At 59.2% G+C, this 56,585-nt stretch carries 51 protein-coding genes, 7 tRNA genes and 3 rRNA genes (2 of these 61 cut by a window edge); 45 read left to right on the top strand and 16 right to left on the bottom strand.

Features of this window, described 5'->3' with window-relative positions:
* A protein-coding gene (locus tag ACP8IT_RS09835) for an LmeA family phospholipid-binding protein (protein WP_023017912.1) crosses the window boundary here: on the bottom strand, positions 1-504 show its 5' portion. The gene continues 321 nt to the left of window position 1, outside the view; 504 of the gene's 825 nt are visible here — the first part of the coding sequence; it begins with the start codon at positions 502-504; the stop codon falls past the left edge of the window.
* Positions 505-537: 33 nt separating this feature from the next.
* On the opposite strand from ACP8IT_RS09835, the gene mshD reads away from it, so the two are divergent.
* The 5 genes from mshD (at position 538) to pstB (ending at position 5,714) form a co-directional block, all read left to right on the top strand.
* Positions 538-1,440, top strand: a complete 903-nt coding sequence (gene mshD / locus ACP8IT_RS09830; protein WP_034657942.1) for a mycothiol synthase — start codon at positions 538-540, stop codon at positions 1,438-1,440.
* A 223-nt stretch (positions 1,441-1,663) separates the two neighbouring features.
* Positions 1,664-2,776: a phosphate ABC transporter substrate-binding protein PstS gene (gene pstS, locus ACP8IT_RS09825; protein WP_490289990.1), complete on the top strand. Its 1,113-nt coding sequence runs from the start codon at positions 1,664-1,666 to the stop codon at positions 2,774-2,776.
* Between the two features lie 133 nt (positions 2,777-2,909).
* A complete protein-coding gene (gene pstC, locus ACP8IT_RS09820) occupies positions 2,910-3,962 on the top strand; it encodes a phosphate ABC transporter permease subunit PstC (protein ID WP_023017909.1) in 1,053 nt (350 codons plus the stop codon).
* Between the two features lie 12 nt (positions 3,963-3,974).
* The gene (gene pstA / locus ACP8IT_RS09815) at positions 3,975-4,889 is read left to right on the top strand and encodes a phosphate ABC transporter permease PstA (protein ID WP_005279624.1); all 915 of its coding nucleotides are present in this window, start codon (positions 3,975-3,977) and stop codon (positions 4,887-4,889) included.
* A 51-nt stretch (positions 4,890-4,940) separates the two neighbouring features.
* Positions 4,941-5,714 carry a phosphate ABC transporter ATP-binding protein PstB gene (pstB, locus tag ACP8IT_RS09810; protein ID WP_005279626.1) on the top strand — a complete coding sequence of 258 codons (774 nt, stop codon included), beginning with the start codon at positions 4,941-4,943 and terminating at the stop codon, positions 5,712-5,714.
* Positions 5,715-5,797: 83 nt separating this feature from the next.
* Here the strand turns inward: pstB and phoU are convergent, their stop codons facing one another.
* Entirely contained in the window at positions 5,798-6,526 is a 729-nt protein-coding gene (gene phoU, locus ACP8IT_RS09805) for a phosphate signaling complex protein PhoU (protein WP_023029196.1), read from the bottom strand.
* A 58-nt stretch (positions 6,527-6,584) separates the two neighbouring features.
* A complete protein-coding gene (gene dusB, locus ACP8IT_RS09800) occupies positions 6,585-7,730 on the bottom strand; it encodes a tRNA dihydrouridine synthase DusB (RefSeq protein WP_023029195.1) in 1,146 nt (381 codons plus the stop codon).
* Between the two features lie 192 nt (positions 7,731-7,922).
* Here dusB and scpC point away from each other — a divergent pair, with 192 nt between their 5' ends.
* Positions 7,923-9,425, top strand: a complete 1,503-nt coding sequence (gene scpC / locus ACP8IT_RS09795; RefSeq protein WP_005284616.1) for a succinyl-CoA:acetate CoA-transferase ScpC — start codon at positions 7,923-7,925, stop codon at positions 9,423-9,425.
* Positions 9,426-9,551: 126 nt separating this feature from the next.
* Positions 9,552-9,624: transfer RNA gene (locus tag ACP8IT_RS09790), tRNA-Lys, on the top strand.
* Positions 9,625-9,655: 31 nt separating this feature from the next.
* Here the strand turns inward: ACP8IT_RS09790 and ACP8IT_RS09785 are convergent.
* Positions 9,656-9,988 (bottom strand): metal-sensitive transcriptional regulator, encoded by a 333-nt coding sequence (locus ACP8IT_RS09785; RefSeq protein ID WP_005279633.1) that lies wholly within the window; start codon positions 9,986-9,988, stop codon positions 9,656-9,658.
* 82 nt (positions 9,989-10,070) lie between these two features.
* Between ACP8IT_RS09785 and ACP8IT_RS09780 the strand changes: the two genes are divergently transcribed.
* From ACP8IT_RS09780 to ACP8IT_RS09760, 5 genes are all read left to right on the top strand, one after another.
* Positions 10,071-10,146 (top strand) — tRNA-Glu (locus ACP8IT_RS09780).
* Positions 10,147-10,181: 35 nt separating this feature from the next.
* Positions 10,182-10,255, top strand: a tRNA-Asp gene (locus ACP8IT_RS09775).
* Between the two features lie 190 nt (positions 10,256-10,445).
* Positions 10,446-10,519, top strand: a tRNA-Asp gene (locus ACP8IT_RS09770).
* A gap of 19 nt (positions 10,520-10,538) precedes the next feature.
* Positions 10,539-10,611 (top strand) — tRNA-Phe (locus ACP8IT_RS09765).
* 56 nt (positions 10,612-10,667) lie between these two features.
* Positions 10,668-10,949, top strand: coding sequence for a GNAT family N-acetyltransferase (locus tag ACP8IT_RS09760; RefSeq protein WP_167530828.1), 282 nt, complete (start codon positions 10,668-10,670; stop codon positions 10,947-10,949).
* A gap of 49 nt (positions 10,950-10,998) precedes the next feature.
* Here the strand turns inward: ACP8IT_RS09760 and epsC are convergent, their stop codons facing one another.
* Both epsC and cysK read right to left on the bottom strand, forming a co-directional pair.
* Positions 10,999-11,562 (bottom strand): serine O-acetyltransferase EpsC, encoded by a 564-nt coding sequence (epsC, locus tag ACP8IT_RS09755; protein ID WP_005279637.1) that lies wholly within the window; start codon positions 11,560-11,562, stop codon positions 10,999-11,001.
* A gap of 82 nt (positions 11,563-11,644) precedes the next feature.
* Entirely contained in the window at positions 11,645-12,580 is a 936-nt protein-coding gene (cysK, locus tag ACP8IT_RS09750; protein ID WP_237801733.1) for a cysteine synthase A, read from the bottom strand.
* Between the two features lie 265 nt (positions 12,581-12,845).
* On the opposite strand from cysK, the gene ramA reads away from it, so the two are divergent.
* The 8 genes from ramA to ACP8IT_RS09710 all read left to right on the top strand — a co-directional run bounded on the left by ramA (position 12,846) and on the right by ACP8IT_RS09710 (position 25,962).
* Positions 12,846-13,685, top strand: a complete 840-nt coding sequence (gene ramA, locus ACP8IT_RS09745; protein WP_284632066.1) for an acetate metabolism transcriptional regulator RamA — start codon at positions 12,846-12,848, stop codon at positions 13,683-13,685.
* 21 nt (positions 13,686-13,706) lie between these two features.
* Positions 13,707-14,975, top strand: a complete 1,269-nt coding sequence (gene murA / locus ACP8IT_RS09740) for a UDP-N-acetylglucosamine 1-carboxyvinyltransferase (RefSeq protein WP_023017906.1) — start codon at positions 13,707-13,709, stop codon at positions 14,973-14,975.
* Between the two features lie 610 nt (positions 14,976-15,585).
* Positions 15,586-17,104, top strand: a 16S ribosomal RNA gene (locus ACP8IT_RS09735).
* A 511-nt stretch (positions 17,105-17,615) separates the two neighbouring features.
* A 23S ribosomal RNA gene (locus ACP8IT_RS09730) occupies positions 17,616-20,695 on the top strand.
* 154 nt (positions 20,696-20,849) lie between these two features.
* Positions 20,850-20,967 (top strand): 5S ribosomal RNA (rrf, locus tag ACP8IT_RS09725).
* The 16S, 23S and 5S rRNA genes sit together here, the layout of an rRNA operon.
* Before the next feature lie 271 nt (positions 20,968-21,238).
* Positions 21,239-22,564, top strand: a complete 1,326-nt coding sequence (locus tag ACP8IT_RS09720; RefSeq protein WP_490289989.1) for an HNH endonuclease signature motif containing protein — start codon at positions 21,239-21,241, stop codon at positions 22,562-22,564.
* A gap of 125 nt (positions 22,565-22,689) precedes the next feature.
* A complete protein-coding gene (locus ACP8IT_RS09715; RefSeq protein ID WP_484483902.1) occupies positions 22,690-23,418 on the top strand; it encodes an ABC transporter ATP-binding protein in 729 nt (242 codons plus the stop codon).
* Positions 23,419-25,962, top strand: a complete 2,544-nt coding sequence (locus tag ACP8IT_RS09710; RefSeq protein ID WP_490289988.1) for an ABC transporter permease — start codon at positions 23,419-23,421, stop codon at positions 25,960-25,962.
* A 179-nt stretch (positions 25,963-26,141) separates the two neighbouring features.
* On the opposite strand, the gene ACP8IT_RS09705 is transcribed toward ACP8IT_RS09710, so the two are convergent.
* On the bottom strand, positions 26,142-26,501 hold the full coding sequence (locus ACP8IT_RS09705) for a FluC/FEX family fluoride channel (RefSeq protein WP_023029191.1): 360 nt from the start codon (positions 26,499-26,501) through the stop codon (positions 26,142-26,144).
* Complete coding sequence (locus ACP8IT_RS09700) at positions 26,498-26,800, bottom strand: fluoride efflux transporter family protein (protein WP_023029190.1); 303 nt, start codon at positions 26,798-26,800, stop codon at positions 26,498-26,500. Before ACP8IT_RS09700 ends, ACP8IT_RS09705 begins: the two co-directional genes overlap by 4 nt.
* A gap of 85 nt (positions 26,801-26,885) precedes the next feature.
* Here ACP8IT_RS09700 and ACP8IT_RS09695 point away from each other — a divergent pair, with 85 nt between their 5' ends.
* The 3 genes from ACP8IT_RS09695 to ACP8IT_RS09685 all read left to right on the top strand — a co-directional run bounded on the left by ACP8IT_RS09695 (position 26,886) and on the right by ACP8IT_RS09685 (position 28,260).
* Positions 26,886-27,332: a MauE/DoxX family redox-associated membrane protein gene (locus ACP8IT_RS09695; protein ID WP_284636882.1), complete on the top strand. Its 447-nt coding sequence runs from the start codon at positions 26,886-26,888 to the stop codon at positions 27,330-27,332.
* 53 nt (positions 27,333-27,385) lie between these two features.
* On the top strand, positions 27,386-28,111 hold the full coding sequence (locus ACP8IT_RS09690; protein ID WP_126319722.1) for a DsbA family protein: 726 nt from the start codon (positions 27,386-27,388) through the stop codon (positions 28,109-28,111).
* Between the two features lie 76 nt (positions 28,112-28,187).
* Positions 28,188-28,260: transfer RNA gene (locus tag ACP8IT_RS09685), tRNA-Ala, on the top strand.
* Between the two features lie 48 nt (positions 28,261-28,308).
* Here the strand turns inward: ACP8IT_RS09685 and ACP8IT_RS09680 are convergent.
* The gene (locus ACP8IT_RS09680; protein WP_490289987.1) at positions 28,309-29,106 is read right to left on the bottom strand and encodes a GDSL-type esterase/lipase family protein; all 798 of its coding nucleotides are present in this window, start codon (positions 29,104-29,106) and stop codon (positions 28,309-28,311) included.
* A gap of 114 nt (positions 29,107-29,220) precedes the next feature.
* Between ACP8IT_RS09680 and ACP8IT_RS09675 the strand changes: the two genes are divergently transcribed.
* The gene (locus ACP8IT_RS09675; RefSeq protein ID WP_490289986.1) at positions 29,221-29,958 is read left to right on the top strand and encodes a fructosamine kinase family protein; all 738 of its coding nucleotides are present in this window, start codon (positions 29,221-29,223) and stop codon (positions 29,956-29,958) included.
* Here ACP8IT_RS09675 and nadE read toward each other — a convergent pair.
* Complete coding sequence (nadE, locus tag ACP8IT_RS09670) at positions 29,955-30,776, bottom strand: NAD(+) synthase (RefSeq protein WP_490289985.1); 822 nt, start codon at positions 30,774-30,776, stop codon at positions 29,955-29,957. The two genes, ACP8IT_RS09675 and nadE, sit on opposite strands and share 4 nt — an antisense overlap.
* Before the next feature lie 27 nt (positions 30,777-30,803).
* On the opposite strand from nadE, the gene ACP8IT_RS09665 reads away from it, so the two are divergent.
* The 5 genes from ACP8IT_RS09665 to nrdE all read left to right on the top strand — a co-directional run bounded on the left by ACP8IT_RS09665 (position 30,804) and on the right by nrdE (position 35,684).
* A complete protein-coding gene (locus ACP8IT_RS09665; protein WP_284612749.1) occupies positions 30,804-32,153 on the top strand; it encodes a sugar porter family MFS transporter in 1,350 nt (449 codons plus the stop codon).
* Between the two features lie 127 nt (positions 32,154-32,280).
* Positions 32,281-32,403 (top strand): type B 50S ribosomal protein L36, encoded by a 123-nt coding sequence (ykgO, locus tag ACP8IT_RS09660; protein ID WP_003847162.1) that lies wholly within the window; start codon positions 32,281-32,283, stop codon positions 32,401-32,403.
* Positions 32,404-32,771: 368 nt separating this feature from the next.
* Entirely contained in the window at positions 32,772-33,011 is a 240-nt protein-coding gene (gene nrdH, locus ACP8IT_RS09655) for a glutaredoxin-like protein NrdH (protein WP_005284554.1), read from the top strand.
* A 24-nt stretch (positions 33,012-33,035) separates the two neighbouring features.
* A complete protein-coding gene (gene nrdI / locus ACP8IT_RS09650; protein WP_005277734.1) occupies positions 33,036-33,467 on the top strand; it encodes a class Ib ribonucleoside-diphosphate reductase assembly flavoprotein NrdI in 432 nt (143 codons plus the stop codon).
* Between the two features lie 54 nt (positions 33,468-33,521).
* Positions 33,522-35,684, top strand: coding sequence for a class 1b ribonucleoside-diphosphate reductase subunit alpha (gene nrdE, locus ACP8IT_RS09645; protein ID WP_126319713.1), 2,163 nt, complete (start codon positions 33,522-33,524; stop codon positions 35,682-35,684).
* Here nrdE and ACP8IT_RS09640 read toward each other — a convergent pair.
* Positions 35,681-36,367 carry a FadR/GntR family transcriptional regulator gene (locus ACP8IT_RS09640; protein ID WP_490289984.1) on the bottom strand — a complete coding sequence of 229 codons (687 nt, stop codon included), beginning with the start codon at positions 36,365-36,367 and terminating at the stop codon, positions 35,681-35,683. The two genes, nrdE and ACP8IT_RS09640, sit on opposite strands and share 4 nt — an antisense overlap.
* A gap of 141 nt (positions 36,368-36,508) precedes the next feature.
* Between ACP8IT_RS09640 and nrdF the strand changes: the two genes are divergently transcribed.
* The 4 genes from nrdF (at position 36,509) to ACP8IT_RS09620 (ending at position 41,418) form a co-directional block, all read left to right on the top strand.
* Positions 36,509-37,498, top strand: coding sequence for a class 1b ribonucleoside-diphosphate reductase subunit beta (gene nrdF / locus ACP8IT_RS09635; protein ID WP_005277742.1), 990 nt, complete (start codon positions 36,509-36,511; stop codon positions 37,496-37,498).
* Positions 37,499-37,820: 322 nt separating this feature from the next.
* Positions 37,821-39,515 (top strand): aa3-type cytochrome oxidase subunit I, encoded by a 1,695-nt coding sequence (gene ctaD, locus ACP8IT_RS09630; protein WP_005277744.1) that lies wholly within the window; start codon positions 37,821-37,823, stop codon positions 39,513-39,515.
* 81 nt (positions 39,516-39,596) lie between these two features.
* Positions 39,597-40,703: a phosphoserine phosphatase SerB gene (gene serB / locus ACP8IT_RS09625; RefSeq protein WP_490289983.1), complete on the top strand. Its 1,107-nt coding sequence runs from the start codon at positions 39,597-39,599 to the stop codon at positions 40,701-40,703.
* Positions 40,696-41,418, top strand: coding sequence for a peptidyl-tRNA hydrolase (locus ACP8IT_RS09620; protein ID WP_284612754.1), 723 nt, complete (start codon positions 40,696-40,698; stop codon positions 41,416-41,418). The genes serB and ACP8IT_RS09620 overlap by 8 nt, the downstream gene beginning before the upstream one ends.
* Here the strand turns inward: ACP8IT_RS09620 and ACP8IT_RS09615 are convergent.
* Complete coding sequence (locus ACP8IT_RS09615; protein WP_490289982.1) at positions 41,384-43,348, bottom strand: ATP-dependent DNA helicase; 1,965 nt, start codon at positions 43,346-43,348, stop codon at positions 41,384-41,386. The genes ACP8IT_RS09620 and ACP8IT_RS09615 overlap by 35 nt on opposite strands.
* Positions 43,349-43,366: 18 nt before the next feature.
* Positions 43,367-44,695, bottom strand: a complete 1,329-nt coding sequence (locus ACP8IT_RS09610) for a nicotinate phosphoribosyltransferase (RefSeq protein WP_005284538.1) — start codon at positions 44,693-44,695, stop codon at positions 43,367-43,369.
* A 117-nt stretch (positions 44,696-44,812) separates the two neighbouring features.
* Between ACP8IT_RS09610 and clpS the strand changes: the two genes are divergently transcribed.
* The 8 genes from clpS to rdgB are packed head-to-tail and all read left to right on the top strand — an operon-like array spanning position 44,813 to position 50,181.
* Positions 44,813-45,139, top strand: a complete 327-nt coding sequence (gene clpS, locus ACP8IT_RS09605) for an ATP-dependent Clp protease adapter ClpS (protein WP_005277757.1) — start codon at positions 44,813-44,815, stop codon at positions 45,137-45,139.
* Between the two features lie 4 nt (positions 45,140-45,143).
* Positions 45,144-45,680 carry a DUF2017 domain-containing protein gene (locus tag ACP8IT_RS09600; protein WP_490289981.1) on the top strand — a complete coding sequence of 179 codons (537 nt, stop codon included), beginning with the start codon at positions 45,144-45,146 and terminating at the stop codon, positions 45,678-45,680.
* The gene (locus ACP8IT_RS09595) at positions 45,680-46,594 is read left to right on the top strand and encodes a P1 family peptidase (RefSeq protein ID WP_490289980.1); all 915 of its coding nucleotides are present in this window, start codon (positions 45,680-45,682) and stop codon (positions 46,592-46,594) included. Before ACP8IT_RS09600 ends, ACP8IT_RS09595 begins: the two co-directional genes overlap by 1 nt.
* A 13-nt stretch (positions 46,595-46,607) precedes the next feature.
* On the top strand, positions 46,608-47,240 hold the full coding sequence (locus ACP8IT_RS09590; protein WP_490289979.1) for a rhomboid family intramembrane serine protease: 633 nt from the start codon (positions 46,608-46,610) through the stop codon (positions 47,238-47,240).
* Positions 47,240-48,019: a glutamate racemase gene (gene murI / locus ACP8IT_RS09585; protein WP_490289978.1), complete on the top strand. Its 780-nt coding sequence runs from the start codon at positions 47,240-47,242 to the stop codon at positions 48,017-48,019. The genes ACP8IT_RS09590 and murI overlap by 1 nt, the downstream gene beginning before the upstream one ends.
* Before the next feature lie 60 nt (positions 48,020-48,079).
* Positions 48,080-48,841, top strand: coding sequence for an MBL fold metallo-hydrolase (locus ACP8IT_RS09580; protein ID WP_126319697.1), 762 nt, complete (start codon positions 48,080-48,082; stop codon positions 48,839-48,841).
* 15 nt (positions 48,842-48,856) lie between these two features.
* Positions 48,857-49,585, top strand: coding sequence for a ribonuclease PH (gene rph, locus ACP8IT_RS09575; RefSeq protein ID WP_126319695.1), 729 nt, complete (start codon positions 48,857-48,859; stop codon positions 49,583-49,585).
* Positions 49,579-50,181: an RdgB/HAM1 family non-canonical purine NTP pyrophosphatase gene (rdgB, locus tag ACP8IT_RS09570; protein WP_284641533.1), complete on the top strand. Its 603-nt coding sequence runs from the start codon at positions 49,579-49,581 to the stop codon at positions 50,179-50,181. The genes rph and rdgB overlap by 7 nt, the downstream gene beginning before the upstream one ends.
* Here rdgB and ACP8IT_RS09565 read toward each other — a convergent pair whose 3' ends face one another.
* Both ACP8IT_RS09565 and ACP8IT_RS09560 read right to left on the bottom strand, forming a co-directional pair.
* Positions 50,182-50,532 carry a DUF3817 domain-containing protein gene (locus ACP8IT_RS09565; RefSeq protein ID WP_005277777.1) on the bottom strand — a complete coding sequence of 117 codons (351 nt, stop codon included), beginning with the start codon at positions 50,530-50,532 and terminating at the stop codon, positions 50,182-50,184.
* A gap of 3 nt (positions 50,533-50,535) precedes the next feature.
* Positions 50,536-51,054 carry an MreC domain-containing protein gene (locus tag ACP8IT_RS09560; RefSeq protein ID WP_284629182.1) on the bottom strand — a complete coding sequence of 173 codons (519 nt, stop codon included), beginning with the start codon at positions 51,052-51,054 and terminating at the stop codon, positions 50,536-50,538.
* A gap of 96 nt (positions 51,055-51,150) precedes the next feature.
* Here ACP8IT_RS09560 and ACP8IT_RS09555 point away from each other — a divergent pair.
* Positions 51,151-51,232, top strand: a tRNA-Leu gene (locus ACP8IT_RS09555).
* Positions 51,233-51,284: 52 nt separating this feature from the next.
* Here ACP8IT_RS09555 and ACP8IT_RS09550 read toward each other — a convergent pair.
* Complete coding sequence (locus tag ACP8IT_RS09550) at positions 51,285-53,192, bottom strand: solute carrier family 23 protein (RefSeq protein ID WP_126319689.1); 1,908 nt, start codon at positions 53,190-53,192, stop codon at positions 51,285-51,287.
* 311 nt (positions 53,193-53,503) lie between these two features.
* Here ACP8IT_RS09550 and pflB point away from each other — a divergent pair, with 311 nt between their 5' ends.
* The 3 genes in view from pflB to pflA are tightly spaced (at most 23 nt apart) and all read left to right on the top strand, a layout consistent with a single transcriptional unit that may run on beyond the window.
* Complete coding sequence (gene pflB, locus ACP8IT_RS09545) at positions 53,504-55,591, top strand: formate C-acetyltransferase (RefSeq protein WP_005277782.1); 2,088 nt, start codon at positions 53,504-53,506, stop codon at positions 55,589-55,591.
* Between the two features lie 23 nt (positions 55,592-55,614).
* Positions 55,615-55,866, top strand: coding sequence for an autonomous glycyl radical cofactor GrcA2 (gene grcA2 / locus ACP8IT_RS09540; protein ID WP_005284503.1), 252 nt, complete (start codon positions 55,615-55,617; stop codon positions 55,864-55,866).
* A gap of 2 nt (positions 55,867-55,868) precedes the next feature.
* Positions 55,869-56,585, top strand: the 5' portion of a protein-coding gene (pflA, locus tag ACP8IT_RS09535; RefSeq protein WP_005277788.1) for a pyruvate formate-lyase-activating protein. It continues 153 nt past the right edge of the window; the window shows 717 of its 870 coding nt (coding positions 1-717); its start codon is at positions 55,869-55,871; its stop codon lies off the right edge, out of view.

The following is a 56,585-nucleotide window of genomic DNA, read 5'->3' as shown; positions in this document are numbered from 1 at the left end:
GGATTTTTCCTTATCGCCGGGCAGGGTGCCGGTAAGCTCCGCCTCGGCAGAAACGCCGCCGGAGGGAGAAATATCATCCGGGTTGGCAATGGAAAGATCGGTAATGCCCAAAAGGCGGCCTAACGCCACGCCGTCGAGGGAAATTCCGCGCGAATACGTGGATACGGGTGCGCCTTCAATATCGCCGCTTACTACCTGCTCAGGGGTGACGGTAATATCGCGCAGCACGGTCGAGGCATTGACCATGCCCAGCTTGGGAACCTCCACATCGAGCGCCTTGACCTGCAGATAAGGAATTTCCTTGGAGCCTGCCGCCAACAGGTACGGGGTGCCGCCGATATACACCTGGGGCGAGTTTTCCAGCCTGGAGTTCTCCTTAACCTCCTGGGCAATCTTGTGCTCAGAATGCATGGCCACGCAGGCATCGGCCACCCATGCGGCAATGACCACGCCCACCACGATGAGGACGTGCACAATGCGCCGGTCGACTTTGACTACACTCACGCCTTCAAATTTAGCCTACGTATTATGGGCACCATGAATATCACCGAAGAAAACCTCCCCGCCTCCCCAGAGCTTGCGGGTACCCTGGAAGAACTAGCAGCGCACGCTGAAAAGACCGACGGCATCGCCCCGCTGTCGGAGCAATTCCTCAATGGCCTGCGCGATGAGCGCCTGCATCACAAGCACTTGGTGGCTTGGCTGGATGGCGAGCCCATTGGCGTATCCAGCCGCGAGGATTCCACCGCGGAGCTTTTTATCGCCCCCGATTATCGCGGCAAGGGCTATGGCACCGCGCTTTACGATGCCACCGCTAACGCCACCACCAACCTCGAGACCTGGGCGCATGGCAACGGCAAGCCTGCTCAGGCCTTGGCTAATTCCCGCGACCTGAAGGTCACCCGCACCCTCGTGGTCATGGGCATCGAGGGCAGTGATCTGGATAGCGCAGCCCACGTAGGCGAGCTTCCGCTACAAGCCGCCAATTACAGCGAAGCGGTGGACAAGTGGGGCAAGGACACCGTGGAAAACGAGTGGCTGCGCGTTAATAACGAGGCCTTTAATTGGCACCCAGAACAAGGCGGCTGGGATTTAGAGCGCCTGCACCGCGGCATGGAGGCCGAGTGGTTCGATCCTAAGGACGTTTTGTTCTTCTGGGACGAAAAAGAGCAGGGGCACCCGACCCTGGCTGGCTTCCACTGGACCAAGTGGCACAAGGAAGAAGATCCCGGCTTTGGTGAGGTCTACGTGGTGGGCCTTGCAGAGGCGTACCGCGGCCAAAAATTGGGCGGTCCATTGCTACAGATTGGCCTGCGCCGCATGGTAGAAAAGGGAGCTCAGCGGGTTATTTTGTACGTGGAAGCGGATAATGAACCGGCGCTGAAGGCCTACAAGCGGCTGGGCTTTTCCGTTGATGAAGAGCACGTTGTCTGGGGCTAGTGCGATTAAGGTCATGTCAGCTTCTTGGCATGTTCATTAAGTGTTTACCTCACGTCACCCTGCTGGTTAATTCCGCCGGTTAGCTTTACTGATTGTGAGAAAGCCGCGCCTGCGCACCTGTACCCCGCTGCCGAAAGCGGACGTGGGATGTGGGTTCCCCTTTGATGGGGATGCGGTTTCCTCGGACAATCAATCTCTGATCTGCACCGGAAAGGGTTTTCCCGTGATTCGCAACTTCAAGCGCTCTGCCGCTATCTTCGGCCTCGTGGCCGCTACCTCTACCGCTCTCGTAGCGTGCTCTGAGGACACCTCCTCTTCCTCTGACTCCTCGGGATCCTCCGAGGGCAGCGGCGTCGCTGGCGAGCTTGTTGGTGAGGGCGCATCCTCCCAGCAGAACGCAATGTCCTACTTCGGCACCGTCTTCGCAGAGGACAACCCAGACGCAAACCTGTCCTATACCGCTTCCGGCTCCGGTAAGGGTGTTGAGGCATTCCTGAACGGCCAGGCAGACTTCGCTGGTTCTGACTCCCCGCTGAAGGAAGACGACGGCCAGATTGAGGCTGCCAAGGAGCGTTGCGACGGCAACGACGCATGGCACCTGCCTTCCACCATCGGGCCAGTTGCCATCGCTTATAACTTGGGCGACCAGGAGATCAACCTCTCCACCGATACCATTGCCAAGATATTCAAGGGCGAGATCAAGAAGTGGAATGACGAGGCCATTGCCGCTGATAACGAGGGCGCAGACCTGCCGGACACCGACATCCACGTCATCTTCCGTTCTGACGAGTCCGGTACCTCCGATAACTTTCAGAAGTTCCTGAACGCCTCCACCGGCAACTGGGACGGCGAAGGCAAGCAGTTCCCTGACGCTGTAGGTGAGGGCGCAAACGGTTCCTCCGGCGTTGCTGACCAGGTTGCAAACATCGAGGGTGCCATCACCTACGTTGAGGCCGGCTTCGCTGATCAGAAGGAAGCTGACGGCGTCAAGAAGGCCAAGATTGACTTTGGCAACGGCCCGGTTGAGCTGAATGACGATACCGTCAACAAGGCCCTGGAGAACCTAGAGTTCAAGGACACCGCCTCCGAGAACGACATGGTCGTTGACTCCAAGGCCCTCTTCGCTTCCGATGCAGAGGGTGCATACCCGCTCATCCTGACCACCTACAACATCGTCTGCTCCGCTGGCTACGATGACGAGACCGCTGAACTGGTCAAGATCTTCTTCAACGACGTTCTGGACCACCAGGATGACCAGTTGGCAGAGCAGGGCTTCATCCCAGTTAAGGGTGACCACCTTGACCGCCTGAAGAGCGCCGTTGACGCACTGCAGTAAGGCGTAAACTGCGCTTTACCTCGCGAAATAACGCTCCGCCCGCCCCCACTGCCGCCCTCGAGACGCGCTTTGGGGGCGCAGGCATGTAACGCATGACCCTTTGTTCCACTTTAAATAAGGATTAGTACGTCTCATGGCAGACAATAATCTCACCAAGGCATCGACCTCGGAGACCCTTCCCGTCTCTGGCGTTGAACAGCCTCATACCCGTGGCGATAACGAGAATGACTTGGCTACCTCCAGCTCCGGTAGCTCCGTCAAGCGCCCCGGTGACCGCATTTTCGAATTCCTCTCCACGGCCTCTGCCACGCTGATTACCGTGATGATCGCGGCGATTGCTGCCTTCCTCATCTGGCGCGCCGTGCCGGCGCTCAGCGTGAACGAGAATGGCCTGCTGGGCTTTTTCACCCACGGTGAGCGGTGGGAGACCACCGATACCTCCGCGATGAAGTTCGGTATCCCGACCATGTTCGGCACCACCGTCCTCATCTCGGTCTTCGCCCTGATCTTGGCCATGCCAGTGGCGCTTGCGATTGCCATCTTCTTGTCCAACTACGCCCCGGCACGCCTGGTTAAGCCGCTGGGTTTCTTGGTGGACATGCTGGCCGCCGTGCCGTCCATCGTCTACGGCCTGTGGGGTTGGCAGGTCCTCGGTCCGGCCCTGTCCGGCTTCTACACCTGGTTGGAATCCTGGGCCGGCGGGTTCTTCCTGTTTACCCATTACGATAATTCGCCCGCCTTTGCTACCGGCCGCAACCTCTTTACCGGTGGCATCGTGCTCGCCGTGATGATCCTGCCGATTATCGCCGCCACCGCCCGCGAGGTCTTCGTGCAAACCCCTCCCGGCCAGATCGAGTCCGCCCTGGCACTGGGCGCTACGCGCTGGGAAGTCATCCGCATGACCGTCCTGCCCTTCGGTATGTCCGGCTACGTCGCCGGCTCCATGCTCGGCTTGGGCCGCGCTTTGGGTGAGACCATGGCGCTGTACATGGTGGTCTCGCCGCTGGTGGACTTCCGCTTCTCGCTTTTCGATGGCGGCACTACCTTCGCCACGGCCATCGCCCTCGCCGCTGCCGAGTTCGGTAACGAGACGCGCGCCGGTGCATATATCGCTGCCGGTTTGATGCTGTTCTTGCTGACGTTCGTGGTCAACGCCATTGCCCGCGCCATCGTGAAGAGCAAGTAAGGAAGGACAACAATGACTACTACGACAAATAACAAGCCTGCCTCCGCTGGTGGGGCAACCTTCCTGGAAATCTCCGGTTCCCGCAAGGCGGCCAATAGTATTGCCACCGTCGTTGTATGGGCCGCTATGGCCTTGGCGATGGTCCCTTTGATCTGGGTCCTCTGGGAGCTCATCTCGCGCGGTAGCGGCGTGATTTTCTCCGCTGACTGGTGGACGCTGTCCCAGCGCGGCGTGATGAATAGCGCCGAAGGCGGCGGTGCCGCCCACGCCATCGTCGGTACCTTTGTCCAGACCGCCCTAGCATCCATCTTATCCATCCCGATCGGCATCTTTACCGCCATCTACCTGGTGGAATACTCCAAGGGTGGCTGGCTCGGCCGCACCACAACCTTCATGGTGGACATCCTGTCGGGCGTGCCCTCCATCGTGGCGGCGCTGTTCATCTTCGCCATGTGGATTACGCTCTTTGGCTTTGGCCGCTCCGGCTTTGCCGTCGCCCTGTCCTTGGTCCTGTTGATGATTCCCATCGTGGTGCGCAATACCGAAGAGATGCTGCGCGTGGTTCCCATGGACCTGCGCGAGGCTTCCTATGCGCTCGGCGTGCCCAAGTGGAAAACCATCGCACGCATCGTGCTGCCAACCGCCCTGTCCGGCATTGTGACCGGCATCATGCTGGCCATTGCCCGCGTGATGGGTGAATCCTCCCCAGTGCTGGTCTTGGTTGGTTCCTCCTCGGTCATCAACTGGGACGCGTTTAAGGGCTCGCAGTCTTCGCTGCCGCTGATGATGCTTGATATGTACAAGGCCGGCGCGCAACCTGCCGTGCTGGATAAGCTGTGGGGCGCAGCGCTGACGCTGGTTATCCTCATCGCCATCCTCAATATTGCGGCGCGCGTAATTTCCGCGAAGTTCTCGGTCAAGAAATAGCCGCACTCGATTCCGCCACTTATACACCCCTTAAGAGGAGAAACCTCCACAATGTCTAAGCTCGAGCTCAATGACGTCGATATTTTCTACGGCGATTTTCACGCCGTACAGAACGTAAATATGCAGATCCCGGCGCAGGCCGTGACCGCCTTCATCGGCCCCTCCGGCTGCGGTAAGTCCACCGTGTTGCGCACCTTGAACCGCATGCACGAGGTCATCCCTGGCGCATCCGTCAAGGGCGAGATCCTGCTCGATGGCACCAATATCTACGGCCCCAAGGTGGACCCCGTATCCGTGCGCAATACCATCGGCATGGTCTTCCAGAAGGCCAACCCATTTCCCACCATGTCCATCGAGGACAACGTGGTTGCCGGCCTGAAGCTATCCGGTGAAAAGAATAAGAAGAAGCTCAAGGAAGTCGCCGAACAGTCCCTGCGCGGCGCAAACCTCTGGGACGAGGTCAAGGACCGCCTGGATAAGCCGGGCGGCGGCCTTTCTGGTGGTCAGCAGCAGCGCCTGTGTATCGCCCGCGCGATTGCCGTGGAGCCAGAAGTCCTGCTGATGGACGAGCCCTGCTCCGCACTGGACCCAATTTCTACCTTGGCCGTGGAGGATCTTATCCACGAGCTGAAGGAAAACTTCACCATCGTCATCGTGACCCACAACATGCAGCAGGCCGCCCGCGTGTCCGATAAGACCGGCTTCTTCTCCTTGGAAGCTACCGGTAAGCCGGGCCACCTGGTGGAATTCGATGAAACCACCCGCATCTTTGAGAACCCTTCCCAGAAGGAGACCGAAGACTACATTTCCGGCCGCTTCGGCTAATACGTAGCCCCTGATTGTCCGACAAGGGCGGTACCTCCAGCGCAGGGAGGTACCGCCCTTGTGGCAGTTTTAGGTCTATGGTCCTAGCGGCGGAATTGGCGTTCCAATTCGCTCATGCGGGCCTCGAACTCGGCGTCCTTTTGATCCTCTTGGAGTTTTCTTTCAAACTCTTCCGGCAATAGGCCGGTGGCGAAGTAAATGATGCGCCCAGCCACGGAAACGCAGTGATCGGCGTAGCGCTCGTAGTAGCGGGTAATCTGTGCCGTCTCTACGGCCTGGCGCACCGTCCCTTCCCATTCGCGCTGGGTGAGGATGCGCAGCAGGTGGTGGTTAATATCGTCCACGGCATCATCATCGGAACGCAGGTTAACGGAGAGCTCGGCATCCGGGGTGACCAAAATATCGTGCACCACCGAACCCATTTCCTGGGTCAGGCGGAACATTTCTTCCATGAACCCGAGGTATTCAGCGGGCACGACGGCCTCTGGGTGGCGGCGGCGCGCGGCATCGGCAATGTGCTGGGCTAGCTGTCCCATGCGGAAGAGGTCTTCGACGATGTAAATGGAAGATACCACCTGGCGCAGATCCTGGGCCATGGGATTTTCCAACGCCAGGAGCTTTACCGCGCGTTCGGAGCAGCGCGAGCGAATCTCATCGAGTTCTTCGGTGAGGCTAAGCGCTTGCTCCGCGGGTTCCAGGGCGCGATCGAGCAGCGCCTGGGAGGCCTTATCCATGATGGTGCGGACGGTATCGCACATGACGATGAGGTCGTGCGAGAAGTTGTCCAGATGCTCACGGTAGGCAGTACGCATGCAGGAAATGATAGCTCACAAACCGCGCAAATGCTTGCTGAGTCACACCAGTGTGGGTTTAGCCGCCGGAGTTGTAAATATCGGCGCCAACCGGAACGAATTCGTCCTCGGGGTCATCAAGCCAGCCATCGGGAAGCGCGACCTTGGAGGGCGAGCCCTGGCGCCCGCGCGCACCATCGGCATCGGCAGCCAAAGCATCAGAATCCGCCCAGGGCGCCAGCAATTCGCGCAGGCTCTCTAAGGAATCCACCTTGGCCAAGCCGGCGCGGACCTGCCCGCCGACGGGGAAGCCGCGCAGGTACCAGCCAATGTGCTTGCGGATGTCCCTGGATGCGTGATCCTCGCCCTCGTGCTGAGCGAGTAGCTCTGCGTGGCGGAGGATGACCTGGGTGACCTCGCCCAAGGTGGGCTCGGCGGGGATGGACTCGCCGCGCAGGGCAGCGCCCAGCTCCGCGAAGAGCCACGGCCGGCCCAGGCAACCGCGGCCGACCTGCACGCCATCGCAGCCCGTGGCCTCCATCATGCGGCGGGCATCATCGGCGCGGAAAATATCGCCGTTGCCCAATACCGGAACGCCGGTATCCGCCAGGTGCTCTTTGAGCCGGGCGATCTCATCCCACCGGGCATCGCCGGAATAGCGCTGCGCGGCCGTGCGCCCGTGCAAGGTCACGGCGGCGGCGCCGGAATCCACGGCGATGCGTCCGGCATCGAGGTGCGTGTGGTGCTCGTCGTCGATGCCCACGCGCATCTTCACCGTGACGGGGATATTCGTGCCCTCGGTGGCCTTGACGGCAGCAGAGACGATATTGCCAAACAGGCGGCGCTTATAGGGCAGAGCAGAGCCGCCGCCACGCCTGGTCACCTTGGGGACGGGGCAACCGAAATTCATGTCGATATGATCGGCCAAGTTCTCATCCACGATGATCTTGGCGGCCTTATAGGTGTATTCCGGGTCCACCGTATAAATCTGCAGGGAACGCGGATCTTCATCCGGGGCAAAGGTGGTCATGTGCATGGTTTTCTCGTTGCGCTCCACCAGGGCGCGGGCGGTGACCATCTCGCAGACATACAAGCCCGATACCGTCCCGGTGCGGGCCAGCTCCTGCTCCCGGCACAACGTGCGGAAGGCAACGTTGGTTACCCCCGCCATGGGGGCGAGGATGACGGGGGAGGAGAGGTCATACTTTCCAATGCGCAAATTCACGCCCTAATTGTGCTCGTTAACGGCGGAATTTAGCAACTAACAGCAAGGTGGTGGTTACCGAGGATTCCCATGATTGGGGTGAAGATCACACAATGATGGTGGCAAAAACGTTAATTTTCGCTACTGTGGTCTGTGTAACTAAATTGGGTTGGCCGTAACCCCGGTCTACTCGCAGATAAAGGAGGATGACAGTTGTCCGATAGAATCGCATACGCCCCGTTTGAGAAGCTCGTAGTTTCTGCAGAGGAGGCTGCGAAGCACGTCAACAATGGTGACCGCGTAGGCATCTCCGGCTTCACCGGCGCCGGTTACCCTAAGGGTCTGCCTACCGCCATTGCAGATAAGGCGAAGGCGCTGCATGACAAGGGCGAAGAGTTCAAGATTGACCTCTTCTCCGGTGCTTCTACCGCCCCGGACTGCGACGGTGTTTTGGCAGAGGCGGAAGCCATTAACTTCCGCTCCCCGTACAACTCTGACCCACTGCTGCGTAAGCAGTTCAACGATGGCACCGCGCTCTACCAGGACATTCACCTGTCCCATCTGGGCCAGCAGGTAGAAGAGGGCTTCTACGGTGACTTCCAGGTAGCCATCATCGAGGCCGTACGCATTACCGAGGAAGGCCATATCGTGCCCTCCTCCGCAGTGGGCAATAACCTCGAGTTCGTCGAGGCTGCAGACAAGATCATCATCGAGATCAACGAGTGGCAGTCCGAGAACCTCGAGGGCATGCACGACATCTACCGCATCGACAAGCTGCCTAACCGCCAGCCCATCCCGATTAACAAGCCGGGCGACCGCATCGGTACCACCTACATGGAGATCCCAGAGGAGAAGGTCGTTGCAGTTGTTAAGACCAACTCCCCAGACCGCAACGCTCCATTCCGCGAGCCGGACGAGACCTCTGAGAAGATCGCCGCTAACTTCATCGAGTTCCTGGAGGGCGAGGTAGCCGCAGGCCGCCTTGAGTACGACAAGTTCATCATGCAGTCCGGCGTGGGTAACGTGCCGAACGCCGTGATGGCAGGCCTGTTGGACTCCAAGTTCGAAAACATCCAGGCATACACCGAGGTCATCCAGGACGGCATGCTGGACCTTATCGATGCCGGCAAGATGACCGTGGCTTCTGCAACCTCCTTCGCATTGTCGCCAGAGTACGCAGAAAAGATGAACGCGGAGGCAGACCGCTACCGCAACCACATCATCCTGCGCCCGCAGCAGATTTCCAACCACCCTGAAGTCATCCGCCGCGTCGGCCTGATTTCTTCCAACGGCATGATCGAGGGAGATATCTACGGCAACATCAACTCCACCAACGTGTCCGGTTCCCGCATCATGAACGGCACCGGTGGCTCTGGTGACTTCACCCGTAACGCGTACATCTCCACCTTCGTGTCCCCGTCCATCGCGAAGGATGGCGCCATCTCCGCTCTGGTTCCGTTTGTATCCCACACGGACCACACCGAGCACGACACCATGGTCATCATCACCGAATACGGTGTGGCTGACCTGCGTGGCCTGGCTCCAAAGCAGCGCGTAGAGAAGATTATCGCCGTGGCTCACCCGGACTACCGTCCGCTGTTGGAGGAGTACTACGAGCGTGCGAAGGAAAACAAGTTCCAGCACACCCCGCACGACCTGAAGTCCGCCTTCGACTTCCAGGTTAACTTCATGGAAAAGGGTGACATGCGCGGTTAATCTCCACCGCCATGGCAAAGGAGGGCCTCCCGGTTGGGAAGCCCTCCTTTTGCTGTGTGTGGATACTCTCAGGCGAGGGGTGAATTAGGAGATCTAAAAGTCAACACGCTAATATAGAGTGACGTTGGGCCTTTAGCTCAGTTGGTAGAGCTACGGACTTTTAATCCGCAGGTCGTGGGTTCGATCCCCACAGGGCCCACATCAGGAGCCGCCTTCGGGCGGCTCCTTTTCTAGTTTTTCACGAGCTTCTTAATGGCGTGCATAGCCTCCGCTAGCTTCTCCTTAGCCACCTCGCCGTCCTCGGCCGCCGCACCGGCCACGCAGTGCTCTATATGGTCCTCTAAGAGCGCCAGAGAGACGTTCTCTAGTGCGGAGGTCACCGCGGAGATTTGGGTGATGATATCGATGCAGTACTGGTCCTCATCGACCATGCGGTGAATCCCGCGCGCCTGGCCTTCGATGCGTTTCAGGCGCGCCAGATAACGCGCTTTGCTCTTGCTATCGGCGTTGTATCCGTGTACATCCGGCTCGTGGCAGGAACAAGTTTTCTGCTGCTCAGACATGGTAAAAATTCCTTCTGGGGGAGCGATTTTGTTTCTTGGTGATGTCTCCAGTATATTTCTAGAAGTCGCCAAGAAGCGACTGGCCCCCATCGTCTAGCGGCCTAGGACACTGCCCTTTCACGGCAGCGGCACGGGTTCGAATCCCGTTGGGGGTACCAACACTTTCGTGTTGGTTCTAAATAATTTCTCATTTGGCCTTGTGGCGCAGTTGGTTAGCGCGCCGCCCTGTCACGGCGGAGGTCGCGGGTTCAAGTCCCGTCAAGGTCGCATTCTGAACAGTACACGCTTCGGCGGGTGCTGTTCTTTTTTGGTTTTAGGCCGCTGTGTGGTGGTGTCACCTTGATGCAGGGGCATCGGCAAGCGCGGGAAAACCGCCTTTGTAGTGCTGATTTGTGTTGTTTCGAGGCGTCTGTGTAAAGTAACTACCCGTGCCCAAGGGGCACACAAAACTGAAAATGGCCTTGTGGCGCAGTTGGTTAGCGCGCCGCCCTGTCACGGCGGAGGTCGCGGGTTCAAGTCCCGTCAAGGTCGCGGAAACCTTCGGGTTTCTGGCCAGATAGCTCAGTCGGTAGAGCACACGCCTGAAAAGTGTGGGGTCGCCAGTTCGATCCTGGCTCTGGCCACAACTATGGTCCCTTCTTATTATCAAGGAGGGGCCATTTTTGGTTTAATGGGGGACATGGAAAAAGCAATTTCTCATCAGTCCGATTTGTCCCGTTTCGTGCTCACCGTTGATGGTGTGGAGGCAGGAATCTGCGAGTACGTAGATTCCGGTGATACCCGCGAATTTAATCACACGGTCATCGGGGATGACTTCCGCGGCCAGGGCTTGTCCTCGCCGTTGATTAAGGCGGCCCTCGATGAAACCCGGGAGGCCGGCATGAAGGTCATCGCCACCTGTTCCGCAGTGGCGCACTTTATGGACAAGAACTCCGAATACCAGGATCTGCTGCGCGGTTAAGCACAGCAAAAAGCGGCCCACATAAGCCTGTAGGCCGCTTTTAGTCTATTTAGATGTAGTAGTCCGGATCCACGAGTTTGACCCGCTCATGCCTATTTGAAGGCCGGTTTTGGGCGGGGATGCCCACGGCGATGTGGTCGGCCGGGACGTCTTTCGTCACCACGGCATTGGCGCCGATGGCGGAACCAGCCCCGATGGTGATGGGGCCTAAGACCTTGGCGCCTGCGCCGATGGTGACGTTATCTTCCACCGTGGGGTGGCGCTTGGTCTGGGTGAGCACCTGACCGCCGAGCGTCACGCCGTGGTAGAGCATGACGCCATCGCCAATTTCCGCGGTTTCGCCGATGACAATGCCCATCCCGTGGTCGATAAAGAAGCGGCGCCCGATGGTGGCGCCTGGGTGGATCTCAATGCCGGTAAAAAAGCGGTTAATTTGGGCCAGGATGCGCGCAGGGCCCCGCAGGCCGCGCTTCCATAGCCAGTGGGAGACGCGGTGAGACCAGATGGCGTGCAGGCCGGAATAGACGATCGCATTTTCAACGTCGCCGCGGGCGGCAGGGTCGTGGTCGCGGGCATTGGCTAAATCTTCGCGGATATATTTAATAATGCTCATGGGGACTATAGTACTGGTCACAAAAAGGCACCCGCCAAGCTTGACGGGTGCCTTTTATTCACGGACTAGGTGGCGGGGCTAATTATGCCTCGCGGATGTCCTCAAAAAGAACGGTGGAAACGTAGCGCTCACCAAAGTCCGGCAGGACAACGACGATGGTCTTGCCCTCGAACTCAGGGCGCTCGGCCAGCTTCAGTGCGGCGGAGAGGTTTGCGCCGGCGGAAATACCAACCAGCAGGCCTTCCTCGGTGGCAAGAGCGCGGGAAAGCTTGATGGACTCCTCGAGGGAAGCGGTCAGAACCTCATCCAGCTGCTCGCGGTTGAGCACGTCCGGCACGAAGTTGGCGCCCAGGCCCTGGATCTTGTGCGGGCCGGCCTGGCCTTCAGACAGGACAGGGGAGTCAGCCGGCTCAACGGCTGCGAGGTAGACGTCTGGGTTCTTGGACTTCAGGTAGCGGCCTGCACCGGTGATGGTGCCGCCGGTGCCGACGCCAGCGACGAAGGCATCGACATTGCCCTCGGCGTCTTCCCAGATCTCCGGGCCGGTGGTGGCCTCGTGGATCTTGGGGTTGGCCTCGTTAGCGAACTGGGAAGCCAGGATGGCGTTGCCGCGCTCGGCGACGACCTCGTTGGCCTTGTCAACCGCACCCTGCATGCCGGCAGCGCCCGGGGTCAGGATGATTTCTGCACCGTATGCGCGCAGCAGCACCTTGCGCTCGTTGGACATGGTCTCTGGCATGGTGAGGACGACGTCGTAGCCCAAGGTTGCGCCGGCCAGTGCCAGGGCAATGCCGGTGTTACCGGAGGTAGCTTCAACGATGGTGCCGCCCGGCTTCAGCTCACCGGACTCCTCGGCGGCCTTGATGATGGCCAGACCGATGCGGTCCTTCACGGAGTTACCAGGGTTAAAGGACTCTACCTTGGCCAGCACGGTGGCGCCCTTGCCCTCTGCTAGGCGGTTGATGCGGATGAGCGGGGTACCGCCGATGGTCTCCAGGACATTGTTATAAATAGCCATTTATTAAGACTCCTTTGGGAATCAGATTCGCGGTCAAATCAGGTACAAGCGTAAGGATACACTACTTAAGTAGACAGAGTGGTATATTTATTACAGACAGCCTATTCGGGCATGGAATGTGGGATTCACCGCTGGGGAAACAAAGAGGCGATTTCGAATTACCCCCACTTGCTGTCTATAATTCCACGTAGTTACCCGCTGGTCCCCAAGTTTTCGGGGATATCGGGTGCACCTGCTTGGTTACCCCCGACGAGGAAAGAGTCTCATGGAGTCGCATCGCCTCAAAGATGATGAAGAATCCGTACGCGCGGCACTGTCGTCCCTCAAAACCGCCACCGGAATCCCGGTGACGATGTACGCGACATTATTGGCGGATAACCGCCTGCAAATTACCCAGTGGGTGGGCCTGCGTACGCCGGCGCTGCAGAATCTGCTTATCGATGCCGGCGTGGGCGTCGGCGGGCGCGTGATTACCACCCGCCGCGCGGTGGGCGTATCGGACTACACGCGGGCTACCACCATTTCCCACGAGAACGACAGCGTCATTCAAGACGAAGGCCTGCACTCGATCGTGGCCGTGCCCGTTACTGTGCAGCGTGAAATCCGCGGAGTGCTCTACGTTGGCGTGCACTCCCCGGTGCGCTTGGGAGATAAGGTCATCGAGGAAGTAACGATGACGGCCCGGACCCTGGAGCAAGACCTTGCGGTCAATTCCGCGATGCGCCGCGCCGATGGCGGCAAGGGAGGCACTTCCCGCGGTCACGCCATGAACGGTGCGGAATGGGAACAGGTTCGTTCCACCCATTCCAAGCTGCGCATGCTGGCCAACCGCGTCGAGGACGAGGAATTGCGCAAGGAACTTGAGGCACTGTGTGATCAGATGGTTTCTCCCGTGCGCGTCAAGCAATCAACCAAGCTTTCTGCCCGCGAGCTCGATGTCCTTTCCTGCGTGGCGCTCGGCCACACCAATGTCGAAGCGGCAGAAGAAATGGGCATTGGCGCCGAAACCGTGAAGTCCTACCTGCGCTCTGTAATGCGCAAGTTGGGGGCGCATACCCGCTACGAAGCCGTCAATGCTGCCCGCCGGATCGGCGCGTTGCCCTGATAACCGGTAGCGTAGAAACCTGTGAAAGATCAGTTTATTGTTTCCGGCGGTGCCCGCCTTGCAGGCACCGTCAAAGTAGATGGCGCGAAAAACAGCGTCCTTAAGCTCATGGCCGCCGCATTGTTGGCGGAGGGGACGACGACGCTGACCAATTGCCCAGAGATTCTGGACGTACCTTTGATGAAGAAGGTGCTCGAAGGCTTGGGCTGCGAGGTGACAATCGATGGCAGTACCGTTCGCATCACCACCCCCGCGAAGCCGCAATCGAACGCGGACTTTGATGCGGTTCGCCAATTCAGGGCATCGGTATGCGTCCTAGGCCCACTGACCTCGCGCTGCGGGCATGCCAAGGTAGCGCTGCCCGGCGGTGACGCCATTGGCTCCCGCCCGCTCGATATGCACCAGACCGGCTTGGAAAAGCTCGGCGCCACCACCCGCATCGAACACGGCGCCGTGGTGGCTGAGGCCTCCGAGCTTCGCGGCTCCACCATCCGCTTGGACTTTCCTTCCGTTGGTGCGACGGAAAACATTTTGACCGCCGCCGTCTTGGCCGAAGGCACCACCGTCCTCCACAATGCCGCCCGCGAGCCAGAGATCGTGGACCTGTGCGAGATGTTGAAATCCATGGGTGCCAATATCGAGGGCGAGGGTACCTCTGAGGTCACCATCCACGGAGTCGAGCGGCTCAATCCCACGGAGCACGAGGTCATCGGTGACCGCATCGTGGCCGGCACTTGGGCTTATGCCGCCGCCATGACGCAAGGCGATATCACCGTCGGCGGCATTGCCCCGCGCCACCTGCACCTTCCGCTGGAAAAGCTGAAGTCCGCCGGTGCGGATATTGAAACCTATGAAAACGGCTTCCGCGTGCGCATGGAAAAGCGCCCCACCGCGGTGGATTACCAGACGTTGCCTTTCCCAGGCTTTCCGACGGACCTCCAACCCATGGCCATCGGCATTTCCGCCATCGCCGAAGGAACCACCGTGATCACGGAGAACGTCTTTGAATCCCGGTTCCGCTTCGTTGACGAGATGCTGCGCCTGGGTGCCGATGCCCAAGTAGATGGCCACCACGTGGTGGTGCGCGGTAAGGAACATCTTTCTTCTACGCACGTGTGGAGCTCCGATATTCGCGCCGGAGCCGGCCTGGTCCTCTCCGCGCTGTGCGCAGACGAAGCCACGACCGTTCACGATGTCTTCCATATTGACCGCGGCTATCCCCACTTTGTGGAGAACCTTTCGCGGCTTGGAGCCACCATCGAAAGGACGCAGGAAGAAGAAATCTTCTAAATTAACCTCTCCCCAGTACGCATTTTTACGGTGTGTGCTGGGGATTTGTGTGTTTTTCGGGGTTGGGTGTAACTTTATCGAAGTCGCCGAGAGGTAGCCGGTTGGTTACTTTTGAGTGACTTTTGTACTGACTTGGCTCGAGGATTTGACTTGGTTCAGGTTGTTGGGTAGGTTGGTACGAGCCGCCGCTGAGAGGTTAACGTTTGGTTAATTTTCTTGTGGTGTGTGGATGTTGTTTGAGAACTCAATAGTGTGCCAATGTACTTATTTTTTATTTTTGTGTGCATGGTTGTGTGTTGATTGGTCTGTTGGCCGGCGGACCTAATGGTGGTTTGTTGGTTGGTGTGTGCCGGTAAGGTGTTGGAATACGCATCTTTTTGAATACTGTTTAGTGTTTCGGCTGCATTGATGGATTGGTTGGCATGTGATTGTGTTCAACTTTTTTGTCTCCCTTTTTTGTGCCCCGTCGGGTTGGGGAGGCAGTTTATTTTTTTCTTTGTAGTAATTTTTGGACGCCAGCATGGGCCTGCTTTTGTGGGTTTGTGGTGGTTTGTTCTTTTGGTTAGGTTTGGGCTTTTCACGGCCTTTTCAGTGTTTTGCTGAAATTCTTTTTGTGGAGAGTTTGATCCTGGCTCAGGACGAACGCTGGCGGCGTGCTTAACACATGCAAGTCGAACGGAAAGGCCCTGCTTGCAGGGTACTCGAGTGGCGAACGGGTGAGTAACACGTGGGTGATCTGCCCTGCACTTCGGGATAAGCTTGGGAAACTGGGTCTAATACCGGATAGGAACCATCTTTAGTGTGGTGGTTGGAAAGTTTTTTCGGTGTAGGATGAGCTCGCGGCCTATCAGCTTGTTGGTGGGGTAATGGCCTACCAAGGCGGCGACGGGTAGCCGGCCTGAGAGGGTGTACGGCCACATTGGGACTGAGATACGGCCCAGACTCCTACGGGAGGCAGCAGTGGGGAATATTGCACAATGGGCGCAAGCCTGATGCAGCGACGCCGCGTGGGGGATGAAGGCCTTCGGGTTGTAAACTCCTTTCGCTAGGGACGAAGCTTTTTTGTGACGGTACCTAGATAAGAAGCACCGGCTAACTACGTGCCAGCAGCCGCGGTAATACGTAGGGTGCGAGCGTTGTCCGGAATTACTGGGCGTAAAGGGCTCGTAGGTGGTTTGTCGCGTCGTCTGTGAAATTCTGGGGCTTAACTCCGGGCGTGCAGGCGATACGGGCATAACTTGAGTGCTGTAGGGGTAACTGGAATTCCTGGTGTAGCGGTGAAATGCGCAGATATCAGGAGGAACACCGATGGCGAAGGCAGGTTACTGGGCAGTTACTGACGCTGAGGAGCGAAAGCATGGGTAGCGAACAGGATTAGATACCCTGGTAGTCCATGCCGTAAACGGTGGGCGCTAGGTGTGAGGGTCTTTCTACGACTTTCGTGCCGTAGCTAACGCATTAAGCGCCCCGCCTGGGGAGTACGGCCGCAAGGCTAAAACTCAAAGGAATTGACGGGGGCCCGCACAAGCGGCGGAGCATGTGGATTAATTCGATGCAACGCGAAGAACCTTACCTGGGCTTGACATACACCAGATTGGGCTAGAGATAGTTCGTCCCTTTGTGGTTGGTGTACAGGTGGTGCATGGTTGTCGTCAGCTCGTGTCGTGAGATGTTGGGTTAAGTCCCGCAACGAGCGCAACCCTTGTCTTATGTTGCCAGCATTTGGTTGGGGACTCATGAGAGACTGCCGGGGTTAACTCGGAGGAAGGTGGGGATGACGTCAAATCATCATGCCCCTTATGTCCAGGGCTTCACACATGCTACAATGGTCGGTACAACGCGTTGCGACACTGTGAGGTGGAGCGAATCGCTGAAAGCCGGCCTTAGTTCGGATTGGGGTCTGCAACTCGACCCCATGAAGTCGGAGTCGCTAGTAATCGCAGATCAGCAATGCTGCGGTGAATACGTTCCCGGGCCTTGTACACACCGCCCGTCACGTCATGAAAGTTGGTAACACCCGAAGCCGGTGGCCTAAACGTGTTAGGGAGCCGTCGAAGGTGGGATCGGCGATTGGGACGAAGTCGTAACAAGGTACCCGTACCGGAAGGTGCGGGTGGATCACCTCCTTTCTAAGGAGCTTTTATTTTGGCTGCAGTTGCAGCCATGACCCACAGTTGTGGGTTGTCCACTGTTGTTTGATGGTGGGTTGGTGGTTGAGTAGGCGAGTGTTCTGCTGCCACCGAATATGGCAATTCCGGGTAGGACATACACCTTAATCGACAGGACCGAGTGTTGAGACAGTGCTTTGTGACATGCGTAAAAGTGTCCATGCATACAGGAAGTAAAGTTGATTGGTAAGTCGTTGGTGCATTGTTGGGTGTCTGGGGCATTATCCCCCTTTTTTGTGTGCCTGACTGGTTGATGGATGCCATTCATTGTGGTGGTGTTTGTTGCTGGTTGGGGTGTTGTGTGAGAACTGTATAGTGGACGCGAGCATCTCACATGATGCCGCCTGCTTTTGTGGGTGGTGTTGTGTGTGTGATGTGATTTTTCTTTTTGTTTATTTTGTCAAGTTCACTTGTTGCTGCCACATGCTGGCTGCATGGCTTCGTGTTGTGTGGTTTGTGTGTGGTGGTTGGTGTGTTCGTTATTTAGGGCGCATGGTGGATGCCTTGGCATGCTGAGCCGATGAAGGACGTGTAAGGCTGCGTTAAGCCTCGGGGAGTTGTCAATAAAGCGTTGATCCGAGGATGTCCGAATGGGGAAACCTGGCCCTGGTTATGTGGGGTTACCCTTCAGTGAATTCATAGCTGTTGTGGGGGTTACGCGGGGAAGTGAAACATCTCAGTACCCGTAGGAGGAGAAAATAATAATGATTCTGCTAGTAGTGGCGAACGAACGTGGATGAGGCTAAACCGTGTGCATGTGATACCTGGTAGGGGTTGTGTGTGCGGTGTTGTGGGGCCTGATTTTGTGTCATCTACCAGTGGCACGCCCTTTTTGCATTGTTGTTAGGTGAAGTGGTTTGGAATGGCCTACCGGAGTAGGTGAGAGTCCTGTAGCTGAAGATGATGATGTGGGGGTTGTTGGGTTCCCGAGTAGCAACGGGCTCGTGGAATCTGTTGTGAATCTGCCGGGACCACCCGGTAAGCCTAAATACTCAGTGTGACCGATAGTGGATAGTACCGTGAGGGAATGGTGAAAAGTACCCCGGGAGGGGAGTGAAATAGTTCCTGAAACCATGTGCTTACAATCCGTCAGAGCGCTTTTTATTGTGTGATGGCGTGCCTTTTGAAGAATGAGCCTGCGAGTCAGCGGCATGTCGCGAGGTTAACCCGTGTGGGGTAGCCGTAGGGAAACCGAATCCTAATGGGGTGATAAGTGGCATGTCCTGGACCCGAAGCGGGGTGATCTACCCATGGCCAGTGTGAAGCAGCTGTAAGAGGTTGTGGAGGCGCGAACCCACGTAGGTTGAAAACTGCGGGGATGAGCTGTGGGTAGGGGTGAAAGGCCAATCAAACTCCGTGATAGCTGGTTCTCCCCGAAATGCATTTAGGTGCAGCGTCGCATTTAGCTTGGTGGAGGTAGAGCGACTGGTTGGTTGAGCGGGACTACAATCTTAGCAATGTCAGCCAAACTCCGAATGCCATCAATTGTGTTGTGCGGCAGTGAGACTGTGGGGGATAAGCTTCATAGTCGAGAGGGAAACAGCCCAGATCGCCGGTTAAGGCCCCTAAGGGTGTACTAAGTGGAAAAGGATGTGGGATCGCGAAGACAGCCAGGAGGTTGGCTTAGAAGCAGCCATCCTTGAAAGAGTGCGTAATAGCTCACTGGTCGAGTGGTTCTGCGCCGACAATGTAGTGGGGCTCAAGTACACCGCCGAAGCCGCGGCAAGCAACAATTTTTTGTTGTTTGGGTAGGGGAGCGTCGTGCATGGGTGGAAGCGTTACCGTGAGGAGGCGTGGACTGTGTGCGAGTGAGAATGCAGGCATGAGTAACGAATTGTAAGGTGAGAATCCTTACCGCCGGATGACTAAGGGTTCCTGGGTCAAGTTCGTCTTCCCAGGGTGAGTCGGGACCTAAGGCGAGGCCGACAGGCGTAGTCGATGGATAACCAGTTGATATTCTGGTACCCGTACATGTGCGCCCATGATAAAGCACGGATACTAACCACTGCGGATACGCTACCTTTTCACTTTTTTGAGTGTTGGTGGTGTTGATGTCGTGGGGCCTGATGTGTGGTTCAAGTGATGGGGTGACGCAGTGAGGTAGCCGCGCCACTTAGTGGATTGGTGGTGTAAGCGTGTAGGCCGTGTGGTAGGTAAATCCGCCACACTTTGTGGTTGAGGCGTGATGCGTAGACCCAAAAGGGTTGATGGTGGTGATCCTGTACTGTCGAGAAAAGCCTCTAGCGAGTGTGTGTATGGCCCGTACCCTAAACCGACACAGGTGGTCAGGTTGAAGATACTAAGGCGTTCGGGTGAACTGTGGTTAAGGAATTCGGCAAAATGCCCCCGTAACTTCGGGAGAAGGGGGGCCCTGTGACGTGAAGACCCTTGCGGTTGGAGTGTTGTGGGGTCGCAGAGAATAGAGGGAAGCGACTGTTTATCAAAAACACAGGTCCATGCGAAGACGTTAAGTTGATGTATATGGACTGACGCCTGCCCGGTGCTGGAAGGTTAAGAGGACCGGTTAGTTAACGTTTGTTAGCGAAGCTGAGAATTTAAGCCCCAGTAAACGGCGGTGGTAACTATAACCATCCTAAGGTAGCGAAATTCCTTGTCGGGTAAGTTCCGACCTGCACGAATGGCGTAACGACTTCTCTGCTGTCTCGACCACAGGCCCGGTGAAATTGCATTACGAGTAAAGATGCTCGTTACGCGCGGCAGGACGAAAAGACCCCGGGACCTTCACTATAGCTTGGTATTGGTGTTTGGTTCGGTTTGTGTAGGATAGGTGGGAGACTGTGAAACCGTCACGCTAGTGGTGGTGGAGTCGTTGTTGAAATACCACTCTGATCGGATTGAGCATCTAACCTTGGCCCATGATCTGGGTTGGGGACAGTGCCTGGTGGGTAGTTTAACTGGGGCGGTTGCCTCCCAAAATGTAACGGAGGCGCCCAAAGGTTCCCTCAGCCTGGTTGGCAATCAGGTGGTGAGTGTAAGTGCACAAGGGAGCTTGACTGTGAGACAGACATGTCGAGCAGGGACGAAAGTCGGGACTAGTGATCCGGCACCTACTTGTGGATGTGGTGTCGCTCAACGGATAAAAGGTACCCCGGGGATAACAGGCTGATCTTCCCCAAGAGTCCATATCGACGGGATGGTTTGGCACCTCGATGTCGGCTCGTCGCATCCTGGGGCTGGAGTAGGTCCCAAGGGTTGGGCTGTTCGCCCATTAAAGCGGCACGCGAGCTGGGTTCAGAACGTCGTGAGACAGTTCGGTCTCTATCCGCCGCGCGCGTTGAAACTTGAAGAAGGCTGTCCCTAGTACGAGAGGACCGGGACGGACGTACCTCTAGTGTGCCAGTTATCCCGCCAGGGGTATCGCTGGTTGGCTACGTACGGAAGGGATAACCGCTGAAAGCATCTAAGCGGGAAGCCTGTTTTAAGATGAGGTTTCTTTTGAGGTCCCCTAAAGACTATGGGGTAGATAGGCCAGACTTGGAAGCACTGTAAGGTGTGAAGGCTACTGGTACTAATTGACCAAAACAAACACACCACAACAACCCCCGAACACCACGTGTGGGGATGATTGTTGGGTGGACTTGTGAAGCGAGTAAACAAACAAAAATACACATTATCGTGTGTGTCGCGTCCACTATGCAGTATCTGACACAACACCACACACAGTGGGTAGTGTTCTGATAGGTTTGTCGGTGGTTCATAGCTGCAGGGAAACGCCCGGTCCCATTCCGAACCCGGAAGCTAAGCCTGTACGCGCTGATGGTACTGCAACCGGGAGGTTGTGGGAGAGTAAGTCACCGCCGACACCAAACAACAAAACAACAAAATAGTGATTCTGGTAGTCCCCGAAAGGCCACCACCCCGAATAATTGTGGGTGGTTGGTGTTTCGGGGACTACTTGGTGTTTTACCCCCGTTGGTATTTGTGGGTTGTTCTCTGTCGAGCTGGGGGAATGCGTGGTAGGTGTCGTGGTTTTACCCCCTACTGTCAGGTGTGGTGGATAGGGTAAATCCGTGTTAGGCGAAAAGACATTCGACACTTTTGAGGGTGTAGTACACCCCGGGGGACACGGTTACGATGACAATTAACACACCACCACCTACCACGACAGACCACGAGCCAGTAGGCGACACCACGCTGGGGAATACCCGTAAAGCCGGCGAGCCACTGGACTACGACACCAACACTGATCCTGATTACGACTCTGATGGTGAGGCTGTGGGGGAGGTACCGGTAGTCTTTTACGCCACCAACACACCCGGCAACCCTATTGCTGCAGCTGGAGCACACGCCCGGAAGGACTCCTGGTTTTTCTACCAATCACTCCTTCCAGACCTCGACGACGACGTCGATCTGACACTGACGAGCCTGGCTAAAGATTTAGGCCTAACCTACAGCACCCTGTCGGGGATTATCAGGGCACATTTCCGCATGCAAGAACTACCCCTCGTTACAGCGACCAACATGGAGCAGTGGATCCTGGATACACCACGCCTGAGGGTTATCGATAGGGAAATAGAACGTATAGGCGACAACCGCGACCACATAGGCCTGGTCGATGCTGCCCTAGCAGATTTTCTCACCCCGACAGCACCGTGCCAGCATGTACCCACGGTGGCGGATATCCGCCGGTTTATCCGCGACTTCATCGACACCCACAATCTCACAGACGATGACACAGACGAGGTCGAGCCCACCCTGAACGTGTCAGTGCATAACAACCGCGCCACCATGAGCCTAACGTGTGATAAAGCTACGGCCGCTATTATCGCCCGCCACATCGATTCCCAAGCAGACAATAATCAGTGCGGTGCCGGTGAGGCGCTTATCCAACTCATCCTGGATAACACCAATACCAAAGTTGCGATCAATACCTTCACCACCGCAGCCGCCACTAACCCCGACCACAATGACGGCTCCGGAGCCGCCGGGAGTGCAGATACAAAGGTCTACTTCCCAGGCTACGGCTGGTCCCACATTAAAAACCTAGAAAACATCGACACCTTCACCCGACACTTAAAACCAAAAGAAACCGAAAGCTACCAGCCCACCAGCCACATCCGCGCCTACACACAAGGAAGAGACCTCACCTGCCGCTGGCCCGGATGCACCATCCCAGCACACAAATGCCAACTCGACCACCGCATCGAATACAACGACGGCGGACCCACCAGCCCCGACAACCTCGTCACCCTGTGCCAACACCACCACAACATCAAAACCGACAAACGCGTCCACTACATCATGGACCCGGTCACCGGCACCATCGCCTGGCTACACCAAGACGGCACCTACCACATAGACCACCCCACCGGGCCACTAGCCACCACAAACACACACTGGCACTACACCTGGAAACAATTCCTCAACCACAAAAGAAACAAACACAACAAACAAAAATAAAACCCCACCAACCCAACACCACCACACCAGTGCGCCCAAATCAGCCCATGGGATGATGGGGCACTGCGGACAGGCGGGTTACTATGTAGAAAGGTAATTTCCCATTTACAAGGAGAACACGCTTTATGACTGATGCCGCGGCACGCGCCGTTGACTTGTTTAAGCAATACGGAAGCGATGACACGGCCGTTATCGCCCTTGATCACGTTTCCATCGAGTTTGGAAAGAACCAATTCACGGCCATTATGGGCCCTTCGGGTTCGGGCAAGTCCACGTTGATGCACACGATGGCAGGGTTGGACTCTGCCACCTCTGGTTCGGCGTTTATCGGAGATACCGATATGTCCCACCTCAATGACAAGGAAATTACGGCGCTGCGCCGAGACCGCCTGGGATTTATCTTCCAGTCCTTCAACTTGGTTCCCACCTTGACGGCTGCAGAAAACATCACGCTGCCGACCGATATCGCGGGCAAGGACGTCGATAAGCAATGGTTTGAGGAAGTCACGCGTCGCCTGGGGCTGGCGGAGCGCTTGGAGCACCGTCCGGCGGAATTGTCTGGTGGTCAGCAGCAGCGTGTGGCCTGTGCTCGCGCCTTAGTGTCGCGACCGGAGATCATTTTTGGCGATGAGCCTACGGGTAACTTGGACTCCAATTCTTCGGCCGAGGTATTGGATATTCTGCGCACTGCGGTGGACCAGGATAACCAGACTGTGGTCATTGTGACGCACGATGCTAAGGCGGCGTCGTACGCCGATCGTGTTGTTTTCCTTGCTGATGGCAAGCTCGTTAATGAACTGCAGGATCCAACGATGGAGGCCATTCACAATGTAATGGCAGAGATTGAGGGTTAAATGGCACGCGGAAACGCAATGCGCAGGGTATCCGTGCGCAATGTTTTGGCGCATAAATTGCGCCTTGGCCTGACAATTCTGGCGGTGGTTTTGAGCACCGCCTTTATTGCTGGCTCTTTCATGTTCACTAACTCATTGAAGGCCACTTTTGATTCTGCGGTGGATAACCAATTCCGCGGGGTAGACGCGGTGGTCAGTGAGAACGATGACAGCGACCAGAAGCTGGATGAAGGGCTGCGCAAGCAGCTGCTTGATGATGACGACGTTAAAAACATCAACGTCGCTGACTCGCAGACTGTGGTTGTTGCCGATGAAAACTCGGAGGCCTTCCAAACCCAAAGCGGTACTGCGAGCCTCGTGCCGTACTATTCCGCGGATAAAACCGTCGGTGGCGCGAGCGAACTCACGGAAGGCGATGAGCCAAAGGCCAAAGATGAGGTAACGATCAATTCGTCCGCTGCGGAAAAATACGATATCTCCGTTGGTCAAAAGCTTCTGGTAGTTCATCCGGATAGCCAGGATGAGGTTAAGGTTACGGGCATCGTGGAGCCGCCGGTGGAGCAGGGCGATAGCATCGAACTGCGCATGGACGAGTCGGATTACCTAGAACGCTTTGGTGATCCCTCCCAGCTGAAGGTCTCTGCCGCCGATGGTGTGGATGCGAATGCGCTTGTCGATGACCTGAATGACAAATTCGACATCAAAGCCGAGTCAGGTGAGCGCCTTGCAGAGCAGACCAGTGAGGCAATGACCGAGGCATTGAAGTTCGTGAACTACTTCCTCGTTGCCTTTGGTCTGATCGCCTTGTTGGTGGGCACGTTTATTATTGCCAATACGTTCTCCATGATCGTGGCCCAGCGCATCAAGGAGTTCGCGCTCTTGCGTGCTTTGGGCGCGTCGCGCCGCCAGATCACCAATTCTGTTGTGGTGGAATCCGTCATCGTGGGCGTTCTGGGATCCATCGTCGGTGTCGTTGCCGGCGTGGGATTGGTCGCCGTGATCAAGGCGGTTATGGGCGCCAACGGTATGGACATTGGCGGTGGCCTGGGCCTGAGCGTTTCCGCCGTGGTAGTTCCGATCATTTTGGGCACGATTGTCACTGTGGTCTCCGCATGGGCTCCGGCGCGGCGCGCGGGCGCCGTGGAGCCGGTTGAAGCGATGCGCACGACGGAGTCGGCCTCCGGTTCTTCGCTGAAGGTCCGGACGATTTTCGGTGCGATCCTCATGATCGGCGGCATTATTGCGGCGTTTGCGGGCGTGCTTAGCGATGCCGAAACGAACGTCCGCGCCATCCTCGTCGGCCTCGGCGCCGTCGGGGTGATTATCGGTTTCTTCTTGGCAGGACCGGCGCTCTCTTTGCCGCTAGTACCAACGCTGGGCAAGGCTATTGGAGCGCCTTTCGGGTCCATCGGCAAGCTGGCTGCTACCAACTCGCGGCGTAACCCGCGCCGCACTGCCGCCACGGCCTTTGCCCTGACCTTGGGCGTGGCATTGGTCACGAGCATCGGCATGCTGGGCCAGACGATGAAGGCCTCCATCTCGGATACGGTGGACCAAACTATTACGTCGGACTATATTTTGTCCGGCCCGAGCTCCGGAAACTTCCCGACGCCGAAGGAAACCGGTGAGCGTGCCGCAGAGGCAGACGGTGTGGATAAGGTCATTACCGTTGGCTCGGCCCCGGTTGCCGTGGACGGTCAGGCCTCCTTGGACTTTGGCGCCGGCGGGTTGTTCACCGTGACGGTGGATGCTGACCCCACCTCGATGCTGGCGATGAACATGGTGGAAGGCGATGCCAATATTGAAGGCGGCTTTGCCGCCACGGAAGACTTCGCCAAAGAAAATGGCTGGAAGGTAGGAGAGACCTACGAGGTCACCGGCAGCAAGCCGGGCAAGACTGCGGAAGCCAAACTGGTCGGCACCTTTGAGCCCATCGAGACCATTCAAAATATGGTGGTTTCGCAGGACGTGGCAGAAGAAGTCGCCGCTGACGGAGAATTCTCCGTGCAGATGGTGGGTGTCTTAGGCCAAGAAGGCTATGACAAGGAAGAGCTACGCCAGAACCTCGAGGATGCCGTCAAGGATCTCGTGGTGGTGCAGGTCAATACCGGTAAGGAATACGCGGGGCAGGCCGCTGGCGCCATCGACCGGATGCTGGCTATCCTCTACGGTCTTCTCGCACTCGCCGTGATCATTGCGGTGCTGGGCATTGTCAACACCTTGACCTTGGGTGTTATCGAGCGCCGCCAGGAGATTGGCATGTTGCGTGCGGTGGGTACGCAGCGCCGCCAAATCCGCAGGATGATCACGCTGGAGTCGGTGCAGATTTCGCTCTTTGGTGCAATCATGGGCATCCTCATCGGCCTCGGCTTGGGCTGGTCCTTCATCGAGATCCTGAATGACCAAGGCCTTGGCGGTGCCGAGGTTCCGTGGGGCATGCTGGTGATCATGCTGCTGGGATCCGCGGTTGTGGGCGTCATCGCAGCGGTATGGCCATCGCAACGCGCGGCAAAGACGCCGCCGCTGGAGGCGATTGCGGATTAATGCTTGGCCATCCAGACCTTGACTGATATTAGGAAGTTTCAGCTCGTCGTCGTAGCACAGGAACCATGGGTGCGCTTCGGACTGGAACTTCTTTGCCGCCGGATCCAAGTACAGGAAGAAGTGCACGCAGAGAAATCGTAGGGGTCACTGTAGCTAGGAGCGAGCTGGGAATTGTGTACTTAGATTCCGTGATAGATAAGTTCGGCCCACATCACCCCGCGCCAGGCTAGGACCACGCCGATCCCGATGGTCCAAAACAGGTACTTACACAGCGGCCACCAGTGCCGCTGCTTGACCATTTCCCCTAGCTCTTTCGCCATGGTGGACCAGGTTGATAGGCCACCGGCGAGGCCGAGGGCGAAGAGGGGATGGGCGAAGGGGGCATCGGCAAGCTGCGCAAAGCCCACCGCCAGGCCGAAGACCAAGGAACCCAGGATATTGGATGCGAAGGTGCAATACGGCGAGGGCAGCAGGCGGGTAAAGCCGTAGCGCGCCGCGCCGCCGAAAAAGCCGCCGATAAGGACGAAGAGCAGGTTCATCGCAGCTTATCCCCAGCGAGGTAGGCGGCGGTGCAGCCCACGAGCGTGGCCGCGACATAGGCCAGGGCGATGCTCCAGTGGGAGTCCGCGGTGAAGAAAGCAAAACCGGCGAAACTGGTAAAACCGCCCAAGAATCCGGTGCCCCAGAAGGGCCCTGGGCGGGTATATCCCATCAGCGCGCTGCCGACGATATTAAGGATGAGGAGCGGGAGCATTCCGTCGCCGAGAGCGATGGTTAAGAGATAGCGGGCGCCGGCACCGAGCGCGGCACCGGAACCGATGATGAGGGAGTGCGGCATGGGCTACATCATAGTGGGCTAAGTCTCAGGAAAAGCACAGGGGTTTGTATCCGAAAAGGAGAGGTTAAACGCTAAACTAATCGGCGTGAATATTGCGTTTGATGTGGTGAGCTTCATTGCCCGCTTTGGCATGGCGGCGGTGTGGATCATCGCTGGCATAGAGAAGATGGCGCACCCGCTGGATACCCTGCAATCCATCAAGGCCTACGAGATCTTCACGCCGGAATGGTCTGGGTATCTGGCCCAGCTCATTGGCCCGCTGGAGCTAGTGGGCGGAATGCTGCTCTTGCTGGGGATTTTCCTTCGCGAGTCTTCCAAGGTAGCGGCCGTGGTCATGGTGCTTTTCATGGTCGGCATCCTGCAGGCATGGCTGCGTGGGCTGGATATCGATTGCGGGTGCTTTGGTGCTGGTGACGCTTCTGCGGAGCCGGGCATGAACTATGGGCTGACGCTGCTTCGCGATGCCGCCTTCCTCGCCCTTACCGCATGGACCATCAAACGTCCGTTCACGAAATTTGCGCTCCACCCGTAGCGGTGGGCACAGTAGGTTGCAAGAGTCCGAAAGTATCAACAGGCAAGGTTTAAATGAGCAAAGTAAGTGACCCGAATGCCAAGTCTGGCAATGGTTTCATCTGGGGCGTCGGCGTCCTCCTCGTCATTATCGCTGTGGTCATTGGCTACATCGTGTGGAATGGTAAGCAGGCCAATGAAATCGAGGTGCAAGACGTCAACATGTCCATGGACTATAAGGACAACGCGATTACCCTGAAGTCCGATGCGGCCGATGACGATACTCCAGAGGTAGACCTGTACGAAGACTTCTCCTGCCCCCACTGCGCGGATCTGGCGGAAAACACCGATGAGGACATGAAGCAGGCGATTGAGGACGGCAAGCTGATTGTCCACGTGCGCACGCTGAACTTCCTAGACGGCGAGGATGTCGAAAACGAGGACGGTTACTCCACCAAGGCCGTCGCAGCCATGTCGGAGCTGGCTAAGTCTGGCGACGTGAAGACCTACTGGAATTTGCGCGACTACATGATGAAGAACCAGCAGAGCATCGCCACTAAGTGGGATATCGAGGACATCGCTGACCAAGCCAAGGAACTCGGCGCCGAGGATGACGTGGTTGATTCCATCAAGAACGTGGATATCAAGCAGGGCAATAAGGTGGCCAAGGCCAACTACGATAAGCTGAATAAGGCAACCGGCTCGGTTTCCTCGCCGCGCATTGTCCAGGATGGCAAGGATATTCCGGACCGTGAATCCGGCCAGTCCTTGAATGACTGGGTAGACATCGCCACCAAGTAGCAGGCGATTTGGTGAGTCAAATACTTGCCATGTATATTTATACGAGTTGCGGCCCACAGGGTTGCACCTCGTATATGGGGCTATGGCGCAGCTGGTAGCGCACCACACTGGCAGTGTGGGGGTCACGGGTTCGAATCCCGTTAGCTCCACAAATTAAGAGTCTCGAGAGGCTAGATAGCTTCTCGAGACTCATTTTCTTACTTCAGCGAGTGGCCGATGAGCACGCCCAACGCGTGGGTGCCGTTGGCGTTGAGGTGCAGCGGCAGGTTACCTGGCGCCGGTGGCAGCGGGTCTACTAGGTTGACCCACCAGCGGTCAGGAGAGCAGTTATCGTGGCCCGTGGAAATCGGGTGAGCGTCCAAGAAGGAAGCGCCGTTCTGCTCGGCTACCTCGCGCAGGGTGTTTTGCAGGCGCTCTTCGGTAGAAGCAACCCTGCTAGCCGGAATCGGGATGGTGGCAGAGGTCAGGCACGCGGAGTTGTTATTGGAGACCCGCGGGTATCCCACGATGGTTACCTTGGCATTCGGCGCAAAGTGGTGGGCGACATCGATGGCGCTGCGCATGCCGGTGCGCAGGAAGTGCTCGGAAGCCGCGATATTGTCCTTGTGCGGGTAAGTGTCATTGGCGCCGGCATGGATGACCACATTGCGGGTCTCGGGATTCAGATCGCCGTTGCGGGCGGCCGTGCGCAGGGTGTCATCGATGTGCTGGCCGCCGGTGCCGAAGGATGCGCCGGCGCACTGGTATTGATCCACATGCGCACCGGATACCCGCGTCATTTCGTTGGCGATGGAGTTATCGGTAATGCAACCGACCTTGGTGTTTGCTTTTATACCGGCGCGGTTTTGCGCGTAATCAAGGAAATTAGGGTTGGCGACGACGCTATCGCCAGTCAGGACCGTATTGCCAGGCACGGCCGCGGTAGCGACGGTGCTGCCTCCCACGAGTGCGGCAGTGCAAGCGGCAATCGCGGCAAGTTTACTGAAGTTTTTCATGGTGTACCTCAAGGCTTCCGCAGGGACGGAAGCCACACTGATAGGGGATGATTAAGGCCACGATGATCCTAAAGGTTTTCTGGGACAAGCAAAAATGGAGCAGCGAATATCGTTATGCTGGCGGGTATGCAGACTTTCTCGAAGCGAGTAGGCAATGAAGATCAAGCAGGCGCCGAAGCCGCCGGATTGCGGTGGCTGGCGGAAGCCACGGATGCGGTAGTCACCGTCGTGCGCGCGGACGGGAAGGAAATCGTAACCAAGCGCATTGACGAGGTAGCGCCCACCCCAGAGGCCGCGCGGAAGTTTGGTGCGGAGCTCGCGCGCATGCACCGCGCCGGGGCTGAGGCTTTTGGCAGCGCGCCGGAGGGATGGGAAGGCAAAAACTTCATCGGCACCATTGAACAGGAGTGCACGCCCACCGATGACTGGGGTGAATTTTATACCCAGCAGCGCGTACTGCCCTTTGCGGAGCCGGCCGGAATCAGCACCGCGCAGCGGGACCTGGTCAAGCGGGCCTGCGATGCCATTGCCGCCCGCAGCTGGGACGTGGCGCCCGCGCGCATCCACGGTGACCTGTGGGCGGGCAACCTGCTTTTCGATGCCCAGGGTGGCATCATGATCGATCCCGCCGCCCACGGCGGACACCCGCACACTGATTTGGGCATGCTGGCACTATTCGGCGCGCCCTATATAGAGGAAATCTTCCGCGGCTATGGGGCGCCGCAGGATATTGAGACCTGGATTCCCATGCACCAACTGCACCCGCTGGCCGTGCACGCGCTGACCCACGGCTCGGCGTATAACCGGCCGCTGGAGCGCGCGGCGCTCGCCACGCTGGAGGCGCTGGCTTAGGCGGTTGGCCCCTGGGGCATTTGGCGCTTGTGGATGCCGCGGTGCCACAGGGTCTCGATGCGCTCGCGGGCGGCATCGGGAACCGCCTTGCCCTCTAAGTAGTCATCGATGCGGGCGTAGGTGACGCCGAGCGCCTCTTCATCGGGAAGCTGCGGCTTATCGTCTTCCAAATCCGCGGTAGGGACCTTGGACCAGGTGGACTCCGGCGCGCCCAGGTGCTTGAGCAAAGCCGCGCCTTGGCGCTTATTCAGCCCGGCCAGGGGGAGTAGGTCTGCCGCGCCATCGCCCCACTTGGTATAGAACGCGGTGACGTTTTCGGCGGCATGATCCGTGCCCACAACGAGCGCGCCCACCTCGCCGGCGATGGCATATTGCGCGGTCATGCGCAGGCGCGCCTTGGCATTGCCGCGGTTGAAATCGTTCAAGGAATCTTGGCCCACCGCACGTGCGACCTCGTGGCTTAGCGCCGCGGTGGCCGGTTGAATATCAACGGTGAGCCGGTGATCGGGCTGGATGAAATCGAGGGCGATTTGGGCATCATCCTCATCCGCCTGCGTGCCGTGGGGCAGGCGCACGGCCCAGAATTCGGCGCCTTCTACCCGCTCTACTGCTAGCTGGGTGAGTTTTCCCGCCAAGGTGGAATCCTGGCCGCCGGAAATGCCTAGCACGTAGCCTTTGGCATGGGTCATTTCCAAGTATTCCACGAGGAAATCCACGCGGCGGGCAATTTCCTCTTCTGGATCGATAAAGGGGCGTACATCCAGCTGTTTTATGATGGATTGTTGCAAGTTTTCGGCATCGGGTGACATGACGTTCATCGTAGTCTCCTGACACAATTGCGTGCTGTGAATAAAGAAAGTTATGTCAAGGTAGTTGCAGGAATTGCCGCCCTTGGCGGTTTATTATTTGGATACGACACCGGCGTGATGTCCGGTGCTTTGCTGTATATCACCCCGGAATTTAATATGACCGCCCACCAAGAGGGCTGGGTGACCTCCATGCTGCTGGTGGGTGCCGCGGTGGGCGCGTTGACCGCAGGCCGCATCGCGGACCGTTTTGGCCGCCGCTTTACGCTGATTGCCGGCGGCATCATTTTCGTTTTGGGCTCCATCTGGTGCGCGCTGGCTGGATCGGTGACCATGCTGGCCACGGCCCGTACCTTCTTGGGCTTTGCCGTCGGTGCGGTATCCATTGTCTCGCCCATGTATATCTCAGAGATGGTGCCAGCCAAGATCCGCGGGCGCATGGTCTCCCTGAATACCTTACTGATCGTGGTGGGCCAGCTCTTGGCCTACCTAGTAAATTCTGCCCTCGCGCCCACGGAAAGCTGGGAATGGATGCTGGGGCTTGCGGCCGTACCGGGCGCCGCCCTCGCCGTGGGCATGCTCTTCTTGCCAGAGACCCCAGTCTGGCTCGCTACGCATAACAAAATGGCGCGGGCCCGTGAGGTCGCAGGCCGCGCCGGGATGGACCTTGCGGAGCTTACCTCCCAGGAAACGGCGCGCCGCTCCAGCGGCTCCGAGTGGAAGGCGCTGAAGGCCAATCGCTGGATGCAGGTAACGGTATTGCTCGCCATGCTGATGGGCCTGACCCAGCAGATCACCGGCGTTAATGCCATTGTCTACTTCGCTCCCACCATGATGAGCCAGGTGGGAATTTCTACCACCAACTCGGTCTATACCTCGATTGTCATTGGCGTGGTCTCCGTTATTGCCTGCTGGGTGGGCCTCAAGGTGGTCGACCGCATCGGCCGCAAGCGCCTGCTGCTCATCGGCCTGACCGGCAACGTGATTTCGCTATTCATCTTGTCCGTGGCGTACTCGCACGCCGCCGATTCCACCACGATGGCGATGGTCTCGCTGGTATTTATGGCCTCGTTCATTGCCTTCCAGCAAGCAGCGGTCTCGCCGACAACCTGGTTGCTCATCTCGGAGCTCGTACCCCTGCAGGTACGCGGCTTGGGCATGGGCATCGCCGGGCTCTCGCTGTGGGCCACCAACTGGGCCGTGGCCCAGTACTTCTTGCCGCTGGTGGAGTGGCTCACCGGCCCGGTGGCCTTTGGTGTATTCGGCGTACTGGGGCTCATCGCCATCGGCTACACCCGCATTTTGGTACCAGAGACCATGGGACGTAGCCTGGATGAGGTAGGCGAGGAGATGAAATCCCGCTACTCGCGGGAATCCGCACCCCATTAAGCCCTAGTGTTTTGGTCTTAATGGCCGCGTGAGGTAAAATTATTCCTCGTGTCATGGCTGGGGATTCCCAGTCCGTGCTTTATTTACTCAACCGCATGTAGATTGCGCATAACGAAAGGAGCGCCCGATGAAGGTCCGTAAGTCCCTTCGGTCGCTGAAGAAGAAGCCGGGCGCCCAGGTTATTCGCCGCCACGGTAAGGTCTTCGTGATCAACAAGAAGGATCCCCGTTTCAAGGCTCGTCAGGGCTAATTGAAACTTAAGGAAGTCCGCCTCCTCCGAGCATTCGGAGCGGGGCGGATTTTTCGTTTCTGCGGTTCGACGCCAGAATGTGAACTTTGCCACATGTTTAGGTGAACAGAAGGTAAACCCGCAGGAATGTCAGGCGTGTAGTTTCACGGTTGGGTGCCGGGGTGGTCAACATGTGGGGTCTCGCCCCTGGCCCTCCTGGGAATATCATGGGTGTAACTACTATATGTTGTGTCAGTTGCGGTCAATTCCCCCAAAGTATAGTGTCGTTGGTGTCGCTCAGAGCGGTGCAGGAAGTGGCCCGAAAAGGACCAGAACCTCCGCTTTCTACGAGCAAAAGCTATCTCGCAAAAGGATTTTAGGGAGTTATTATGTCTATCACCGTCTACACCAAGCCCGCTTGCGTTCAGTGCAACGCCACCAAGAAGGCCCTTGACCGCGCGGGTCTGGATTACAACGTGGTAGATGTCACCGTGGACGATGAAGCCCGTGACTACATTATGGCTCTGGGCTACGTCCAGGCACCCGTCGTAGAAGCCAACGGCGAGCACTGGTCCGGCTTCCGCCCTGACCGCATCAAGAACCTTGCCGCGCTAGCCGCCTCTGCGTAAGCAGCCGAGGAGGGAGGTGCCGTCATGTTGGTCGTGTATTTTTCCTCTACTACGGAAAATACGCACCGGTTCGTGCAGAAGCTAGGTTTCCCTAGCGCGCGAATCCCTTTGCGCCGCACCGATGAGCCGCTAGTGGTCAACGAGCCTTTCGTCTTGGTGTGCCCCACCTACGGCGGGGGAGCCTCCATTAGCCACCAAAACTCCCGGCCCGTACCGGTGCAGGTAATTAGATTCCTTAATAATGAGCACAACCGCAGTTTTATTCGGGCGGTTATCGCCGGAGGAAATAGCAACTTCGGCGCCGATTTTGGCAAGGCTGGTGACGTCATCAGCGCCAAATGTAAGGTGCCCTATGTATATCGTTTCGAGTTGCTCGGAAACGATGAAGATATAAAAATTTGTCGCGAAGGCCTGCTGGCTAATGCTTCCCAGTTGGGACTGGATGAGGCCGCCTAGCCGCGGTGCGACACACCTAATAGAATCCTGATTTTAAGAAAGGCCGCGTCAGCTGTGAGTACGCAATTGGGAAAGACCGTAGCAGAGCCAGTATCGCAGGAAGAGCAGCTGGATTACCACGCGCTCAACGCCATGCTGAATCTCTACGACGGAGACGGCAAGATTCAATTTGATAAGGACCGCGAGGCCGCCAATCAGTTCTTCTTGCAGCACGTTAATCAGAACACGGTCTACTTCCATGACCTGGAAGAAAAGATCGATTACCTGGTGCGCAATAAGTACTATGACCCAGCGGTCATTGAGGCTTATGACTTCGAGTTCATCAAGTCCCTATTCAAGCGCGCCTACTCTTATAAGTTCCGCTTCAAGTCCTTCCTTGGCGCCTATAAGTACTACACCAGCTACACGCTGAAGACCTTCGACGGCCGCCGGTACTTAGAGCGCTTTGAGGACCGCGTCTCTATGACGGCGCTTTTCCTTGGTGATGGCGATGGTGAGCTGGCAGAGCGCCTCGTCGATGAGATCATGACCGGCCGCTTCCAGCCCGCCACGCCGACCTTCCTAAATGCCGGCAAGCAGCAGCGCGGCGAATTGGTTTCCTGCTTCCTGCTCCGCATCGAAGACAATATGGAATCCATCGGCCGCTCCATCAACTCGGCGCTGCAGCTGTCCAAGCGCGGCGGCGGCGTGGCCCTGCTGCTGTCCAATATCCGCGAATCCGGCGCGCCGATTAAGCACATCGAGAACCAGTCTTCCGGCGTCATTCCGGTGATGAAGATGCTGGAGGATGCATTCTCCTACGCTAACCAGCTCGGTGCGCGCCAGGGCGCGGGCGCGGTGTACCTCAACGCCCACCACCCGGACATCATGAACTTCCTCGACACCAAGCGCGAGAACGCGGATGAAAAGATCCGCATCAAGACGCTGTCCTTGGGCGTAGTGATCCCGGATATCACCTTCGAGCTGGCCAAGAAGAACGACGATATGTACCTGTTCTCGCCGTACGACGTCGAGCGCGTCTACGGTAAGGCCTTCGGCGATATCTCCGTTACCGAGCACTACGAAGAAATGGTCGAGGACCCGCGCATCCGGAAGAAGAAGATCAACGCGCGCCACTTCTTCCAAACCGTGGCGGAGTTGCAGTTCGAGTCCGGCTACCCGTACATCATGTATGAAGATACGGTAAACCGCGCCAACCCGGTCAAGACCTCCCGGATTAATATGTCCAACCTGTGCTCGGAGATCTTGCAGGTCAACTCCGCTTCCGAGCTCAATGCGGATCTTTCTTATGACCAGGTGGGCAACGATATTTCCTGCAACCTGGGTTCGCTGAATATCGCCATGACCATGGACTCGCCGGACTTCTCCCAAACGGTGGAGACCGCGATTCGCGGGCTGACCTCGGTGGCGGATAAGACCTCCATCGATTCCGTTCCATCCGTGCGCAAGGGCAACGATGACTCGCACGCCATCGGCCTGGGCCAGATGAACCTGCACGGCTACTTGGGCCGCGAGCACATCGAGTACGGCTCCGAGGAGGGCTTGGACTTCACCAACGCCTACTTCGCGGCCATCATGTACGCCGCCCTGCGCGCCTCCAATAAGATCGCCCGCGAGCGCGACACGACCTTCACCGAGTTCCCCGAATCTGACTACGCCAGCGGCGAGTTCTTCGACTCCTACGATCCGGCAGAGTTCCAGCCGCGCACGGAAAAGGTCAAGGCTCTTTTCGATGCCTCCTCCATCTACACCCCCACCGCAGAAGACTGGGCGGAGCTGAAGGAGGACGTCGCCAAGTACGGCCTCTACAACCGCAACCTCCAGGCAGTGCCGCCGACGGGCTCGATTTCCTATATCAACAATTCCACCTCGTCCATCCACCCGATTGCCTCCAAGATTGAAATCCGCAAGGAAGGCAAGATCGGCCGCGTGTACTACCCGGCAGCGCATATGGATAACGACAACTTGGAATACTTCAAGGACTCGTACGAGATTGGCTACGAGAAGATCGTTGATACCTACGCTGAGGCCACGAAGTACGTGGACCAAGGGCTATCGCTGACGCTGTTCTTCAAGGACACCGCCACCACCCGCGATGTGAATAAGGCGCAGATTTACGCTTGGCGCAAGGGGATTAAGACCTTGTACTACATCCGCGTGCGCCAGATGGCACTGGAAGGCACCGAGATCGAGGGCTGCGTTTCCTGCATGCTCTAAGCGCGGGCGCGGTCCAGGATAGCGCGGGAGGTGCGCTCGGCGGCTTTGGCCTCGCCGGCGTCAATCTCCCGCGCTAAATCCATATGTAGCTGCGTCGTGCCGCGAATCGGATCCCGCTTGCGGGAACCAAAGACGGACTTGCCCTTCAAGATGGCCAGCAAGGCCGGCGCCAGCGCGGCAATCATCTCATTGCCGGAGGCCTCCAAGATGAGGGTATGAAATTGCAGGTCGGTTTCGAGTTCTTCGCCCACCCGTGGGGAAGGGGTGGTCTCGAGCTCGCTGAGCCTTCCTGCTAGTCGCAGCAATTCGCGGCGCTGCTGCGGGCTGGCATTGCGCGCGGCAAGCTGCGCCGCCACCGGTTCGATGCCAAGGCGCAGCTCGTTGAGGCGCGCGACCTGTTCCGCGCGCGTTCTATCGTGGCCCAGCCGCCACGAAATAACGGCGGGATCATAAACCGCCCAGCTGCTGCGCGGCAGCACCTTGAGGCCCACCCGGCGCCCAGAAGAAACCATTCCCAGATGCTCGAGGGTGCGCATGGCCTCGCGCGCCACGGTGCGGGAGATGCCAAAGCGCTTCTCGATGTCCCCAAGGCGAAACCGCGTGCCTTCCGCCATGTCGCCGCTGACGATATCCGCGCCCAGTTGATCCACCACGGGTCCCAAGAGGGGAGTGGTGCCTGTCATTTCTTCCTCCATGGTTATACAGCGTTGATTCAGTATAAGCGGTGGCGAAAATCATGCCCTATGCGGCGGGCTTCGTGCGCGCCGAATTGGGTAAACTAGACATCAAAAATCAATCAGTTTCGAGTATTGGAGTGACGTCGCGTGTCGCATGAGTACGATGACTACCTTTCTAGTCACGACCAGCCAGTGAAGGCCATCAACTGGAATAATATCCCAGATGACAAGGACCTAGAGGTCTGGGAGCGGTTGACCGGTAATTTCTGGCTCCCAGAAAAGGTCCCAGTCTCTAATGACCTCCCCAGCTGGAAGACGCTGACGGAAAAAGAAAAAGAAACCACCATGCGGGTCTTCACCGGCCTCACGCTGCTGGATACCATCCAGGGCACGGTGGGCGCGATCTCCCTGCTGCCGGATTCGCAGACCCTGCACGAGGAGGCGGTATATACCAATATCGCCTTCATGGAGTCGGTGCACGCCAAGTCCTATTCCAATATCTTTATGACCTTGGCCTCCACGCCGATGATCAATGATGCCTTCCGCTGGTCCGAAGAAAATGAGAACCTGCAGAAGAAGGCCAAGATCATCTTGTCCTACTACAACGGCGATGATCCGCTGAAGAAGAAGGTAGCCTCCACGCTGCTGGAATCCTTCTTGTTCTACTCTGGCTTCTATCTGCCGATGTACTTCTCCTCCCGCGCGAAGCTGACCAATACCGCCGATATCATCCGGCTGATCATCCGCGATGAGGCCGTGCACGGCTACTACATTGGCTATAAATTCCAGCAGGAATACAAGAAGCTGGATGAAAAGCGCCAAGAGGAATTGAAGGACTACACCTTCGACCTGGCCTTCGAGCTCTATGACAACGAGATCGACTACACCGAGGATCTCTACGACGAGCTGGGCTGGACCGAAGACGTCAAGCGCTTCCTGCGCTATAACGCCAATAAGGCCCTGAATAACTTGGGCTTTGAAGGCCTCTTCCCGGCGGATGAGACCCGCGTCTCGCCGGCCATCTTGTCTTCTCTTTCGCCCAATGCCGATGAGAACCACGACTTCTTCTCCGGCTCGGGCTCGTCCTATGTCATCGGCAAGGCCGAGGACACCACGGACGATGACTGGGACTTCTAACCTTTCCCGCGCACCCTCGCTTTAACCTCAACCGAAAGGTTGATAACGAGCGGGGGTGCGTTTTTCGGTTTTTGACCTGCGTATCTGGCGCACGCTGTGACATGCGACACCACAACCTGGGCGAGAGAATGTAGGCCTTAAATGATGCCCGCCCCACGTGCAGGGGCTATGTGACGGTTGTGGTTATTGAGGGAATACCCCCAAGCTGGAAGACCTTTAAGGGAAGCTGGCAAGAACAGGGGAAAATGTCCTAATATAATCGGAGTAAACCTAGGTGTAGGTGGACCCAGTCCGCTGACACTTTGTTATTCAGGAGGATTCTATGACCGCTGTGGCGCCACGGGTCGACGATTACGTCGCTCCCACACGTCCAGAGCCAACCGGTAGGGAAAAGACCGGTTCAAAGGCTTGGGTATTTTTAACCACCACCGACCACAAGCAGCTGGGCATCATGTACTTGATCATGGCCTTCAGCTTCTTCTTCCTCGGTGGCTTCATGGCATTGCTGATCCGTGCGGAGCTTTTCACCCCGGGTCTGCAGTTCCTGTCCAATGAGCAGTTCAACCAGCTGTTCACCATGCACGGCACCGTAATGCTGCTGCTTTTTGCAACGCCAGTTGTCTGGGGCTTTGGTAACTACATCCTGCCGCTGCAGATCGGCGCACCGGACGTGGCCTTCCCGCGTCTGAACGCCTTTGGTTTCTGGGTTACCCTGCTCGGCGGTGTCGTCATGCTGCTGGGCTTTATCACCCCTGGTGGTGCGGCTGACTTCGGCTGGACCATGTACATGCCGCTTGCCGATGGCGTCCACACCCCCGGTATCGGCGCCGATATGTGGATCGTCGGTGTGGGCGCTACCGGTGTCGGTACCATTGCTTCCGCCATCAACATGATCACCACCATCCTGACCCTGCGCGCACCGGGCATGACCATGTTCCGCATGCCGGTCTTCTGCTGGGGTATCTTCACCGCCTCCGCCATCGTGCTGATGATCTTCCCGCTGCTGACCGCAGCCGCTCTGGGCGTGCTGTATGACCGCAAGCTAGGCGGCCACATCTACGATTCCGCTAACGGCGGTGCCATCCTGTGGCAGCACCTATTCTGGTTCTTCGGCCACCCTGAGGTCTACGTCCTCGCGCTGCCGTTCTTCGGCGTTGTCTCCGAGATCGTCCCGGTCTTCTCCCGCAAGCCGGTCTTCGGCTACATCGGCTTGGTCTTCGCCATCCTGGCCATCGGCTCGCTGTCCATGGCCGTCTGGGCACACCACCTGTTCGTCACCGGCGCCATCCTGCTGCCGTTCTTCTCGTTCATGACGTTCCTGATTGCAGTGCCTACCGGTGTGAAGTTCTTCAACTGGGTCGGCACCATGTGGAAGGGCCACATCACCTGGGATACCCCGATGATTTGGGCCATGGGCTTCATGGCTACCTTCCTCTTCGGCGGTATGACCGGTGTTATGCTCGCCGCTCCGGCGCTGGACTTCCACTTGGCTGAGTCCTACTTCCTGATTGCGCACTTCCACTACACCCTGTTCGGTACGGTTGTGTTCTCCGCATTCGGTGGCCTGTACTTCTGGTTCCCGAAGATGACCGGCCGCATGCTGGACGAGCGCCTGGGCAAGATTCACTTCTGGTTGACCTTCATCGGCTTCCACGGCACCTTCCTGATTCAGCACTGGGTCGGTAACATGGGTATGCCGCGTCGCTACGCCGACTACCTCGAGTCTGATGGCTTCACGGTCTTCAACCAGATTTCCACCATCTTCTCCTTCGTCCTCGGCGCTTCCGTTATCCCGCTGGTCTGGAACGTCTTCAAGTCCTGGCGCTACGGTGAGGTCGTTACCGTGGATGACCCATGGGGCTACGGCAACTCTCTGGAGTGGGCAACCTCCTGCCCGCCTCCGGGCCACAACTTCACCTCCCTGCCACGCATCCGCTCCGAGCGTCCGGCATTCGAGCTGCACTACCCGCACATGGTTGAGCGCATGCGCGAGGAAGCTCACGTGGGCAAGCACTAAGCCCGCACTTTAACTCCTGACTACAGCCGCCTTCCCCAGCCTCTCAGAGGTAGGGAGGGCGGCTTTGGCGTGTGTGGGATAATGGCCGGTGTGAATACTCAAGCTGAAACCACGACCATTACTAGCTTCGGACCGGACGAGCCAGGGGCGGCCGCCGCTTTCTTTACCGCGTTGGCTGATTTCTCTGCCCCGCTTGCCGATGTCCACCTCGCCACCCCCTCCAATCACCTCGCCCTCACCGCGCAGTGCGGTAACGCTGCCCTAGAAGAACGAGTGCGCGAGGCCATGGCGCCCTTCGGACACGAGGTGTCCGTTGCGCCAAGCTATGCCGTCGCGCTCATCGGCGCGGAGATTACCGCTGAGGACATTAGCGCGGTGCAGGAGACCGTGAAAGGGGAGACGTTTCGCATGCGCCGGATAGCATTGGATTCCCTTTCCGCGGTGGAAATTACTGTGTCGCTCGAAGACGCAGACTCGGCGCGGCGGGCGCTGCGGGAGGTTGCCGAGGACCGCGGCATTGATATCTCCCTCGAGAGCTTGGGCAATCGGGGCAAGCGCTTGGTGTGCTTCGACTGCGATTCGACGCTGATTGAAGGCGAGGTTATCGAGATGCTCGCCGCCCACGCGGGCAAGGAAGCAGAGGTGGCCGCGGTGACCGAGCGCGCCATGCGTGGCGAATTGGACTTCGAGGAGTCCCTGCGCGAGCGCGTCGCGGTGCTGGAGGGCCTAGATGCCTCCATCATCGAAGAGGTCGCCCGCGATATCGAGCTCACGCCCGGTGCGAAGGAAGCGATCGGGACACTGCGCCGCTTAGGCCACCGCACCGCGGTGGTCTCGGGTGGCTTCATTCAGGTACTCGAGGGCTTGGCCACAGACCTCCAGCTCGACTACGTGCGGGCCAATACTCTGGAAATCCGCGATGGGAAGCTGACCGGCAAAGTTATTGGGAAGGTGGTCGACCGCCAGGCCAAGGAAGACTTTCTTCGCGAATTCGCCGCGGATTCCGGAATCGGGATGGAGTCCACAGTCGCGGTGGGCGATGGCGCCAATGACATCGCCATGGTCACCGCCGCCGGGCTGGGCGTCGCTTTTGATGCGAAGCCGGCGCTGCGCGAGGCCGCCGATGCCTGCATCACACCGCGCCGCCTCGACGCCGTCCTACCGATGCTGGGGATTGCCAATGTCTAAATTCGAAATAGCGCACCAACGCCTCGTTGCCGCCTGCGCCGCCCGGGATTCTCACGAGGACCCCGCGGATCCGTCCACCGTGCAAGCGATGCAGATCGCGCTCCACCTGCCCAAGCAGGATCCGCCGGAGCGCAGCGAGGTGCTCGCCGCGGCCGCTCGCGCCGTGGTGGCCACCTGTCTGGATGACCGCGCCGGTGAGGACGGTGCCTTCGCCGCGGCGCTCGCGCAGTGGTACGGCCACCGCATCCGCAAGATCGCCCGCCGCGCGCGCAATAAGGCGTGGCGCGATGTGCAGCTACTGCCTGGCGTGACCGTCGATGACCGCGCGCGTGCTTTTGCGCCCTCGGCGGTGGGAGAGGTGGATCCGCTCATTAGCAAGCTGCAGATCGGCCATACTGATCTCGCGATGGATGAGCCAGGCACTCCGCTTGCCGATGCCCCCATTATCTACGTCGACCGCAGCCTCGCCATGACCGCGGGCAAGGCCGCCGCCCAGGTGGGCCACGGCTCGATGATGCTCGCCGCGGCTATGAGCGAAGAGGAGGCCGCCGCCTGGGCAGCAGAAGATTTCCCGCTTTCCGTCCGCGAGGTGGACGCGGAGGTATTTCGCACCGCATGCGCGCAGGAGGACGCGGTGGTCATCATCGACGCTGGGTTTACCGAGATCGCCCCGGACTCGGCTACCGTGTGTGCGCTGCGGCGACCAATCGCTTAAGCGCCCCGCGCACCGTCTCCGGGTTCGTGGTTTGCCAGAACCGCGGCATGGACGCCTTGAGGAATGAGCCATAGCGCTTGTATTCCAGCCGGTTATCCAGCACGGCGACGACCCCGCGGTCCGTCACGTGGCGCAAAAGTCGCCCGGATCCCTGCGCCATAAGCAAGGCCGCGTGATTGGCGGAGACTTCCATGAACCCGGAGCGGCCGGCGGCATCGGCTGCCTGGGATCGGGCCTGCAGCAGCGGGTTATCGGGCCGCGGAAAGGGGATGCGGTCAATGAGGACCAGCGAACACGATGGCCCCGGCACATCCACGCCCTGCCAGAGGGTTAACGTGCCAAACAGGCAGGAGTTTTCCTTCGTGGAGAACTTGTCCACCAGCGTGCCGATGGCATCTTCGCCCTGCACATACAAATCAAACGGCAATCGCGGCGCCAAGGCCTCCGCGGCTTCTTCTGCCGCCCTACGCGAGGAGAATAACCCCAGCGTGCGCCCGCCGGCGGCCATGATGAGCTCGTATATTTCCTCCAAGGTTTCGGCGGACAGGCCGTCGCGCCCCGGTGATGGAAGGTGTTTGGCGGTATATAAGATGCCGGATTTCGCCGGGTCAAAGGGCGTTCCTGCATCGAGCGTGTCATACGTGCCGGACGGCAGGCCCCATTGTGCCGCCATGGCGTCGAATCGCCCGCCCAGGGCCAGCGTGGCCGAGGTGAGCACCACCGTTTGCTCCCCAAATAGGTTCTCGCGCAGCATATGCGCGATAGACAGCGGCGCGACGGCGAGCGTATCGGTGCCCTCCAGCCACACGACATCGTCCTGCGCGGCAGGATCATCGGTGGCGAAGACCTCCAAGATTCGCCTGATCGCCTCGGCCAGGTCCGTGAGGTGATTGCTTAAGTTTTGGCGCTCGGCGTTCTTTTCTGGGTCATCGTTGGCCTCGCCTTCTGGGGCGCGGGAGATGAGGGATTTAACGCGCAAGAATTCATCGGCAAGCGCGCGCAAATGTGCCTGCGACGTCTCATCTAAATCCGTCCAGCGGCCGGGTTCCTGGACGCGCAGCAGATCATCGAATTCATCGGCCAACTCCGTGAGGTTCCCGGCATTGCCCAATGACTTAGCCCGGTTCGCCGCCATCTTAATGGCGCGGGAAGTAATCTCCGCCGTGGAAACGGAGGTAATGCGCCCATCGAGCTCGTGGGCCTCGTCGATGATCGCCACATCGTGTTCGGGCAGGATATTGGCCTCAGAGATGGCATCGATCGCGAGCATGGCGTGGTTGGTGACGATGATATCGACATCGGCAGCCGCCCTGCGGGCCTCTTCGGCGAAGCAATCCGCACCGTGCGGGCAGCGCCCGGCGCCCAAGCACTCATTCGAGGTCACCGATACCGCCCGCCACACCAAATCCGGCACGCCGAAGTCTAAATCGTCCCTGTCGCCGGTCTCGGTCTCCTGCGCCCAGTCGTGGATGCGGCGCACGGCCTTGCCGCGGTAGGAGATATCGGACTCATCGATAAGAGCCTCCGGGTCATCCGGTGTGGCCGCGATCTTATTCAGGCATACGTAATTATTGCGGCCCTTCATGATGGCGAAGGTGGGGGTGCGCTCCATGACATCGGCTAGCGCCTCCGTCAGCCGCGGGAGGTCGCGCTCCACCAACTGGCGCTGCAGCGCCAGCGTGGCGGTGGAGACGACGACGGTGGAACCCGAGTTCATCGCATGCCGGATGGCCGGAACCAGGTAGGCCAAGGATTTACCCGTACCCGTGCCCGCCTGAACGGCGAGGTGGCGCTCGGATTCCAAGGCCTTGGATACCGCGTTGGCCATGCGAACCTGGCCTTCGCGGCGGGAGCCGCCGAGCGCATCCACCGCCGCGCCTAGCAGCGTTTCCGTGTCGTGGTTTAGGGGCTCATCTGCGGGGTCACTCACCCCACACAGTCTAGCGACCTAGTCCTTAAAGCCCACCATTCGCGTGGGCACGGCGGCATCGTCGCGCGAAAGCGCCAGGCCCTCCCACGGCAGGGTCTTGCGGGCCTCGTTCAAGTAGGTGCGGGAGGCCTCAAGATCGGGCAGGTCCTCTACGATGTGCCCATCGCGCATCAAGGGAATGGTCAACTCGCGGGTGGTGAGCTGGCCCGTATCCGGCGCGTCTGCGGCAAAGGGGTAGACGACCTCTTCTACCGCCACGCCGGAGGACCGGTAGGTGCGCAGCGCGCGCTTGGCCCCGCCCACCGATTGCTTGGACGACGAGCGCTTGGCCACCGGGACCCCGTCGACCTCGACGACCTTGTAGACCATGCCCGCAGTCGGGGCACCAGAGCCGGTGACCACGGAGGTGCCCACGCCGTAGACATCGACGGGATCGCCGCGCAGACCCGCAATGGCAAACTCGTCCAAATCGGAGGAAACAACGATATTGGTATTGTGATTGCCCAGCTCATCGAGCTGCTTGCGCACGCGCCGGGTCACCGCACCCAAGTCACCGGAATCGATGCGCACCCCGCCAAGCTCCGGGCCACCGACCTTGACGGCGGTGTCGACGCCCTTGGTGATGTCATAGGTATCCACCAGCAGGGTGGTATCGATGCCCAGGGTATCGATTTGCGCGCGGAAGGCCGCCTCCTCATTGCTCGTGCCATCCGGGTTCGTGTGCGCCAAGGTCCAGGCGTGGGCGGCGGTGCCAGATACCGGGATGCCGTAGCGGAAGCCGGCCTCCAGATTGGAGGTGGCGGTAAACCCGGCGAGGTACGCGGCACGGGCGGCGGTTACGGCCGCGTATTCGTGGGTGCGGCGGCTGCCCATCTCCAGAATGGGGCGGCCATCGGCGGCGGTGACCATGCGGGATGCGGCAGAGGCGACGGCGGAATCGGCATTCAAGATAGACAGCACGATGGTTTCGAGCACCACGCACTCGCCAAAGGTGCCGCGCACCGTCAAGATAGGAGAGTTGGGAAAATACAGCTCGCCCTCGCGGTAGCCATCGATCTGCCCGGAAAAGCGCCAGTCGCGCAGGTATTGTCGGGTATCTTCATCCAGGAAATCCATCTGTTCCAGCTGCTCGGGGGAGAAGCGGAAGTCCTCTACCGCGCGCAACACGCGGTCGGTGCCGGCGACGACGCCGTAGCGACGCTCATTGGGCAGGCGGCGGGAAAAGACCTCGCAGGTCACGTTGCGGTGGGCGGTGCCATCGCGAAGCGCAGCCTGCAGCATGGTGAGCTCGTATTTATCCGTGAGCAAAGCGGTGGAGCGATCGATAGAGCGTGCTATGTCATTCATGAGCCTGATACTACTCACAGGTTAAGAAGCTTTCAGCATACCCGGGCCACCACCCTGGTGAGCTGCGGGGAGACCCAATGCCCAAAATGCCAGCGAAAAATGATTAGGCTATAAGGCATGAAGCCGCAACACCCCGAAGTCCGTATGAGCTCTCCCATGGCCACGCCCGACTTGGATGAAGGAATCGAAGTTGATGTGGCCGCGAGCGAGAACCTGCCGTGGATGTGCATCGTCTGGGACGATCCCGTCAATTTGATGAGCTACGTGTCCTACGTATTCCAAACCGTTTTGGGCTACGACAAAAAGCGGGCCAACGAGCTGATGATGCAGGTCCACACGGAAGGCAAGGCCGCCGTGTCCAGCGGCGAAAAGGACAAGGTTGAGGCGGACGTTAAAAAGCTCCAGATCGCGGGTCTGTGGGCGACGATGCAACAGGCAGGGTAGATAGATGCAACCGTGGAAAAAGAAGAAATCGCTGATGCGCGGGTCCAAAATCACGGCGGTATTCGAGCCCATGGAGCGCGAGGTCATTGGCAACCTCACCGCCACCGTCTCTGAGGCGATCATCGGCCGCGCCCAGTCCGCGCCGAAGGACGAGCTCGCTGAAATGCTAGACATGCCCACCGGCCACACCGAGGCTCCAGAAGATCCTTCCCTGGCGCGGCTGTTTCCGGACTTCCAAAAGCCCGGCGATGAGGAATACGACGGCGATGCCTCCCTCTTGCGCTCGCTGCACGAAAATGACATCGCGCGGGCGAAGCTGCAGAACCTGCAGGTCATCGGCAATGCGCTCGGCCCTACCGGCGGGGTAGAGGTCTCCATTTCGGAACAGGAGGCCCAGGCCTTCGTGGCCGGCCTCAATGATCTGCGCTTATACGTCGCGGCCGGGGAAGCGACCGACGAAAACCTCATGACGGACCGCGATACCTTGGTGGAATGGCTGGCCTATTGCCAGGATTCCCTGCTGGAAGTGTTGATGGATTAATGATTGACGGCATTAGCATTGGCCATTTTTCCGGCGAGGACACTGGCGCCACCGTGCTCTACTGCGGCCCGAAGGGCGCGCTAGCCAGCGTGGATGTGCGCGGCGGCGGGCCCGGTACGCGCGAGACCGATCTCTTGCAACCGCACAATACCGTTGAGCGCGTCCACGCCATCGTGCTCGCGGGCGGGTCCGCCTTCGGCTTGGCGGCCGCTGACGGCGTCATGCGCGAATTGGAAGCCCACGGGGTGGGTTTCCCCGTCTTTGGCGAGGACAAGCCCGGCCCACGTGTGCCCATCGTGCCGGCGGCGGTGATTTTCGATCTGCTGGTCGGCCCCTCCCGCCCGGGACCGGAGGATGGGGCGGCGGCGCTGCGGGCGGCCATGGCCGGCCACGACGAGACGGTGGGCACTGTCGGCGCGGGCGTCGGCGCCACGGCGGGCAAGCTGCGCGGCGGCTTCGGCCTGGCCACCCGCAAGGTGGGAAACTACGAGGTCAGCGCCGCGATGGTGGCCAATCCCGTGGGCGAGGTCATCGACCCGCACACAGGTCGCCTTTACGGCGCGCCGGGCCGCACGCCGGTCAACGCGGACGCTTACCGCGAGCTGCCGCACCCGGCGGCGAAGCTGAATACGACGATTGGGGCCGTGCTTACCGATGCCCCCGTTACCACCGCCCAAGCCCAACGCCTCGCCATGACGGCCCACGACGGGATTGCGCGCGCCGTTCGCCCCGCGCATTCGCCGCTGGACGGAGATACCATTTTCGCCTTGTCGACGGCGCAGGAACCGGGTGAGGTGGATATGGTCCAGCTGTGCGCCGCGGCGGCCGACGTGGTGGAGGAGGCCATCGTCACCGCGGTCACCGCCGCACGCCCTGGCCTGGGGCTTCGCGCGTATCGCGACTTGCTCGGCTAAGATATTGCCCATTATGACTATGGGTGGAACTTCACGAAATCAGCCGGCGCCGACTAACACGAACAACCGCGGCCGTGGCCGCATCAGCACCGGCCTATCCCTGGCATTGGGCTTCCTCGCGGTGGAGTGGTCGGTCCACTTGATTAACGCCGTTGTCTTCGGCGGCGGGTTGTCCAATTACGGCATCCGCCCGCTCGATGTAGACGGCCTGTGGGGCATCATCACGGCGCCGCTCTTGCACGGCAGCCTGGAGCACTTGATGTCCAACTCGCTGCCGGGTGCCCTGTTTTGCTTCCTCATCGGCTTGTCCGGGCGCCGGGTGTGGTGGGAGGTCACCTTGATCACCACCGTGGTGGCGGGCCTTGGCACGTGGTTTTTGGGCGGAGCCGGAACCTCGCATATCGGCGCGTCCGGGCTGGTCTATGGCTGGCTGGCCTACCTCGTGGTGCGCGGCGTCTTCAATCGCTCCCTGCTGCAGATCATTTTGGGCATTATCCTGGGCTTTTCCTATTCCGGGCTGATTTGGGGCGTATTGCCCGTCGCCGAGGGCATTAGCTGGCAAGGCCACCTCTTCGGCGCCCTGGGCGGTGTAGCGGCCGGCATGTTCATCACTTCCGATAACCCCGCAAAGGCAGGGAGGAAATAATGCCCAACGCGTCGTCTCCCATCGGCATCTTTGACTCGGGCGTCGGCGGGCTGACCGTGGCCCGCGCGGTGATGGAGCAGCTGCCGCAAGAATCCGTTATCTATAAGGGTGATACCGCCCACGGCCCCTACGGGCCGCGGCCCATCTCGCAGGTGCGGGCCTTTTCCCAGGATATCGCCGATGAGCTGGTAGAACGCGGCTGCAAGATGCTGGTCATCGCCTGCAATACCGCCACCGCGGCCTTCCTGCACGATGCCCGCGAGCGCTATGATATCCCCATCCTGGAGGTCATCCGCCCGGCCGTGCGCCGCGCCATGTCCACCACGCGCAATGGCAAGATCGGCGTCATCGGCACTGAGGGCACCATCAAATCCGGCGCGTACCAGGACCTGTTCGCGGTCAACCCCAATGTTGAGGCGGTAGCCGCGGCCTGCCCGGACTTCGTTCCCTTTGTCGAGCGCGGGATTACCGCGGGCCGCCAGATCCTCGGCGTCGCCGAGGGCTACCTTGCGCCCCTGCAGGCCCAGGGCGTGGACACCTTGGTCCTGGGATGCACGCACTACCCGCTGCTTACCGGCATCATCCAGCTCGCCATGGGCGAAAACGTGTCCCTGGTGACCTCCTCAGAGGAAACCACCAAGGACGTCATGCGCCTGCTCACGGAAACGGACATGCTCGCCCCCGAGGGCAACCAGCCGGTCCATTCCTTCGAATCCACCGGTGCTCCAGAGGTCTTCGCCCAGCTGGCCACGCGCTTTTTGGGCCCGCAGATCGGCTAATCCTCCCCCTTTTGCGCGCGGTACCAGCATTTGGGCCGGATTCATGGAACTATTGGTTCCATGAAGCTGACCATCCTAGGCTGCTCCGGTAGCGTACCCACCGCAGACAATCCTGCCTCCGGCTATGTCGTGTCCTTCGACAATGCACCATCCATCATCCTGGATATGGGCTCGGGCACGCTGGGCCAGCTAGCTCAACTGCAGGATCCGTGCGATGCTCACGTGGCCTTTAGCCACCTGCACGCGGATCACTGCGCGGATTTTCCCTCCCTCATGGTGTGGCGCCGCTTCCATCCCACCGCCCCGGCGGCCTCGCGTAACTTCTGCTTCGGCCCCTCCGCCACGCCGACGCACCTAGGCCGCCTGTCCTCTGACGAGGTAAATGGGATCGACGATATGTCCGATACCTTGGCGTTTAGCCCGTGGGTGGCGGGGGAGCGCCAGCTTGTCGATGACGTCTTTATCACCCCCTTCCCCGTCAATCACCCGGTTGAGGCCTATGCGCTGCGCATCGAGCACGCCAAGACCGGCAAGACCATTACCTATTCCGGCGACACGTCCTATACGCCCGCGCTTGTCGATGCCGCCCGGGGCGCCGATCTCTTCCTCTGCGAGGCCACCTGGGGTGCTTCCTCCGAGGGCATGGCACCCGGCATGCACATGTCGGGCGCGGAAGCGGGGCGCGCGGCGCGGGAAGCGGGCGTTCGCACGCTGGTGTTAATCCACATCCAGCCCTGGGGCGATGCTGAGGCCACCGTGGCGGCGGCGCGGGAGGAATTCGACGGCGAGATCGTGCTGGGTACTGCGGGCATGCAGTTCTAAGTTACGCTGGAGGGCATGACTGAATTTACTCGTGCCGATGGGCGCGCGCTCGACCAAATGCGCAGCGTCCGCATTACCCGCAATTTCACCACCAACCCGGCTGGATCCGTCTTGGTGGAATTTGGCAATACCCGCGTGATGTGCACCGCCTCCGTCGAACTTGGGGTGCCGCGTTTTAAGCGCGATTCCGGCGAGGGCTGGCTGACCGCCGAGTACGCCATGCTGCCGTCCGCCACCCACGACCGCATGCCGCGCGAGTCCATGCGCGGCAAGGTCAAGGGCCGCACCCACGAGATTTCCCGCCTGGTCGGCCGCTCCCTGCGCGCCGCTGTGGACTTGGAGGAGCTGGGCGAAAACACCATCCAGCTCGACTGCGACGTGCTGCAGGCCGATGGCGGCACCCGCACCGCCTCCATCACCGGCGCCTATGTCGCGCTTGCCGATGCCATCACCCACCTCAAGGCCGAGGGCGTTGTCCCCGGCGAGCCACTGCTCGATCCCATCGCCGCGGTCTCCGTGGGCATCATCGACGGCGAAATCTGCTTGGATTTGCCCTATGAGGAAGATTCCCGCGCCGAGGTGGACCTCAACGTGGTGATGCAAGAATCCGGCGACTTCGTAGAAATCCAGGGCACCGGCGAGCACGGGCTCTTCGGCCGCGAGCAGCTCAACGGCATGCTGGATGTGGCCCAGAAGGGCTGCAGCGAGCTCATCGCGGCGCAGAAAGCGGCGCTGGGATGGTAATCCTCGTCGCCTCCGGCAATCCGAAGAAGCTGGCCGAGCTCGATCGTATCTTGTCCGAGGCGGGCATCGAGGGCGTGGAGCTGCGCCTGCTTTCCGAGGTCGAACCCTACCCAGAGCCCGTCGAAAATGGCCGCACCTTTGCCGATAACGCGCTCATTAAGGCCCGCGCTGGGGCCGCCGCCACGGGCCTGGTGACCATCGCGGATGATTCCGGGCTGGCCATCGAGGAGCTCAACGGCATGCCCGGGGTGCTCTCTGCCCGCTGGTCCGGCGAACATGGCAACGACCAGGCCAATAATGACCTAGTCTTGGCGCAGATGGCGGATGTGCCGGATGACCGGCGCGCCGCCGCCTTCGTCTCCGTGTGTGCCCTCGTGACCCCCGAGGGCACAGAGCGCGTGGCCGAGGGGCGTTGGGAAGGCCGCCTATTGCGCGAGCCGCGCGGCGCCAATGGTTTTGGATACGACCCGCTCTTCCAGCCAGAGGGCGAGTCGCGTTCTGCGGCGGAAATGTCGCCCGCAGAAAAGAACGCGGTCTCGCACCGCGGCCGCGCCCTTTCCCAGCTGGTCCCGCTTATCGCAGAGCTGGCCAGCTAATTAAGCGTTGAGCTGGAATTGCTCCTCGATTTCCTTGCGGCGCTTGTGCTCCATCCAGAAGGACAGGAAGGGCACCACGCCGGCGAGCGCGGTGGTAATCAGCTTGCCGGCGGGCCACAGCGCACGCGGGCCCAGAATCAGGATGGACAGCAGATAGGTCATGTACGCGATGCCGTGCACGATGGCGATGTAGGTCGCCCATTCCGGGATTTCTGCGCCCATGACGTACTGGAAGAACATGCGGATGACCAGGATGATCAGGAAGATACCGGTTACCGTGGCCGCGATGGAAAAGAACTTCAGCGGGCCGCGGATGCGCGCCTTGCGGTCTGGGTGTACCTGGTTTGTCATGATTTATTTTCTCCTTTTATCTGTCGGACCTTCGTCGCGCCCCTCTGCGGGGGAGCCGCGGCGGCGCCGAGGCTGATTCAACGCATTAAACTCTTCCACATTCAGCTGCGGGCGCTGCGGCAAGAAATCCTCATCGATGGCGGTTTTCTCCGCCGACCCGCGGCCCATCGAGCTACCGGCCTCCGAACCAGCTGCCGAATCTCCGCCTATCAAACCAGATTCTGAGCCGACATTTTCAGAGGCGTTTTTTGAGGCCTGCAGCGAATCCATCTCGCGGGCTTCGTTTTCCGCGGCAAGGCGCTCATTTTCATAGCGCAGGGTGGTGCGATAAGCATAGACCACGAATACCGCAAAAAGAGGCCACTGAAAGGCATAGCCCAAGTTTTGGAAAGTGCCCGAGCCGGAGCGGAAGCGCGTCCACTGCCAATAGGCGAGGAAGAGGAAAAGCACCACGAAAAAAATGACGAGGGCGATGTGCCACCACCGCACCTTCACGCGCCGTTTCTTCTGATCCTCGTGCATACTCACCTCACCCAGCCTACCTATCCGCCGCCGCAATACGGAATGCCCCTGGTTTCTTGTTTATCAGCCCGCCGTGTACACTATTCAACGTTGCTCGCGCCCGTGGCGGAATTGGCAGACGCGCTAGATTTAGGTTCTAGTGTCTTATGACGTGTGAGTTCAAGTCTCACCGGGCGCACAAGAAAAGCACCGCAGTACTTGCTTGAAGAACTGCGGTGCTTTTGCGGATCCTAATCTACCTCGGTGAACTTGCGGTCCCAGGAGGAGCGGACGGGGTTGGCATCGGCAAGCAGGATATCGAAGCGGTCATTGGCGATCTCGACGATTTCGCTGAGAGCAATGCGATATTCCTGCGCATCGGAATTGGCCAGGCGCCGCACGCCGGCATCGATGACGCGCTCCACCGTGTCATTGGTATCGAGGTACGCGACAAAGGGCATTCCAAAGCGCTCGCGGTAGGCGGCAGATAGCTCGGTAATGCGCTCGGTTTGCACGTCGTCAAGCTCGCTGAGTCCCAGCGAGCCGCGGTCGGCGGAAATATTCGCCGCCTCATCGGCAGAGGCCAAAAGCAGCTCGTCCATCGCGGGGTAGTCGTGGATGAGCGCATCGCGGCGTTCAGCATCCGCGGTCAGCACGGCAACCTGGATGGCGGCGCGCAGCTCGTTGACATCGCTAAACGGCCGGGACTGCCAGGCCAGATCCAGCGGCCAGGTCTCATTATTAAAGAGCGGGCGCAGCGCGGCGGTAAACTCCTCGCGCGAGGCCTCGTTCAGCTCGTTGAGGCTCACGCCCTTGCCATCGGCGCGCGAGACCTGTGCGCTCGCGCTGCCGGTGTGGAAGAACAACAAGTTGAGCAGGATGGCGGTAATCGCGCCGATGGACATGCCAGAAGAAACGAAGGTCTGCGCCCACTCAGGGAAGGCAGTGGCAACCTCCGGCTTGAAGGTCACCAGCATGGCCAGGCCCAGCGCGGAGGTGACGATGACGGAGTTGCGGCCATCGCTGAGATCCGACTTTGCAATGGTCTGCAGGCCCACCCACGCCACGTTGGCAAAAAGCGCGAGCGATGCGCCGCCGAGCACCGGCGACGGAATCGCGGCAACCACCGCGCCGGCCTTCGGCAACAGGCCCAGCACGATCATGAACCCCGCGGCTGCTACGGCCACCCAGCGCGATTTCACGTTGGTCAGGCGCACCAAGCCGACGTTTTGCGCAAAGCAGGTATAGGGGAAGGAATTCATCACGCCGCCTACCAGGGTGGAGACACCATCGGCGCGGATGGCGCGCACCACGTCATCGCGGCGGATGCGCTTTTTGACGATTTCACCGGTGGCAAACACATCGCCGGTCGTTTCCACCATCGTGATGATCATGACGATAATCAGCGAGAAGATCGCCACGAGGTCAAATTGCGGCATGCCGAAATAAAACGGCGTCGTAATGCCGAGGGCGGGGGAGGAGGAGACTTCGCTAAAGGAGGCATCGCCAAGCGCGAGCGCCACGCCCGTGCCCAGGACCAAGCCGATGAGCACCGCCAACGTGCCCACGAAGCCGGAGGAAAAACGCTGCACCATAATGATGACCGCCAGCGTGCCAAAGCCATAGAGCAAATCGCGCGTGGCCGGCACGCCCTCGGCATAATTGACAAAGTCATTGGCCGATACCGCCAGCAGTGAGGTACCCATCACCAGCAGCACCGAACCGGTAACCACCGGCGGGAAGAAGCGCAGCACCTTGCCAAAGACCGGCGCGGCGAAGAAGGTAAAAAGGCCCGCGACGATGATGGCGCCGTAAATCGTGGGCAGCGATGCCACCCCGCCCTCGCCGTCGGTGGCGCCCAGGCCAATCGCGATGATGGGCGATACCGCCGTCGTGGTCACGCCCTGCACGATGGGCAGGCGCACGCCAATATGCTTGCCGATGCCCACCGACTGAATGATCGTCGCAATGCCGCAGGTTAAAAGGTCGGCATTGATGAGGTGGATGGTCGTTTCCGCGTCCAGGTTCAACGAGCTGGCGATGAGCAGCGGGACGATGACCGCCCCGGCATAAAACGCGAGGACGTGCTGCAGCCCAAGGGCGGCGAGTTTCGGCGCGGGGGGAACGATGTCTACGGGGTGCTTGGGCTGGGACGCCACGAAGTCCTCCTTGTTACGGAAGCGAAGCTGACCGCCTTAACAGTAGAGGTACACGCAGGTCGGCGCCAAAGTGTACGTGAGCAAAGCCACGATCGGGGCTAGATTGCCCCCGAACAAAAACGTACGGGAGGTTTATATAAATCGGGCTACCAGCAAAGTATGATGACCGGTTTATAACTGGTGCTCACGGCGATGTTTATGGTTGTTAATTTCGCGAATCGAGCCGACAATGGAGAGGTGACGGGGCTTGATGCTGCGGGAAGAAAAAGGCGGCATGTGCCCCGGGAAATTTGACCCAGAAGAAGGGAATTATGACTACCGCAACTAAGCCCCAGCAGTATCAAGGGTGGGAAGGTTTTGCGCCCGGCCCTTGGACCGAGGGCATCAACGTCCGCGATTTCATCCAGCGCAATTACACGCCTTACGATGGCGACTCCAGCTTCCTTGCTGGCCCCACCGATAAGACGCTGCGCGTGTGGGACACCCTGGAAAAGGACTACCTGTCGGTCGAGCGCGAAAAGCGCATTTACGATGTCGATACGCACACCCCGACCGATATCGATGCCTTCCCGGCCGGCTACATCTCAGAAGACGATGACGTCATCGTCGGCCTACAAACCGATACGCCGCTTAAGCGCGCCATGATGCCGTTCGGCGGCTGGCGCATGGTCAAGCAGGCCATCGGCGAGGCGGGCAAAGAGGTAGACCCCGAGGTGGAGAAGATCTTCACCCGCTACCGCAAGACCCACAACGATGCGGTCTTCGATATCTACACCCCGCGCATCCGCGCCGCCCGTTCATCACACATCATCACCGGCCTGCCCGATGCCTATGGCCGCGGCCGCATCATCGGCGACTACCGCCGCGTGGCACTGTACGGCGTGGACTTTCTCATCCAAGAAAAGATTGAGGCCCGCGATGCCATTGCCGATGCCGGCTTTTCCGAGCACTGGGCCCGCTACCGCGAGGAGCACTCCGAGCAGATCAAGGCCCTGAAGAAGCTCAAGGCGATGGCCGAGTCCTACGGCTTCGATATCTCCGAGCCGGCGCGCACCGCCCACGAGGCCGTGCAGTGGACCTACTTTGGCTACCTCGCCTCCATCAAGTCCCAGGACGGCGCCGCCATGTCCATCGGCCGCCTGTCCGCGTTCTTCGACTGCTACTTCGAGCGCGACTTGGCCGCTGGCATCATCACCGAGGAGCAGGCACAGGAAATCATCGACGCGCTCGTGCTGAAGCTGCGCATCGTCCGCTTCCTGCGCACCATCGACTATGACCAGATTTTCTCCGGCGACCCGTACTGGGCCACCTGGTCCGATGCCGGCTTCGGCAGCGACGGCCGCCACATGGTCACCAAGACTTCCTTCCGCCTCCTGCAGACCCTGATCAACCTGGGGCCATCACCGGAGCCGAATATCACCATTTTCTGGGATCCGGAGCTGCCCGCAGGCTACAAGGAATTCTGCGCACACATCTCCATTGAAACCTCCTCCATCCAGTACGAGTCTGATCGCCAGATTCGCGATGAGTGGGGCGATGACGCGGCGATTGCCTGCTGCGTGTCCCCGATGGAAGTGGGCAAGCAGATGCAGTTCTTCGGCGCCCGCGTCAATGCCGCCAAGGCCCTGCTCTATGCCATGAACGGCGGCCGGGATGAGGTCTCCGGCAAGCAAATCGTTGAAGGCTACGAGCCGATTCAAGGCGATGGCCCGTTGGACTTCGACGAGGTCTGGCAAAAGTACGAGGAGATGCTGGACTGGGTGGTTGGCACCTACGTCGAGGCGCTAAACATCATCCACTACTCGCACGATAAGTACGCCTACGAGGCCGTGGAAATGGCGCTGCATGATTCCAATATCATCCGCTCCATGGGCTGCGGCATCGCGGGACTTTCCATCGTCGCCGATTCGCTATCCGCCATCAAGTACGCCAAGGTCACCCCGGTCCGGGATGAGACCGGCCTGATTACGGATTACATCACCGAAGGCGAATTCCCGTTCTACGGCAACGACGATGACCGCGCCGATGACATCGCCGCCACCATCGTGCACACCGTGATGGAAAAGATTAAGGCCATCCCGATGTACCGCAACGCCATCCCCACCCAGTCCGTGCTGACCATTACCTCCAACGTGGTCTACGGCAAGGCAACAGGCTCCTTCCCGTCGGGCCACAAGGCCGGCACCCCCTTCTCCCCGGGTGCTAACCCCGAAAACGGCGCGGATAACCACGGCATGGTCGCCTCCATGCTGTCGGTGGGCAAGCTGGATTACAAGGATGCTCTGGACGGCATCTCGCTGACCAATACCATCACCCCGTCCGGATTGGGCCGCACCCCAGAAGAGCGCATCACCAACCTGGTGGGCGTGCTGGATGCCGGCTTCATCATGGAACAATAAGAATCACGACAAGGAGAACCATCATGGCAACCCCAACCTATGCAGAACGCCTTTCAGACATGAAGGCCAGCCGCGACGAGCACAAGATGAACTCTGGCCTGTACCACGCCAACATCAACGTGCTGGACAAGTCCACGCTGGAAGATGCCGTCGAGCACCCAGAGAAGTACCCGAACCTCACCGTTCGCGTCTCTGGCTACGCGGTCAACTTTGTCAAGCTCACCAAGGAGCAGCAGCTTGACGTCATTTCCCGCACCTTCCACCAGGGTTCATAATCATGGCTGATGGCATTACTGGTGTGGTCACCCTGTCGCCGGAATCCGGCGAGCGCGTTCGCGGTGTTGCCGCGGGCCTGGGGACCGACCACGAACTCGATGAGATTACCCGCCCCGAGCTCATGGAGGCGCGCCGCACCGGCGATATCGCCCTCGTGCACTCTTGGGAGCTGGTAACCGCCGTCGACGGCCCGGGCACCCGTATGACCATGTTCATGTCCGGCTGCCCCCTGCGCTGCCAGTATTGCCATAACCCGGACACCATGGAGATGAAGACCGGCACCTTGGAGCGTGTCGACGATGTGGTCAAACGCATCAAGCGCTATAAGCCCATCTTCCAAGCCTCCGGTGGCGGCCTGACCATCTCCGGTGGTGAGCCCCTCTTCCAGATTGCCTTTACTCGGCGCGTCCTCAAGGAAGTCCACGACGCCGGCATCCACACCACCATCGATACCTCTGGGTTCTTGGGCTCGCGCCTGCGCGATGAGGATCTAGACAATATCGATCTGGTGCTGCTGGACGTGAAGTCGGGCGACGAGGAAACCTATCAGCGCGTAACGAGGCGCCAGCTGCAGCCCACGCTCGATTTTGGTGACCGCCTCAACGCGATAGGCAAGCCGGTGTGGATTCGCTTCGTCGTCGTGCCGGGCCTGACGGATTCGGCCGAGAACGTCGAAAACGTCGCCTCCATCGTGGCGCGGTGGAAGTCCAATGTGGAG

This window comes from Corynebacterium sp. LaCa_23 (assembly GCF_058182375.1).
Note: the sequence above shows the minus strand (reverse complement) of the source record. Positions and strands in the feature narration are given on the sequence as shown.

Bases quoted from the DNA above. Each gene is read 5' to 3' on its own strand.
- ACP8IT_RS09600 (WP_490289981.1), top strand. From the start codon at position 45,144: ATGCAACCGTGGAAAAAGAAGAAATCGCTGATGCGCGGGTCCAAAATC.
- ACP8IT_RS09700 (WP_023029190.1), bottom strand. From the start codon at position 26,800: ATGCCGCACTCCCTCATCATCGGTTCCGGTGCCGCGCTCGGTGCCGGC.
- nrdI (WP_005277734.1), top strand. From the start codon at position 33,036: ATGTTGGTCGTGTATTTTTCCTCTACTACGGAAAATACGCACCGGTTC.
- ACP8IT_RS09715 (WP_484483902.1), top strand. From the start codon at position 22,690: ATGACTGATGCCGCGGCACGCGCCGTTGACTTGTTTAAGCAATACGGA.
- rdgB (WP_284641533.1), top strand. From the start codon at position 49,579: ATGGTAATCCTCGTCGCCTCCGGCAATCCGAAGAAGCTGGCCGAGCTC.
- ykgO (WP_003847162.1), top strand. From the start codon at position 32,281: ATGAAGGTCCGTAAGTCCCTTCGGTCGCTGAAGAAGAAGCCGGGCGCC.
- pstA (WP_005279624.1), top strand. From the start codon at position 3,975: ATGACTACTACGACAAATAACAAGCCTGCCTCCGCTGGTGGGGCAACC.
- ACP8IT_RS09690 (WP_126319722.1), top strand. From the start codon at position 27,386: ATGAGCAAAGTAAGTGACCCGAATGCCAAGTCTGGCAATGGTTTCATC.
- nrdH (WP_005284554.1), top strand. From the start codon at position 32,772: ATGTCTATCACCGTCTACACCAAGCCCGCTTGCGTTCAGTGCAACGCC.
- epsC (WP_005279637.1), bottom strand. From the start codon at position 11,562: ATGAGCATTATTAAATATATCCGCGAAGATTTAGCCAATGCCCGCGAC.
- ACP8IT_RS09785 (WP_005279633.1), bottom strand. From the start codon at position 9,988: ATGTCTGAGCAGCAGAAAACTTGTTCCTGCCACGAGCCGGATGTACAC.
- cysK (WP_237801733.1), bottom strand. From the start codon at position 12,580: ATGGCTATTTATAACAATGTCCTGGAGACCATCGGCGGTACCCCGCTC.
- nadE (WP_490289985.1), bottom strand. From the start codon at position 30,776: ATGAACGTCATGTCACCCGATGCCGAAAACTTGCAACAATCCATCATA.
- ACP8IT_RS09675 (WP_490289986.1), top strand. From the start codon at position 29,221: ATGCTGGCGGGTATGCAGACTTTCTCGAAGCGAGTAGGCAATGAAGAT.
- ACP8IT_RS09565 (WP_005277777.1), bottom strand. From the start codon at position 50,532: ATGACAAACCAGGTACACCCAGACCGCAAGGCGCGCATCCGCGGCCCG.
- serB (WP_490289983.1), top strand. From the start codon at position 39,597: ATGGCCGGTGTGAATACTCAAGCTGAAACCACGACCATTACTAGCTTC.
- pstB (WP_005279626.1), top strand. From the start codon at position 4,941: ATGTCTAAGCTCGAGCTCAATGACGTCGATATTTTCTACGGCGATTTT.
- ACP8IT_RS09590 (WP_490289979.1), top strand. From the start codon at position 46,608: ATGACTATGGGTGGAACTTCACGAAATCAGCCGGCGCCGACTAACACG.
- phoU (WP_023029196.1), bottom strand. From the start codon at position 6,526: ATGCGTACTGCCTACCGTGAGCATCTGGACAACTTCTCGCACGACCTC.
- ramA (WP_284632066.1), top strand. From the start codon at position 12,846: ATGGAGTCGCATCGCCTCAAAGATGATGAAGAATCCGTACGCGCGGCA.
- rph (WP_126319695.1), top strand. From the start codon at position 48,857: ATGACTGAATTTACTCGTGCCGATGGGCGCGCGCTCGACCAAATGCGC.
- ACP8IT_RS09610 (WP_005284538.1), bottom strand. From the start codon at position 44,695: ATGAATGACATAGCACGCTCTATCGATCGCTCCACCGCTTTGCTCACG.
- mshD (WP_034657942.1), top strand. From the start codon at position 538: ATGAATATCACCGAAGAAAACCTCCCCGCCTCCCCAGAGCTTGCGGGT.
- clpS (WP_005277757.1), top strand. From the start codon at position 44,813: ATGAAGCCGCAACACCCCGAAGTCCGTATGAGCTCTCCCATGGCCACG.
- ACP8IT_RS09720 (WP_490289989.1), top strand. From the start codon at position 21,239: ATGACAATTAACACACCACCACCTACCACGACAGACCACGAGCCAGTA.
- ACP8IT_RS09620 (WP_284612754.1), top strand. From the start codon at position 40,696: ATGTCTAAATTCGAAATAGCGCACCAACGCCTCGTTGCCGCCTGCGCC.
- ACP8IT_RS09760 (WP_167530828.1), top strand. From the start codon at position 10,668: ATGGAAAAAGCAATTTCTCATCAGTCCGATTTGTCCCGTTTCGTGCTC.
- grcA2 (WP_005284503.1), top strand. From the start codon at position 55,615: ATGGCAACCCCAACCTATGCAGAACGCCTTTCAGACATGAAGGCCAGC.
- murI (WP_490289978.1), top strand. From the start codon at position 47,240: ATGCCCAACGCGTCGTCTCCCATCGGCATCTTTGACTCGGGCGTCGGC.
- pstC (WP_023017909.1), top strand. From the start codon at position 2,910: ATGGCAGACAATAATCTCACCAAGGCATCGACCTCGGAGACCCTTCCC.
- ctaD (WP_005277744.1), top strand. From the start codon at position 37,821: ATGACCGCTGTGGCGCCACGGGTCGACGATTACGTCGCTCCCACACGT.
- ACP8IT_RS09640 (WP_490289984.1), bottom strand. From the start codon at position 36,367: ATGACAGGCACCACTCCCCTCTTGGGACCCGTGGTGGATCAACTGGGC.
- ACP8IT_RS09580 (WP_126319697.1), top strand. From the start codon at position 48,080: ATGAAGCTGACCATCCTAGGCTGCTCCGGTAGCGTACCCACCGCAGAC.
- ACP8IT_RS09560 (WP_284629182.1), bottom strand. From the start codon at position 51,054: ATGCACGAGGATCAGAAGAAACGGCGCGTGAAGGTGCGGTGGTGGCAC.
- ACP8IT_RS09710 (WP_490289988.1), top strand. From the start codon at position 23,419: ATGGCACGCGGAAACGCAATGCGCAGGGTATCCGTGCGCAATGTTTTG.
- pflB (WP_005277782.1), top strand. From the start codon at position 53,504: ATGACTACCGCAACTAAGCCCCAGCAGTATCAAGGGTGGGAAGGTTTT.
- ACP8IT_RS09705 (WP_023029191.1), bottom strand. From the start codon at position 26,501: ATGAACCTGCTCTTCGTCCTTATCGGCGGCTTTTTCGGCGGCGCGGCG.
- ACP8IT_RS09680 (WP_490289987.1), bottom strand. From the start codon at position 29,106: ATGAAAAACTTCAGTAAACTTGCCGCGATTGCCGCTTGCACTGCCGCA.
- ACP8IT_RS09595 (WP_490289980.1), top strand. From the start codon at position 45,680: ATGATTGACGGCATTAGCATTGGCCATTTTTCCGGCGAGGACACTGGC.